General features: G+C 53.1%; 38 protein-coding genes and 1 tRNA gene (1 of these 39 running past the window's edge). 19 read left to right on the top strand and 20 right to left on the bottom strand.

Features of this window, described 5'->3' with window-relative positions; all coding sequences use genetic code 11:
* Nucleotides 1-1,957: the 5' portion of a caspase family protein gene (locus tag ACTJIK_RS19740; protein ID WP_440649254.1), read on the bottom strand. It extends 1,352 nt beyond the left edge of the window; 1,957 of the gene's 3,309 nt are visible here — the first part of the coding sequence; it begins with the start codon at nt 1,955-1,957; its stop codon lies beyond the left edge, outside the window.
* Nucleotides 1,958-2,194: 237 nt separating this feature from the next.
* Here ACTJIK_RS19740 and ACTJIK_RS19735 point away from each other — a divergent pair, with 237 nt between their 5' ends.
* Together ACTJIK_RS19735 and ACTJIK_RS19730 are read left to right on the top strand one after the other, a co-directional pair.
* On the top strand, nt 2,195-4,045 hold the full coding sequence (locus ACTJIK_RS19735; RefSeq protein WP_440649253.1) for a CHAT domain-containing protein: 1,851 nt from the start codon (nt 2,195-2,197) through the stop codon (nt 4,043-4,045).
* Nucleotides 4,046-4,096: 51 nt separating this feature from the next.
* Nucleotides 4,097-7,315 (top strand): ATP-binding protein, encoded by a 3,219-nt coding sequence (locus tag ACTJIK_RS19730; RefSeq protein ID WP_440649252.1) that lies wholly within the window; start codon nt 4,097-4,099, stop codon nt 7,313-7,315.
* Between the two features lie 7 nt (nt 7,316-7,322).
* Here the strand turns inward: ACTJIK_RS19730 and ACTJIK_RS19725 are convergent, their stop codons facing one another.
* From ACTJIK_RS19725 to ACTJIK_RS19700, 6 genes are read right to left on the bottom strand one after another with little or no spacing between them, the layout of a single operon-like run.
* On the bottom strand, nt 7,323-8,342 hold the full coding sequence (locus ACTJIK_RS19725) for a PfkB family carbohydrate kinase (RefSeq protein WP_440649251.1): 1,020 nt from the start codon (nt 8,340-8,342) through the stop codon (nt 7,323-7,325).
* Nucleotides 8,343-8,397: 55 nt separating this feature from the next.
* A complete protein-coding gene (locus tag ACTJIK_RS19720) occupies nt 8,398-8,865 on the bottom strand; it encodes a RidA family protein (protein ID WP_440649250.1) in 468 nt (155 codons plus the stop codon).
* Between the two features lie 14 nt (nt 8,866-8,879).
* The gene (locus ACTJIK_RS19715; RefSeq protein WP_440649249.1) at nt 8,880-10,190 is read right to left on the bottom strand and encodes a gluconate:H+ symporter; all 1,311 of its coding nucleotides are present in this window, start codon (nt 10,188-10,190) and stop codon (nt 8,880-8,882) included.
* Nucleotides 10,191-10,207: 17 nt separating this feature from the next.
* A complete protein-coding gene (locus ACTJIK_RS19710) occupies nt 10,208-10,354 on the bottom strand; it encodes a hypothetical protein (RefSeq protein WP_440649248.1) in 147 nt (48 codons plus the stop codon).
* Between the two features lie 2 nt (nt 10,355-10,356).
* Nucleotides 10,357-11,907, bottom strand: a complete 1,551-nt coding sequence (locus ACTJIK_RS19705; protein WP_440649247.1) for a SusD/RagB family nutrient-binding outer membrane lipoprotein — start codon at nt 11,905-11,907, stop codon at nt 10,357-10,359.
* A gap of 23 nt (nt 11,908-11,930) precedes the next feature.
* Entirely contained in the window at nt 11,931-15,080 is a 3,150-nt protein-coding gene (locus tag ACTJIK_RS19700; RefSeq protein WP_440649246.1) for a SusC/RagA family TonB-linked outer membrane protein, read from the bottom strand.
* Between the two features lie 366 nt (nt 15,081-15,446).
* Here ACTJIK_RS19700 and ACTJIK_RS19695 point away from each other — a divergent pair, with 366 nt between their 5' ends.
* Nucleotides 15,447-16,229 (top strand): DeoR/GlpR family DNA-binding transcription regulator, encoded by a 783-nt coding sequence (locus ACTJIK_RS19695; protein WP_440649245.1) that lies wholly within the window; start codon nt 15,447-15,449, stop codon nt 16,227-16,229.
* Between the two features lie 3 nt (nt 16,230-16,232).
* Here ACTJIK_RS19695 and ACTJIK_RS19690 read toward each other — a convergent pair whose 3' ends face one another.
* Complete coding sequence (locus ACTJIK_RS19690; RefSeq protein ID WP_440649244.1) at nt 16,233-16,583, bottom strand: MmcQ/YjbR family DNA-binding protein; 351 nt, start codon at nt 16,581-16,583, stop codon at nt 16,233-16,235.
* 71 nt (nt 16,584-16,654) lie between these two features.
* Between ACTJIK_RS19690 and ACTJIK_RS19685 the strand changes: the two genes are divergently transcribed.
* Complete coding sequence (locus tag ACTJIK_RS19685; protein ID WP_440649243.1) at nt 16,655-17,638, top strand: MBL fold metallo-hydrolase; 984 nt, start codon at nt 16,655-16,657, stop codon at nt 17,636-17,638.
* A 3-nt stretch (nt 17,639-17,641) separates the two neighbouring features.
* Here the strand turns inward: ACTJIK_RS19685 and ACTJIK_RS19680 are convergent, their stop codons facing one another.
* Nucleotides 17,642-19,102, bottom strand: a complete 1,461-nt coding sequence (locus ACTJIK_RS19680) for a sulfatase (protein ID WP_440649242.1) — start codon at nt 19,100-19,102, stop codon at nt 17,642-17,644.
* 166 nt (nt 19,103-19,268) lie between these two features.
* Between ACTJIK_RS19680 and ACTJIK_RS19675 the strand changes: the two genes are divergently transcribed.
* Nucleotides 19,269-20,951: a C25 family cysteine peptidase gene (locus ACTJIK_RS19675; protein ID WP_440649241.1), complete on the top strand. Its 1,683-nt coding sequence runs from the start codon at nt 19,269-19,271 to the stop codon at nt 20,949-20,951.
* Nucleotides 20,952-21,221: 270 nt separating this feature from the next.
* Nucleotides 21,222-21,305 (top strand) — tRNA-Leu (locus ACTJIK_RS19670).
* A 108-nt stretch (nt 21,306-21,413) separates the two neighbouring features.
* Here ACTJIK_RS19670 and ACTJIK_RS19665 read toward each other — a convergent pair.
* Complete coding sequence (locus ACTJIK_RS19665; RefSeq protein WP_440649240.1) at nt 21,414-22,298, bottom strand: hypothetical protein; 885 nt, start codon at nt 22,296-22,298, stop codon at nt 21,414-21,416.
* A gap of 375 nt (nt 22,299-22,673) precedes the next feature.
* On the opposite strand from ACTJIK_RS19665, the gene ACTJIK_RS19660 reads away from it, so the two are divergent.
* Both ACTJIK_RS19660 and ACTJIK_RS19655 read left to right on the top strand, forming a co-directional pair.
* The gene (locus tag ACTJIK_RS19660) at nt 22,674-24,941 is read left to right on the top strand and encodes a tetratricopeptide repeat protein (protein ID WP_440649239.1); all 2,268 of its coding nucleotides are present in this window, start codon (nt 22,674-22,676) and stop codon (nt 24,939-24,941) included.
* Nucleotides 24,942-24,953: 12 nt separating this feature from the next.
* On the top strand, nt 24,954-25,913 hold the full coding sequence (locus tag ACTJIK_RS19655) for a glycoside hydrolase family 43 protein (RefSeq protein ID WP_440649238.1): 960 nt from the start codon (nt 24,954-24,956) through the stop codon (nt 25,911-25,913).
* A gap of 9 nt (nt 25,914-25,922) precedes the next feature.
* Here the strand turns inward: ACTJIK_RS19655 and ACTJIK_RS19650 are convergent, their stop codons facing one another.
* Both ACTJIK_RS19650 and ACTJIK_RS19645 read right to left on the bottom strand, forming a co-directional pair.
* Nucleotides 25,923-27,467, bottom strand: a complete 1,545-nt coding sequence (locus ACTJIK_RS19650; protein WP_440649237.1) for an MFS transporter — start codon at nt 27,465-27,467, stop codon at nt 25,923-25,925.
* A gap of 95 nt (nt 27,468-27,562) precedes the next feature.
* Nucleotides 27,563-29,029: a family 43 glycosylhydrolase gene (locus ACTJIK_RS19645; RefSeq protein WP_440649236.1), complete on the bottom strand. Its 1,467-nt coding sequence runs from the start codon at nt 29,027-29,029 to the stop codon at nt 27,563-27,565.
* A 334-nt stretch (nt 29,030-29,363) separates the two neighbouring features.
* Between ACTJIK_RS19645 and ACTJIK_RS19640 the strand changes: the two genes are divergently transcribed.
* The 3 genes from ACTJIK_RS19640 (at nt 29,364) to ACTJIK_RS19630 (ending at nt 35,064) form a co-directional block, all read left to right on the top strand.
* Nucleotides 29,364-31,820: a glutaminase domain-containing protein gene (locus ACTJIK_RS19640; RefSeq protein ID WP_440649825.1), complete on the top strand. Its 2,457-nt coding sequence runs from the start codon at nt 29,364-29,366 to the stop codon at nt 31,818-31,820.
* A 62-nt stretch (nt 31,821-31,882) separates the two neighbouring features.
* On the top strand, nt 31,883-34,150 hold the full coding sequence (locus ACTJIK_RS19635; protein WP_440649235.1) for a GH92 family glycosyl hydrolase: 2,268 nt from the start codon (nt 31,883-31,885) through the stop codon (nt 34,148-34,150).
* Nucleotides 34,151-34,248: 98 nt separating this feature from the next.
* Nucleotides 34,249-35,064, top strand: coding sequence for a response regulator (locus ACTJIK_RS19630; protein ID WP_440649234.1), 816 nt, complete (start codon nt 34,249-34,251; stop codon nt 35,062-35,064).
* Here the strand turns inward: ACTJIK_RS19630 and ACTJIK_RS19625 are convergent.
* Nucleotides 35,046-38,222 (bottom strand): ligand-binding sensor domain-containing protein, encoded by a 3,177-nt coding sequence (locus ACTJIK_RS19625; RefSeq protein WP_440649233.1) that lies wholly within the window; start codon nt 38,220-38,222, stop codon nt 35,046-35,048. The genes ACTJIK_RS19630 and ACTJIK_RS19625 overlap by 19 nt on opposite strands.
* A 376-nt stretch (nt 38,223-38,598) precedes the next feature.
* Here ACTJIK_RS19625 and ACTJIK_RS19620 point away from each other — a divergent pair, with 376 nt between their 5' ends.
* The 4 genes from ACTJIK_RS19620 to ACTJIK_RS19605 are packed head-to-tail and all read left to right on the top strand — an operon-like array spanning nt 38,599 to nt 46,061.
* The gene (locus ACTJIK_RS19620) at nt 38,599-39,918 is read left to right on the top strand and encodes an IPT/TIG domain-containing protein (protein ID WP_440649232.1); all 1,320 of its coding nucleotides are present in this window, start codon (nt 38,599-38,601) and stop codon (nt 39,916-39,918) included.
* A 16-nt stretch (nt 39,919-39,934) separates the two neighbouring features.
* A complete protein-coding gene (locus ACTJIK_RS19615; protein ID WP_440649231.1) occupies nt 39,935-43,000 on the top strand; it encodes a SusC/RagA family TonB-linked outer membrane protein in 3,066 nt (1,021 codons plus the stop codon).
* A 25-nt stretch (nt 43,001-43,025) separates the two neighbouring features.
* Entirely contained in the window at nt 43,026-45,080 is a 2,055-nt protein-coding gene (locus tag ACTJIK_RS19610; protein WP_440649230.1) for a RagB/SusD family nutrient uptake outer membrane protein, read from the top strand.
* A gap of 12 nt (nt 45,081-45,092) precedes the next feature.
* Entirely contained in the window at nt 45,093-46,061 is a 969-nt protein-coding gene (locus ACTJIK_RS19605; protein WP_440649229.1) for a DUF4973 domain-containing protein, read from the top strand.
* A gap of 94 nt (nt 46,062-46,155) precedes the next feature.
* Here the strand turns inward: ACTJIK_RS19605 and ACTJIK_RS19600 are convergent, their stop codons facing one another.
* On the bottom strand, nt 46,156-46,683 hold the full coding sequence (locus ACTJIK_RS19600; RefSeq protein WP_440649228.1) for a DinB family protein: 528 nt from the start codon (nt 46,681-46,683) through the stop codon (nt 46,156-46,158).
* Nucleotides 46,684-46,884: 201 nt separating this feature from the next.
* Between ACTJIK_RS19600 and ACTJIK_RS19595 the strand changes: the two genes are divergently transcribed.
* Complete coding sequence (locus ACTJIK_RS19595; protein WP_440649227.1) at nt 46,885-47,979, top strand: alginate lyase family protein; 1,095 nt, start codon at nt 46,885-46,887, stop codon at nt 47,977-47,979.
* Here ACTJIK_RS19595 and ACTJIK_RS19590 read toward each other — a convergent pair.
* The gene (locus tag ACTJIK_RS19590) at nt 47,972-48,826 is read right to left on the bottom strand and encodes a hypothetical protein (RefSeq protein ID WP_440649226.1); all 855 of its coding nucleotides are present in this window, start codon (nt 48,824-48,826) and stop codon (nt 47,972-47,974) included. The two genes, ACTJIK_RS19595 and ACTJIK_RS19590, sit on opposite strands and share 8 nt — an antisense overlap.
* 166 nt (nt 48,827-48,992) lie before the next feature.
* Between ACTJIK_RS19590 and ACTJIK_RS19585 the strand changes: the two genes are divergently transcribed.
* A complete protein-coding gene (locus tag ACTJIK_RS19585; RefSeq protein ID WP_440649225.1) occupies nt 48,993-49,589 on the top strand; it encodes a 2OG-Fe(II) oxygenase in 597 nt (198 codons plus the stop codon).
* On the opposite strand, the gene ACTJIK_RS19580 is transcribed toward ACTJIK_RS19585, so the two are convergent.
* Nucleotides 49,564-49,734 carry a hypothetical protein gene (locus ACTJIK_RS19580; protein ID WP_440649224.1) on the bottom strand — a complete coding sequence of 57 codons (171 nt, stop codon included), beginning with the start codon at nt 49,732-49,734 and terminating at the stop codon, nt 49,564-49,566. The two genes, ACTJIK_RS19585 and ACTJIK_RS19580, sit on opposite strands and share 26 nt — an antisense overlap.
* A gap of 133 nt (nt 49,735-49,867) precedes the next feature.
* Here ACTJIK_RS19580 and ACTJIK_RS19575 point away from each other — a divergent pair, with 133 nt between their 5' ends.
* The gene (locus ACTJIK_RS19575) at nt 49,868-50,704 is read left to right on the top strand and encodes an SRPBCC family protein (protein ID WP_440649223.1); all 837 of its coding nucleotides are present in this window, start codon (nt 49,868-49,870) and stop codon (nt 50,702-50,704) included.
* 68 nt (nt 50,705-50,772) lie between these two features.
* A complete protein-coding gene (locus ACTJIK_RS19570; RefSeq protein ID WP_440649222.1) occupies nt 50,773-51,714 on the top strand; it encodes a DUF5996 family protein in 942 nt (313 codons plus the stop codon).
* On the opposite strand, the gene ACTJIK_RS19565 is transcribed toward ACTJIK_RS19570, so the two are convergent.
* The 4 genes from ACTJIK_RS19565 to ACTJIK_RS19550 all read right to left on the bottom strand — a co-directional run.
* Complete coding sequence (locus ACTJIK_RS19565) at nt 51,711-52,964, bottom strand: thioredoxin family protein (RefSeq protein ID WP_440649221.1); 1,254 nt, start codon at nt 52,962-52,964, stop codon at nt 51,711-51,713. The genes ACTJIK_RS19570 and ACTJIK_RS19565 overlap by 4 nt on opposite strands.
* A gap of 68 nt (nt 52,965-53,032) precedes the next feature.
* Nucleotides 53,033-54,682 (bottom strand): acyl-CoA dehydrogenase family protein, encoded by a 1,650-nt coding sequence (locus ACTJIK_RS19560; protein WP_440649220.1) that lies wholly within the window; start codon nt 54,680-54,682, stop codon nt 53,033-53,035.
* 330 nt (nt 54,683-55,012) lie between these two features.
* Nucleotides 55,013-56,842, bottom strand: a complete 1,830-nt coding sequence (locus tag ACTJIK_RS19555; protein ID WP_440649219.1) for an OmpA family protein — start codon at nt 56,840-56,842, stop codon at nt 55,013-55,015.
* A 19-nt stretch (nt 56,843-56,861) separates the two neighbouring features.
* Nucleotides 56,862-57,671: PorP/SprF family type IX secretion system membrane protein (locus tag ACTJIK_RS19550; RefSeq protein ID WP_440649218.1), on the bottom strand; the 810-nt coding region annotated here is incomplete at its 5' end.

Below are 57,671 nucleotides of genomic sequence, written 5' to 3'. Positions count from 1 at the left end.
CCACGCAGGTAACGGAGAAACTGAAAACAGACCACGCAGCCTGGTCGGCCGCCTGCTCCTCCGCTCCCCCGCCCAGGTCCCTCACCGCGGCGGCCCTTTGCGGCGCCAGGTCCAGCTCCAGGCTTTCCTGTTTGTAGCGGCTTACTTCAAATTCCGCGGTGGAAACGATAACCTTCAGGTGATCTGTTACTTCGTTCAGCTGGTAATTCTTATAAGCAGGGTCGATGCTTACAGGGATGGTGGCGGAAAATTTGTTATTCGCCGCATATGTCAGCGCAATGCCTTCACCGGGCAAAAGCGCCGGCTGGTCTTCACGCACCAGGTCAGTATAAATGCCGTATTTGCTGCCCAGGTACAGCACCTGTATAAAACAGCGCTCTACCGGCGCGTCGTTCTTCAAAGTGATGTGCAGCCGGAACGCGGGATGGCGGCCGTTCCGGTAATGCAGGCGGATGTTGTCCCCTTCTGCCCTTTCTCCTTTCGCATTTTCGCTGAGGGCCTGCCCTTCCACCACTTCCCAGTTGAATATAAAATGATCTTTAGTCAGCAACGGATCAAGATGCTTCAGTTCCTTCACCGCCCGCCAGTTGGCAATGGCGCTCACCTTTTCCAGGAACAGCGCGGCATTCCGTTCCCTGCGGAACAGCGGCAGCCCGCCATTATAATCGGTGAGCACATATTCCCCGCCTTCCAGTTTTCTAATTTTGTATTGTGCCCCTTTTGTACCGGGTGAAAACGACAATTGTAATCCAGGGAACGCCCCGGCATTGTACGCATCTTCCAAAGCCTTGTCTGCCCTGCTTTCCACGATCATCAGCGCACGGCTTGCTTTCAGCACGGATGCTCTCACATTCAGGCTTTCCGTATCAAACCCATCCAGCGTGATAGCGGCATGCAGCGGGAAAACCGCCGTAACAGTCGCATCCGCCGTCTTTTCCCCGTCCTTCACCCGCATCACGTCGCCAACGGCAATACCATGCAGCTCGCCGCCGTACAGCTTCCATGTGCCTTCCGCTTCGTTGAAGCGCACTTCGAACACGGGTTTGTATGGCTGTATGGAGGAAGAAAGGAACTGCTGGTCGAGATCCCCGTCGTTCAACGAAAACGCCACGGGATGCTGCCTGTCTGCCCGGCTGCTGACGGTGATGGCCAGCCGCTGCACCAGGTCGCGGTAGCTGGCGGCCGTGCCGCCGGCGCGCAGCACTTCGGCGAGCTTACCGGTAAAAAGCCCGCCACGCATTGATTCCTGCGCCTTTTCGTCGCTGCGGCAGGCGGCCAGGTGCACATAACGGGGAATGGTGATGGTGGCGCGGCCTTCTTCCACCGTATAAAAATCCAGATCGCCATAGCCGATAAAATCTTTGAACGCCACCCTGTTCCGGGCGGCGGGCTGGAAGCGGAACTGCACATCATCTTCGTTCACCAGCGCACGGGTGTTGTTGCCCGAGTGGCAGCAGTCCATGATCACAAGGCAATGCGCTTTCGTTTTCGAGAACGCTTTCCAGACCAGGTATGCCAGCTCTTTATCGATAAGGTCGCGGGCGGTGGTCCGGCTGTCTGCACATACCAGTGTTTCCAGCTTGCGGCCGGGATTGGCATAATGAAATTCTTCCGGCGCGTCGGTCTGCGAGCCGTGGCCGCTATAAAAAAGCACACAGACATCTCCTTCGCCGGCCCTATCGAAATGCCCGAACAATTTGGTGGTGATATTGGCGAAAGTGGGCGCTTCGTATTCCAGCGCCGTATGCTGCGATTCGCGGTAGGCGGCTATCTGGCGCTCGTCTGCCGCATTGGGCGCGAGGTAGTAGGCGGGGAGGTATTCCATACCGGGTTGCTGGGCCGCCTGTTGGCGAAAAAGCAGGTCCATTTTCAGCACGTCATGTATGCATCCGCTGAGCGCGCCCCGGGAATAGGCATTTATGCCCACGAAAGCGGCATAAAACTTACGTTCTTGCATATCAGCTAATATTTTAATGCGAAACTAAGGGGTTACGGTTTATCCTTTCTGTCGTTGTATGTTTTGAGGTCATATCAAACCTACTACTTTATTGAGGCTCAGACAAATAAAATTATAATTTCCTGTAAAATTCGTAATTTACAGTGAATTGTTACTCCAAAAAAGTACACCGGGAAGAACCGGTTTAGAGATCGTGCGCAAAATTTAGCAACATTTATTTACCCCGAAGCATGAGTCATGAAAACGATCATTATTTCCTTTGCGAACAGCACGGATGCACCACTAAAATCCATAACAGCTGAAGACGAAGGCATTCACGGCATCCTGATTGCCAACAGGCGCGGCAATTTCAACGTACACCGCGAATCTTACGCTACCATAGCCAATATGAATACGGCTTTCGGCGCTTACGGCAATGACGTCGGCATTTTCCATTACGGCGGGCATGCCGGGCAAACCTCCCTCCTTTTCAACGACCAGGAAGCCAATGGCGTGGGTATTGCTTATCAGCTCAAGCCCAGTATAGAAAGCGGCAACCTGAAGCTTGTGATCCTCAACGGCTGCAGCACGGCCAAACAGGTGAACAAACTGCTGGAGCTCGGCGCTCCCGCTGTGATCGCGACCAACTGCCCGATAGAAGACGGGGCCGCCGGAATTTTCGGCGTGGAGCTGTTCAAAAACCTGGTGCAGAAAAGAATGAGCATCCGCAGCGCTTTCACTGCCGCGCTCGCCGCCGCGCAGCTGGCTACGGCCAAGCCGCTGGGGGTAGACGAGCCTTTGCACCGCGACCTGCACATCCCCGGGGACGCGCCCCGTGAACCATTCTGGGGATTGTTCTACAAAACGGCCGACGCGGTAGACAGCAATCCCCTGCCAGTGGTAGTTGAAACGGCCCCCGAGAATTACGAGCCCAACCTCCAGTTGACCCAGTCCATCTTCAACGCCCTCGTAGCCGACAAAAACGTTCCCGCGGAACAGCTCAATATCCGCAAACAACAGGAGATCATCGAAGACAACGTGTTCCAGAAAACGATCATGGACGTGTTCCCCCACCCCATTGCCATCCAGCTCAAAACGCTGTTTGCCGCCGAATACGGCGCCGAAGCGTTGAAACAGCCCGGGCGCAGGCGGCTGGAACAGATCGGGCGGGTATTCCACATTACGGCCGAGTTCATAGGCATCATCATGATCTCCCAGCTCTGGGAACTGAAAGTGACCGGTCGCGTAAAAACATTCCCTGAACCGATCGCGCAGCTGCTGGAAAATTATTTTTCACTCAGTATAGACGAGCGCTCCGTTTACAATTACAGCAACCTGATCCGCGACATCCGGAAATACATTGACTCACTCGGTGATGTGAATTATTTCGTGAGCGAGCTGGATACCCTGCGCGAGGAAGACCCCGCCAACCGCCCGTTCAGGGAAGCCTGCGAATTCCTCACCTATATCCGCAACGGTACTTATTTCACCGTGGCCAATCCCAACAAGCCGGCCATCATCAAAGAAGAAGAAGTGCCGGAGCTGTGCCTCCGCGCGGAATCCATGCTGTCCGCCTTCTTCGGGAAGCTCGGATTCCTGCACCGGTATACGCTTACCAGCATCCAGAATATCCGCATCAACAAATACCGGCACGATACGCTCACCGTGTTCGACCACCAGGTGGTGAAACTGATGAACTCCAATGCCAGCCACGAAGTGAACTATTACCTGCTGGCCAAACACCTGGACAACAGCGGCGTGGTGCTTACCAAACAGAACCTCACGGTATTCAACGTAGAACGGCGGCAATGGCGGGGCGATTCGCTGGAATTCCTGAACCTTTCGCCGCTCGTGTTGGATATCAATTCTTTCGAAAGCAAAGCGGACCGGTCTAACCTCGTATTCTACGGCCAGTACCGCGCGGCAGACGATGTGTACGTGTTCCGGAACGTGAGCAAGCTGGACGATGAGATGAACCGCGTGGAGATCAATATCAACCGCAGGTTCGGCAGAACCGAGCAGCAGGAACAGGGGCGTTACGAAGCCGTCTGCCAGCAGCTCACCGCGTTCAAGCACCTTGCATTGCAGGCTTTGACGCCCCAGGTATAACAACAGACGGACGGAGCTCATACAAAAAAGTCATAACCCCACAACAGCCAGATGGAACCGATCATCAACAGCCCCTTTAAATTCCTGGACCCTTACGGAAGGGACGATTATAATATTTTCTTCGGGCGCGACGAAGAGATCAACCAGCTATACCAGCACATCCACAAAAACAGGCTGGTATTGGTGTATGGCACTAGCGGCACCGGCAAGACCAGCATCGTGCAATGCGGCCTGATGAACAGGATGGACGATACCGACTGGACGCCGTTCTTCATCCGCCGCGGCGACAATATCAACGATTCGCTGCTGAATAACCTGAAGCAGGCAGTGAACACTAAAACCGAAGTGGAAACCGGCGTAACGGCCGCTCTTTCCGGTAAAAATGCGCTCATGCAGGCGCCCAGCCCGCGCACTTCGCCCATCCTCAAAAACAGCAACACCGGCGACCAGGTGTACGATTCGCTTAAAAGCGTGAACCTGCGTTATCTCCGTTCCGTTTACCTCATTTTCGACCAGTTCGAAGAGCTGCTCATTATGGGCAGCGAGGCTGAGAAGAAAACATTCATCGGCATTATCGATCATATTCTCACAGATCCTGAGCTGCAATTTTGCAGCCTGCTGTTCATCATGCGCGAAGAATTTTTCGCGGGCCTCAGCGAGTTTGAAAAAGAGATCCCCGACTTCTGCGACCGCCGCCTGCGCATAGAGCCCATGAACGCGCGGAACGTGGAGGAAGTGATTACCCGCAGCTGCGAAAAATTTTCCATCGGCCTCCAGGAAGGCCCTGAAAACGCGCGGCAGATCATCAGCATACTCATGGAAAAAGGCGTGGTGAGCCTGCCTTACCTGCAGATCTACCTGGACCAGCTCTGGCGTTCCGTGTATATGATCACGCCGGTAAAAACCACCGCACCGGGCAAAGATTATCCTGCGCTGACCTTCAACAACGCCATCATCAAACGTTTCGGCGGCATGCAGGAGGTGCTGGAACGGTTTGTCCGCGAAAGGATCACCGTGATACAGGACCTGCTGGAAAAAGAATTCCCCGGTATCCCGGAAGACTTTGTGAGCAATGTGCTGGACGCATTCGTGACCTCCGAAGGCACCAAGCGGCCGCTGGCCTATATCAGGATCAACAACGGCATCTGGTTCACCGGGCAGGCCCCGCCATACCTGCAAAAACGCCCGGGCGGGCTGATGATACGCTGCCTTTCCGAAATGGAGAAGAACAAGATACTGCGTACGGAAGGGCTCACCTATGAGCTGGCGCACGATGTGCTGGCCGGGCTGATAGACAGCCGCCGCACGGAAGACCAGCGCCGGGCGGGCTTTACAGACCAGCAGATACGCAGCCGTTACAGCGGTTACCAGAACAAGGTCAGCGAACTGCTGTCTAACAAGGAGATCGAATCGTACCGTCCGTTTATTGAACAGCTCAATCTTCCCCCGGAGATCATCGCGTTCTACGAGGCCAGCGTGCAGCAGCGGGACAGGATCGCGCAGCAGCGCGCGGCGGAAGCGCAGAAGCTGCAAAAAATGAAAGAGCGGCAGCGCCGGTGGAAATGGGGCTGGGTGTCCGGCGGGCTGCTGCTGATACTCACCACGGGATTGTATTTCTATTCGCAGATGCTGCGCAGGGAATTCAACCGGAACGAGAGCCTGGTGTTCATGGGCTATAACATGAAAAACCTTGACCCGGTGGAAGCGCTCAACCTTTTCGGGCCTATCAAAGAAAAAGTGTACGGGGAAGATACCAACAAGGTGAACGAAAAGCTGCTGGAGTTTATGCAGTCGCAGGGCATACAGAGCCTGTTTGCCAAGCGCAACAAGTACCTGCCGGTATCGTTAATAGAGCAGGGCAGGATCGACATTTCGGAGGACGGGAGATTTATAGTGCTGGATAAAACGCCTGAAGCACGTTCCATCGTACGGGATTTCATGCTCTTTGATAATAATGGCAGGCCTTCGGATAGCGCATATCAGCTAACGAATATTACTTATGCTTATTTCACCAACCGTCCTCACATCCTGCTGCTGTACATCGAACCTTCGGAAGAAATGACGGAGCGAAAAAAAACGCTGTGGAACCAGATAAACGCGCCCACCCGCAGGCTTCCGCCTGTAGAGCCGCCTGCATCTTTACAGGCATCAATGTTCATCCTGTTCGATTGCATTAAAAAAACAGGGGATACCATCCGCTTCACCTCTCCCCAGCAGCACCTGCACACTGCGGATGAGGTGGAGGACAAGCCCCTTCTTCCCGAGAGCGAGTTCGATTCACACCGCGTACGTTTTACCGAAAATGGCAATCTGATCGTACCTTACACGGACCTGGATGCCGGCGGTTTCCTGAAAGACACGCTGCAGCTGCGCGATGGCCGATACAATATTATTGCTTCCCTGCCTACTTACACCACCGTTACCACGCCCCGCGACTATTCACAGATACTTACGATCGAAAGAGAAGAGGATGGCGAGGAGTACGTGAATATCTATAACACCGACGGGCAGCTGTCGCGCAGGATACGGAATATCCTCTTCGGGGACTTTACTGAAGATGGCGCGCTGATCTGGGGAGGCGATAAGGAACTGAATGTATTGAACGGAAGGGACACGCTCCGTTTCGAGGTTAGTAATAATGTGAATTACGCCTTCGGCAGCCTGTCACGAAAGAAGCTGCTGGCAAGGCTGTGGGGAAAAACACTGGAGCTGATAGATATGAATGGGCCCTCCAGCCAATTGTTCGATGAAAGACTGGTGGCGAGCAATTTTGAGAAGAACGTGTTCATCACGCGCAGCTACGACCCGGAGCCAGGGCCCGAAATAGGCCCGCTGGATACGCTTACAGGCATTTATTTTAAAAACGGCTTCCTGCCTATAAGAGAGCATACCGATACACTCCGGCGGCGCGACCTGGAAGGGAAGCTCGCAGCAAAGCCCTACACTCACCCGGATGGTTTTAAATCCGTGCGATACAACCGGGGGAAGGACGAAATACTGCTGCTGACCAAACAGAACAAACTCATCGTGCTAGACAAAGACCTCAGGGAAAAAACGGCCATGCAGCTCACTGCCAACGACCGCTGCGGACTGTCAGACAGCGGGGAAATATTATACTACGTGCTGGATAACTGCCTGAGTGTATTCGACAACAATCTCCAGCTGCATGTATTCGACCCTCAACGGGCATGGGCCCAGCTGCAGCTGCCTCTCTTAAAAAGGGATGTGACGAAACAGCGAAGGAAGGAACTGGGGCTGGAGTTCAAATAAAAAAGGGTTAGCGCGACACCCTGCCTGAAATGCCGCCTTTTATAAACGCGTTGATCTCGTCTTTGCCGATCAGCGCCCAGTCTCCCGGAACGCTTTGTTTCAGCACACCGCAGGCGGTGGCGAAATTGACCGTTTGCTGCGCGTCTTCACCTGTCATCAACCCGAACAGCATCCCGGCGGTAAAGGCGTCGCCGGTGCCGATCGGCTCTTTCACGGGCGGCATCGCTATTTTTAGTTCGCTGAAATACGGCTGGCCGTTGTGCATGATGGCGCCGGTGTAAAGCAGGTTATCCCCCTCCTGGAGGCGGAAGCTCATACCCAGCGTGCGCAGGTGCGGCATATGCGGTTTCAGCTGATGGCAGGCGCTGATGAACCTGTCTTTCCAGGAAAGAGCATCTTCCGTTTGTATATTGAAATAGATCTTCAACGCATCGAGGTCCGCCACCGCCACCTGGCAGGGCCGCAACAGCGCGGGCATTACTTCTGAAGGCGCTTTGCCATATTGCCAGAGCGTGGCGCGGTAGTTAAAATCAGCGCTGATGATGATGTTCTTTTCTTCCGCCTTCCTGATACCTTCCGCGCATACTTCGGCAGCGGAAGCGGAAACGGCGGCGGCCACGCCGGTCCAGTGAAAATATTGCCGGTCCTGCAATACTTCATCCCAGTTGATCATGCCCGGCTGCAGCTCGGTGAAGGAACTTCCCGCGCGGTCGTAGATCACGCGGGTGGAACGGATAAAATTGCCTGTTTCGGTGAAATAAAGGCCCAGCTTGTGCCCCCCGTACAGGATATGATCCGTTCCCACACCGTGACCTTTCAGTTGCTGAATGCCCGCGGCTGCCAGGTCGTTGTCCGGCACGCGGGTAACGTATTGCGTTTGAATGCCCAGCCTCGCCAGCAGCACGCAGAGGTTCGCTTCAGCGCCCGCATACCAGGGCGTGAAACCGGTTGCCTGCAGGAAACGTTTATCGTCGCTGCTATGGAGCCGGAGCAAAAACTCACCGAAAGCTGTGAGGCGGTTATTCATGATCCTTGATTTTGTGGAAAAGTAGATATTTTCCGTGATATCGCGGGACCGTGCATCAATGCAGCTCAAATAACGCTTCTATCTCGACAGGAATATTATCCGGCAGGGAACCGAAACCCACGGCGCTTCTCACGCCAATGCCATTTTCACTGCCCCATATTTCCGCGAACAGCTCGCTGCAGCCATTGATCACATAAGGATGCCTTTCAAAATCGGGCGTGCAGTTCACCATTCCCAGCACCTTGATCACCCGTTTCACCTTGCTGAGGCTGCCCACGTGGGTTTTGATAGTGCTCAGCATGGTGAGGCCCACCTGCCGCGCGGCCAGCTTACCCGCTTCTATGTCCATGTCTTTCCCGATGCGCCCGATGATGAGGGATCTGTCGTTCTGCACGGGGCCGTGCCCGGAGAGGTACAAATATTTCCCGTCTACCAGGTACGGCTTGTAAACGCCCAGCGGTGCAGGGGCGGGCGGCAGTACCAGGCCCGTTTTCTCCAGCTGCTCTTCTGCATTGTAATTCATACGATATTGTGTTTTTATAAGATTGTATCCAGTATCATAACACCCGCCAGCCCGGCAATGCCTACGATCGTTTCCATCACCGACCAGGAGAGCAATGTATGTTTCAGGCTCAGGTTAAAATATTCTTTGAACATCCAGAAGCCGGCATCGTTCACATGCGAGAACATAAGGCTGCCCGCACCGACTGACAATACCATCAGTTCAGGACTGGCCAGCCCCTGCCCCACCAGCGGCGCCACCATGCCCGCCGCCGTAATACCCGCGATGGTGGCGGAACCCACGCATGCGCGGATAATAGCCGCCATCAGCCAGCCAAGCGCGAGCGGGTGTATTTGCCAGGCCCGCATCGCTTCCGCGATCCGGAGGCTCACCCCACTGTCTGCCAGTACCTGCTTCAGCGCGCCGGCGCCGGCAATAATGAGCAGGATCATGGCAATGTCTTTCACAGCTTCGCCGTAAATATGCATCACAGCCCGGACGCTTCTGCCCTGCAAGGGTCCAAGCGTAAAAGCCGCCACCAGCACGCAAAACAGCATCACAACAGGCGCTTCACCCGCAAACTGCAACCATGGCCTGCCGGGCATAACCAGCTGCAACAAGGTGGTAACGATCAGCAACAGCACAGGCAGTAAAGCGGTCAGGAAACTGACGCCTTTGCCAGGACCGGCTGCTTCAGCCTTCTCCTCTTCCTTGTCCGGCCTGAATAGCTGCAAAGGCCCGACTGGCATACCTTTCAGGCAGACAGAAAATACCGGCCCCGCGATGATAATGGCCGGCACTGCAACGATGAGCCCGTACATCAGTGTAAGGCCCATGTTCGCATGGAACTGGCCCATGAGCGCCACCGGTGAGGGATGCGGGGGAAGGAAGCCATGCGTGACAGACAGGGCCGCCAATGCCGGCAATCCTATATATACAGCCGGTAATTTGTAACGGTAGATCACCGAAAAGATGAGCGGCACCATCAGCACAAACCCCACACCGTAGAACAAGGGAATGCCGATGATAAAACCGGCCGTGAGCAATGCCCACTGCACGTATTTCGGTCCGAGCCCGGCCATCAGCGCCTGCGCGATCCGGTTGGCCGCGCCGCTTTCAGCTACCAGCTTGCCCAGCATGGCGCCCAGCGCCAATATCACCAGCAGCCCGCCTACCGTATCGCCGATGCCTTTCTGCAGAGCGGCGGGAATTTTTTGCAGGGGAATGCCCAGCCAGGCGCCCGCAATAATGGCTACCACGAGGAATGCCAGGAATGCGTTCATCCTGCCCGCCGTGAGCAACAATACCAGTAAAACAATACAGCAGACTACGATCACAAAAGCCATGTTCCGTTCCGGTTTATCTACAATTCGTCTGTCATCAGCATCCCACGGCCTCCCGCGGCAACAGGCGCCGGGATCAGCGCCTCCCTGCGGGAAGCGCCGGTCCGTTGGGCCTGTACTGCTGCATAGGTGATGAAAAAGTATATAGTGAGGCTAAATGAATACATGATCATTGTTTATCCCACCAAACTCGGGTTGTCAGGAGGTCCGCCCCCTGGCGGGAAATAGCGTCGTTGTAATTCGTTCTGTTGATGCCCTGCTCCTGCACAGGATACGGCAGCCTCCTGGGAATGGTCCCGTTCGTGGCATTGCCGGGAAAGTTCACAGGCGTCAGCTGCGGGTAACCGGTGCGGCGCCAGTTGGCATAAGCCTCCTGCTCATCCAGCAGCAGCGCTACCCAGAACTGCGAATGTATCTGGTTCATCTGCGCCTCGAACGTACCGGCCATATTCAATGCATTCGCGGTGGCATAAGCATTGATCTTCGCTGGAGCAATAACGCCGGCGGCGCCGAACAGCGACCAGTTCCGCATGGAGATCTCCATACCGGCCCGGTATGCGTCCTCCGCATTACCTGTCGCCCAGCCGCGCAGGATGGCCTCGCTTAGCAGGAAGTTCATTTCAGCGGCAGACAATACGATCAGCGGCGCGGAATACTGCAGGATGGTGGCAGGGTTCGGCTCGGAGAAGGTGACAAAGTCCGCCGGTTTGCCGTTGGTGCCGTTAGGCATACCTTTTTGTATGGCAGAAGTGGTATCGGCATTCGCGCCCTTCCACACTACTGAAACCACCGGCAGGCGGGGATCGTTGCGGGTCTTCAGGAAGTCGATGAAAGTTTTGCTGTATTTACCGTACTCGGTATTCCTTTCGCCGTTAAAACCGGGCTGGTACTCCTGCCCTACCAGTTCGAACGCAACGGGATTGTCGTTGTAGGTTTGCGGGCCGTTGGTATAACGTACCACCGCCTGGTCTGCCTCGGCAGTGATCACTCCGCCCTGGATGGCTTTGGCAGCCCATTCCCGGGCCTTCTCCGGCGCTCTTTTGCTCATGCGCATGGCCATGCGGAACATGAGGGAGTAAGCGAATTTTTTCCACTTCGGGATGCTGCCTTCAAAAATAAAATCCGCTTTGCCGTATTTGATCTGCGCATCGTCGAAGGAAGCGATGGCGCTTTCGAGCTCCTTCAGCAAGCCGTCGTATATCTCGCTCTGCGGGTCGTACTTGGGCAGGAACACCAGGTTGGAGGTGGCTTTGTTCGCATCCGTGTAAGGCACGTCCCCATACAGGTCGGTGATGCGCTGCATGATCATCACGCGCCAGATGCGCGCGGCGGCTTTTTTATTCACCAGCTCAGGCTGCTTGTCCGCCGCCTTGATCAGTTCGGTGATAGTGGTAAGCACATTGGTGTAAGTATACCGGAAATAAAATCCCTGGTAAAAATCGTACACACCGTATTTATCGCCGGAGCCGGCCACGGTAATTTCCTTGCCGGTGGCGAAGTGCTGGATATAGTTGCCGCAGGTAAGGTACGAAGTGTAGAAGTACACGCGGTCGTACACATAATTCCCTTTCAGGATACTCTGCGAGAACAGCAGGTCCACGTTAGGTTCCGTTGATGCGTTCGGGTTAGTGTTCAGCTCCTCGAAGTCCTTGTCGCAGGAAGTGAGCCCCAGCGCGGCGCCCAGGAGGAGCGTGTATGTATATCTGGCAATTCGTTGCATAGTCATTTCGTTTTTTTCGTTTACTACAGTTTTACCATGAGGTTCAGCCCGAAGCTGCGCGTGCGCGGCACGCCGAACATTTCAAAGCCCTGTGAATTGGAATTGTTGAATGTGGATTCCGGGTCGATGTTCGGCGCCTTTTTGTGCAGGATCGCGAGGTTCCTGGCCACGAAGGAAAGCGACAGCGACTGGAATTTCACATACGGGATCTTATCCACGGGTATGCTGTAACCCAGCACCACCTGCCGCAGCTTTATGAAATCGGAGGAATACACGAAACGCTCTGACTGGAATTTGTAGTTGTCGTAATATCCCTGCAGGTCAGGATACTGAAGGGTCATGCTGAAGGGATGATCCAGTTCGTCTACCCCGCTCACCGTGAGCCCGCCGTCGCGGCCCGGCAGCGTGATCTTGTGCAGGCCGAAGCGGGTGGCGTAAAGGTTGGTGCCGGAATATACGTGGCCGCCGAAACGCGCGTCTACCAGGAAGCTCAGGTTAAACCGTTTATAGGCGAAGCTGTTGGCAATGCCGCCCGTCCAGGGAGCAACGCCGGTGCCAAGGTCTTCAAGGCCGGTGGTCACTTCCCATCCATTGGGCTTGTAAATCGGAAGGCCCTGCGCATTTCTCTTCACTTTGTACCCTTTGATGGTGCTGTAGGGTTTGCCCACTTCTGCGAAAATGAAAGCGTAGCTGTTCACCGCGGCATCCATTTGAATCTGCTCCAGGCCGTCCGCCAGCTTCAGCACTTCGTTCTTGTTATATGCGCCGGTGAAGGTCACTTCCCAGGAGAAGTTCTTTCCTCTTACGGGCACGCCGCTCAGCATCAGCTCCACGCCTTTGTTGCTCATTTCGCCTACATTGATGAGGGTGGAGTTGTAGCCGGAAGCGGGGGAAATGCTCACGTTTACGATATCGTCCGTAGTCAGGCGGTTGTAGTAGGCGAAATCTGCGCTCAGCCTGCCGTTCAGGAAACGCGCTTCAAAACCTGCTTCTATGGTGCGGGAAGTATAGGGTTTTAATGCCGCGTTGGGCGCCTGCAGCAGACCGGAAGTAGTGCCGCTGGTTTGTGTGGGCGCCTGCAGGGGCTGACCGAGGTGGCCGCCGCCCGCAACGAGACTGTAGGTCTGGTTCAGCGCGTAGGCTGCCGGGGCGCCGCCGCCCACCTGTGCCCAGGATGTGCGGAGCTTGGCGTAACTGATCCACGACGGCAGGGCAACCGCTTCGGAAAGCAGGAAACTGGCGCCTACCGAGGGATAGAAGATGTTGTTGTTATCAGGGTCCAGGGTGGAGAACCAGTCGTTGCGGCCGGTGGCGGTAATGAACAGCATATCCTTATACCCGAGGTCGATGGAGCCGAATACCGAATTCACGGAGGAACGGATCAGCTGGTTGGTGGTGGTGAGGCTCACCACGTTGGAGGGATCGTAGAATCCCGGCACGGAGAAGTCGTTGCCCAGCAGGATCGTGTTCTTTGAAACGGCTTTCCGCCTGTTGCCGCCGGCCAGCACGTCGAGCGTGAAGTTCTTGCCGATGCGGCCCTGGTAGTTCAGCGTCAGCTCGCCGTTTGTTTCAGTGATGCCGTTATTCTGCTGCTGGTAAAATCCTTTGGGCGCATACGCGGTGCCGGTGGGCACAACGCCCGTCCAGTTGAGCATCGTGTAATCGTGGTTCACGCGGCCGCGGAGGAAGAGATTGTCCAGTATGCTGTAACGCACGCTTACGTTGCCGATAAAGCGGTTGCGGTCGTCGTTGTTGATGAATTTGTTCACCACGAAATACGGGTTGCTGGCGAAGCCTGAAGGGTTCCAGAGCGTTTCGCTGCCGGTGAGCTTGTCGTAGCCGGGCGAAAGATTGCGCACGTCCACATTATTGGCGATCATATAAGTGCCCCAGTTCGGGTTGCCCGGCGCATCGGACACGTTGGCGCGGTTCTGCGCCTTTTCGATGTTGTACTGCGCGTAACCGTCTACCTGTATGCGTTTGTGGAGATTGGCCACCACGCTCAGGCTCATGATCTTTTTATTGAGGTGCGAATTGGGCACCAGGCCGTGGTTGTTCATGTCAGACAGCGAGAGGCGGTAGGTGGCCACATCGCCGCCGCCGGTGGCAGCCACCGTGTTGGTGAAGGTGGTGCCGGTGCGGTAGAAATTTTTGATGTTGTCTTTCTGCGCTACGTATGGGCGCGCCACCCCGTCGAACTGCATCACTTCGCTGCCGTCCAGCTTCGGGCCCCAGGAGAGGCGGCCGGTGTTGATGGCGTCGTCTTTCGTAACGGGTTTGTTGCCGCGCTGGCCCTGGCCGTATTCATATTGCCAGTCCGGGATCACGCCGGGCGTTTCCATGGTGAGCGTGGAATTATATTCCAGCCCGATGCCTTTTTGTTTAACGCCGCGTTTGGTAGTGATCATGATCACGCCATTGGCCGCGCGGGAGCCGTAGAGTGCCGAAGCGGTGGCGCCTTTCAGTACGGTGATGGTCTCGATATCGTCAGGGTTGATGCCGGCGATACCATCGCCGCGGTCTGCATTGAGGCCGATGGAAGCGTTGCCGCTGGCGGGGGTGTTGGTAGTGGAGTTGTCGATCGGCATGCCGTTGATCACGTACAGCGGCTGGTTGTCTGACCCGAAGGAGCCGTTGCCGCGGATCACTACCCTGCTGGAGCTTCCGGGCCCGCCTGCGAGGCCGGACACGGATACGCCGGCCACTTTACCGGCCAGCCCGTCCGCCACGTTGATCTCGCGCGCCTGGGTAAGATCTGCGCCTTTTACTTCAGATACTGCATAGGTAACCGCTTTGCGCGCTTTTTTGATGCCCAGGGCCGTAACCACCACTTCGTTGAGGGCTTTGGTATTTTCCGCGAGGGTGATGTTCACGTGGGTTTGACCGGCCTGGAGGGTAATGGTGGTATTATTGAACCCGATGAAAGTGACCACTAAAGTAACAGGCGGTTGGGGATCCGGTATAGTAAGGGAGAAGTTGCCTTCCGCATCCGAAACGGCCCCTATTCCTTTGGCGTTGGCGACAGAAACGGTGGCGCCGATAATTTTCTGGCCATCGGCCCCGGAAACGGTGCCGGTGATCTTAAGCGGGGATTGGGCTGAGCTTTCCAGGCAAAGGAACATACTGCATAACAATAGCAGTGTTGGAACAGCAGCCAGTTGAATTGTTTTCATCGCTGTGGTTTGGTTGATAAATATTTCGAATAATGCAAATTCCTACACTAAAAATACTCATAACGGCGATAATTGCAAATTATTTGCAGTATTTATTTGCATATTGTGCAAAACATTTCAACAATGCCTGCAATTTTTCAGAACAGAAATTATTCACGATATTGATTAACAACTACTTAATATTATGCACAGCATACGCGAACCTTTCACTTTACGCAACTATGCGAAAAAAATGCAAATTTGTCGTGTTATATCTTATTTTTGCCCCCGAAAACAGGCAGACTGAGGAAAGAAAGACCGGTAAAACTTTGCAAAAGCTGAGAATTTTCACTAACTATCAACCGCAAGTGCAATTTTTAGATGACTATGGACACGAACATGCAGGACCAGTTACCCCCGGTTTCCCTGACCAAAAAGGCCAGGAAGGAACTGATCATCAGACAGGTGAATATTCACACCCGGGTTACCTACAGCGACCTGGTAAGCCTCATCAACGTATCTGAAGACACCATCCGCCGGGATGTGAACGAGCTGGCGGAAGATGGGGAAGTGGTGAAGATCAAAGGCGGCGCCATGTCTATCGCCTACCATTACGGGCATGAGTCTGAGACCTACGCACAGAACAATAAAGTAGTGATCGCGGAAAAAACCCTCCAGCTGCTGCAGGACGATATGATCGTGCTGATAGGCGGCGGCACCACCATCCGCGAATTCATCAAAAAAATACCGCCCACCCTCAAGGCTACTTTTATTACTGTAAATGTGCTTTCCGCCGTGGAACTGCTGGATAAACCGATGATCAAGACCATCGTGATAGGCGGGCAGATATCCGCCTACAGCCAGATGACCGTGAGCGGCGAAGTGTTTGAATACCTCTCCAACATCAAGGCAGACCTCTGCATCATCGGAACCAACGCCATAGACCCCGCGAACGGGCTCACGGACTCGGACTGGGAAACCATCCAGGTGAAAAAAGCGATGATCAAGGCGGCGGATAAAGTGGCTATCCTGGCTATTTCCGAGAAGCTGAACTCCTCCATGAAAATGAAGATCGCTGACCTCCAGGAAGTGCATTACCTGATCACCGAGCTGCCGGCAGACAGCGCGGAGATCCAGCCCTACCGGGCCAAGAACCTGACGATCCTTTAAATCTCACAACCCGTTCTGCATCCGGTATTGCTCTTGCAATTTTTGGGGCGCGGCACTATACCAGGCGCTCTGCACGGCGCTCACCAGCAGCGATTTTTTCACTTTCCCGAGGCGGACGGTCGTCCAGCCCTGCAAGCCCCAGCCTCCTTTCACCGGGCAAAAACTATTATCGTCCTGCCCGCAAAAAGCGGCCTGCACTTCCGGTGTAAAGCCGAAATTGACGGTATGTTCCGCTTCGTTCACCGTGGCGAAAATGCGTTTTTTTGTGCGGAAAGCGGGGTTGCCCCAGTGCTGCACCTCGTATGCTTCCGGCATGGACAGGCACAGGGCCCTGAATGTATCCATCGATATCATGCCGCTAATTTACAACATGCCCTCCCTCCCGAATTGTAAGAATCCGACATTGGTTACGTACATTCGTTTTCATGGAACGGACATCCCCTCATTTCAGGAACGGCGCCTTTCACAACGAGGTGCCTACGGAGATAATGGTAAAGGGCACCTCCATGCTCAAGCTGCTGCTCAAATTCTTCCGGAAGCCGCCACAGGCGTACCCTTCCGCACCCGTGCCCACTGTGCATAACAGTCTCAAAGAAACGCCTGCCGGCGAAACGGCTATCACCTGGTTCGGGCATTCGTCGTACCTCGTGCAGGACCGCGGGCTGAACATCCTCGTGGACCCGGTCTTCAGTAACCGCGCCTCCCCTGTTCCCTTCACGGTGCAGGCTTTCCAGGGCAGTAATGCATACAGCGTAAAGGACCTTCCCGATATCGATATCCTCATCATCACCCATAACCACTACGACCACCTTGACGCGCGCACCATCCGCCGCCTGCGCCACCGCGTGAAAGCGGTGTACACCTCGCTGGGCGTGGGCAAAACGCTGGCGCATTACGGCATGCCGGCACAGCTGATCACGGAAATGGACTGGTGGGAAAAGAAAGAGATCAACCCCGGCACCTCTCTCACGGCCACGCCTGCACGACATTTTTCCGGCAGGGGCCTGCTGCGCCGCGACAGCTCGTTATGGTCTTCGTTCGTATACGAGAACAATGGGAGGAAGATGTATATCGGCGGCGATTCGGGCTACGGGCCGCATTTTAAAGAGATCGGTAAAAAATACGGCCCTTTCGATATCGCGATACTTGAATCCGGCCAGTACAACGTGCAATGGCCGAACATCCATATGAACCCCGAAGAAGCCGTGCAGGCCGGCGCGGACCTTGGCGCGAAAGTGATCATGCCCGTGCACTGGGGGAAATTCGCCCTGGCTTTCCACCCCTGGAATGAACCGCCCGCCAGAGCCGTGAAGGCAGCGGCAGAGAAAAGCATGCGCATCACCCTGCCCCGGATCGGCGAGCAGGTGATACTCGACGTTTCCTACCCGGATGCGCATTGGTGGGAATGATCCTTATTCCGCGCCTTCTTTGAACACACCCGTATCCGCCTTGTCCAGCAGCGCCATCAGGCGTTTTACGGTCTCCGGTTCGTCGGCGGCGATATTCCTGTTCTCGTAAGGGTCTTTTTCGTGGTCGTACAGCTCAATCACGGGCATTGCATCCCTGTAGTATTTTGTGAGGCGGTAACTGCCGGTGCGCAGCGTAACGCCCTGGCGGAAATAACTGAAGGCCGCATTGCGGAGCGATGGATCTTCCGCTTTGCGGGTAAGCGCTGAAATGCTTTCCCCGTCTCCTTTATACGGCATCTTTACCCCGCACAGCTCCATAAGCGTGGGGTAAATATCCACGGAACTCACTACCTGGTTGCAATCTATCCGGTCCTGCTGTTGCGGGGTTTTGAGGATGAATGCGCTGCGCAGGGCGTATTCGAAAATGGTATGTTTCCCCCAAATACGATCGTCGCCCAGGTGATAGCCATGATCGCCCCACACCACGATCACCGTATTTTTATCGAGCCCCGCTTTTTTCAAAGCGTTCAGCACCTTACCGATCTGTGCATCGGTGTAGCTGATGCTGGCGTAATAGGCGTGGCGGAGCTTCCGCGCATATGCGGCGGACAAGGGCTGGTCCAGCTTTGCTTTTTCCGCTCCCAGCTTATATTGGTTGAATTCCTCGCTGCCATGCAGGCTGGCGGTATGTACGTTCTGCGGCAGCTCCGGGGAATGCGTGAGGCTGATATCTTCTTCTTTATACATGTCCCAGTATTTTTGCGGCGCGGTAAAGGGCAGGTGCGGCTTGAAGAAACCTACGCCCAGGAAAAAGGGCTGATTTCTCTTCGCCAGTTCCGCGATCCTTTCCACTGCCAGGTTTGCCGTCAGTCCATCGGGATAACCTTCATCTTCCACCGCCGCGGCTTCATATGGCGGCGCCTCCCCTTTCAGGGTAATACGGCTGGAGCCGTCCGCATACGCGAAAAAAGCGTTCCAGCCGGTTTGCCATTTGCCGGGATTGAACAACATTTCGGTCCAGCTGTGCGGCAGCTCCACCCGGCCGCTTTTCGGGCCGGTGTAAGGATATGCATACCCGTCCGCCGAATGGCTCACCTTGCCGATGCCCACCGTATAATAACCGTTCCTTTTCAGCTGCTCGATGAAGGTTTCCGGGAGGGCGCCTGCCGGGCCGCCGTTGAGCGTTTTTGCCGCCACTTCGTTCGTGAGGTCCACTTTTTTGCGCGGGTAACGGCCGGTAAGTATGCTCATGCGCGAAGCGCCGCAGGTAGGCACCGTTACATACTGGCGGCGGAAAACAGTGGAATGCGCGGCAAGACTGTCGAGATGGGGAGACTTGACCTCGCGGTGGCCATAGCAGCCGAGATCCGGCCGGAGGTCGTCCACGAAAATGAACAGTACATTCGGCTTTTGCTGTGCCTGCAGCGCCAGCGGAAAGAGCAGCAACAACAGTAGAGATTTCATCTTAGTAAAATATGCATTATTTGTTACACGCGGAAGTAGTCTCCCCGGGAAGCCCCATGCGTAGAAGTACGGATAAATTCAGGTAGATGCTCCCTGTTCCGCAGCCGCCCCTGTCAGTAGATTTGCAGCATCAAACATCAATTAACCCCAAAAAAAATTAACGAAGATGTCTACTGAAAAGAAACCACTGAACGGCTACACGATAGCCGGTGAAAAACAAACCGTTTCCAATCTGCAAACCATCCGCACGCAGGTACTGCAAGACCGTACCATTTTCAACATGCAGGCGGTGGGGCGCAGCTACAAGCTGGCGCAGGCTTACAAAAGCGTGCGGAACCTGCGGCTGATGGATCCGAACAAGATCCAGCTGAAAACATTTGCGGAGTATGTAACCATCAACAAAAAATTCCTGGACCTGGTACCCCTGATCGAAGAAAAGCCCCGCCCCGTTTACAACGCCAACGAAGCCTACCTGAACACCTATACCTGGCTGCGTTTCCCCAAAGGCAAAGTGCTCGTGCTGGTGCATAACGACGTGTACACCCAAACCAAAGACCGCGTGGAACGCTACGTGATGGACCTTGGCAGGGATGGTTACTGGGCTACCGTTCATGTGGTTCGCGGCGGCAAACCAAATTTCATCCGCAACTACATCAAAAGCAAATCCCCTGTGGGCGTAGTGATGGTAGGCGCCATTCCCGCCGCATGGTTCGAAATGAGCGATGATTTTTACGGCGCCAGCAGCGAGTTTCCCTGCGACCTGTTTTACATGGACACCAACGGCACCTGGGCAGATGCCGACGGCGACGGGAAATACAACGCCGTTACCGGCGACGTGATCCCCGAAATATGGGTAGGCCGCATCTGGACGCCCACGCTGAACGGCAACGACGCCGCGCTCATCAACAATTACTTCGACCGCAACCACTTCTTCCGCACCGGTAACCTGGGCCATTCCCGCTCGGCGCTGGCTTACGTGGAAGACGACTGGACCGGCTTCGACGATTGTGAAATGGACCTTATGACACCCCCAGCCTATATCACCAAATACACTAATCCTGACATCACAGATGCGGACCTTTACAAGGAAGAAGTGAACAAGACGCGCTCATTCGTGCAGCTCTGTTCACATTCTTCCCCGCATGTGCACTCCTTCCACATTCCTTCCACCGGTACCACCGAATGGATAGACCGTTCTTATTTCCGCGACAGCCGCGCCCCGAATGCGCACTTTTACAATCTTTTCTGCTGCAGCACCGCCCGCTTCACGGAAAACGATTACCTGGGCGGCTGGTATATTTTCGACAAATCCGGCGGGGAGACCAACTACGGCCTCACCGCGGTAGGCAGCACCAAAACGGGCTCCATGCTGTTCTTTGCAGACTTCTACGATCCCATCGGCAAAGGCCGGTGCATTGGCGACGCGATGGTGGAATGGTGGAAAGCGCGCGGCTCCGATCATGACCTGGGCGAGCGCCAATGGTTCTATGGCATGAGCATCCTGGGCGACCCGACGCTCACCTGGTGGAAAGGCGCAGTACCCCGCCCGCTGGAACCCGCCGAAGGTTCCGTGTTCCATCACTATCCCCGTACCATGACGTTCAAATGGGCGCCGGTGAACATCCCGGGAGCTACCTACAGTATCGAGATCGATGCGCACGGTGCAGTGAACAGCGGCGAATGGGCCGCACAATCTTTCCGGAGCTTTGCAGTATACCATGGCCTTACCGGCACAAGCTTTTCCCACAACTTCGTAGGCGCCCAGCCAGGCCGCTGGAGAGTAAGGGCGAAGATCGGCGACAGGTATTGCGCGTGGAGCTGCTGGTGTTATTTCCGTTTTACCATTTAGGGAGTATTCATTCAGCATAGACAAAAAGCAGCCGGCTCGCCGGGCGATGCGCGGCTGCTTTTATTTTGAACTTAATATGCATTCAATGCGTTATTGATAATCTAATGCATCCCGATCACTGATCTTTTGCAACAGCAAAGGGTTAGCAATTGGAAATGTCAGCTCCTGGAAGACCTCCAGGAGTTTTTTTATTATACGCGGGCAAAAATATTTTCCCGGAATTTGGAAAAATGAAATAATGACTTACTTTTGCACTCCCTGAAACAAGATGCCCAGATGGCGAAATTGGTAGACGCACTGTGTTCAGGTCGCAGCGCTCGCAAGGGTGTGCTGGTTCGAATCCAGTTCTGGGCACTCAAAAAAGACAAATCGGTTTAGGCTGGTTTGTCTTTTTGCTTTTCAGGAAATCTTCATTTATACCGGGAGGTCTTCATCCCATATCTCAGAACCAGGTTAGTTTTATTATAAGAATGGAAAACCGTTTTTGTCTACTCTTTTGTATTCAAACAGCTTGTTTTCCATTGCTAAATCGTCAACCAAAAGATTAGGAATCTGGATGACCGTACCATCCTTAAACTTCAATCCTGCGACCGCAAACCTGCTAAAAGGATTTCGCGATTGACGAATTCTGGTGATCGTGTACTCCAACAGGTCCTTTTTATCATATTTTACCGGTTTGTCAAGACTCCCAAAATAGAAAATATCATTACCTCTTGACATTATCAGGATCTTATCCCTGACATGCTTGTAGTATCTGAAAAAGAAAATAAGATGCAACCCTCCTCCTATCAAGAACATCACTGATAATACCAGGATCAACACCCCAATATCCATCAGATTCAAGGGCTTCATCAGAACCACTATGAGCAATACAATAGAAAGAATAAAACTTATCCCACTTGTCCACAATAAATAATTCCAGGCTGATTTCGGTGTCAGATAATATCTAAAATCTTGTGTCGTAAAATGTATCAAATTGTTTTGAAACCAGGTAATTTCTTTTTTAAAGCCAGCAAGATCGAATGAGGATTGCTCGAAATACTTTTTTATGAAAGAAAACCCATCTTCCAAATGAATAAAACTTTTAGTAAACAATGTTTGCTTGTCATCAAAGTAATGAAGGACGTATTTTTGATTATAATACAGCGCAACCTTCAGGAAGTCGTTGTTTTTCCCTTCAATTGTAATTGAAGGATTGGTCAGGCCGATTTCGATTTTTTTTCTTTGGGTTTCCCAGGGAAAATTGCTAATTAAATCCACGGTTTCTTCGAAATTGCGTTTCCGGATATCAACAAATTCTCCTGCCTCGAAATTTTTGTATTGAACTTTAGAAATCAATTGTGTCATAGATCAGCAATGATGAAAAAAAGGTAATAACAGATGAGTCAGAATTGCCATCCGGGAAAAACAACATTTTTGACGGGTAGTGAAATACTGCGGGAGTAAATAGGAAATGCGATAAAGAATAGAGATAATTTTGCATATGCAAATATATAATTTAGGTCTGCATAAATTGTTAAATAGATATTCTTTCATCAGGATGTTGCTGAAAAGCATCCGGCACGAAGCATAGAATTGCATTGCATTTATTATCAATTTATTATTGCTATAATTCTATGGAGAATTTTCCGCCGCGTTTTATTAATGCCTTATATTTGGGCTTTAGGGCCGCGGAGCGAAACTCCCCTGCCGGTGAACTTTATAATGTACTAACCCGCTACCATGCTGGATTCAAAACAATTACAATCGCTGTACGAACAACGGAATTATCAGCAATGTCTTGAAGAACTCAATCTCCTGCTGCTTTTTAATACACACGATACGGACGCTTTATTACTGAAGGGCAAATGCCTGTACCAGGTTGCCCTGGGTGAGGCCCAATCCGGCAACGAGGCGGATTTCACCGCCGCTGCCAGTTGTTTCGAAGAAGTGCTTGCACTATCGCCTTCCCACGAAGAAGCCATGACTTTTGCGGCTTACATCAAGATATTCATTGCGCAGGCAGATCTTCCTGCCGCCATCGGTTATTGCAGCCGGCTGGCCGCCTCCGCAGATCCCATGACGCGGGCTGGGGCGCTTGGTTACCGCCAGGAGGCGTATTACCAGACCGGCGAATTCGATCTCGCGCTGAAAGACCTGGAGTTGCTGGCGGAGCTGAACAGGGAGATCTATAAAGACAACCTGCCCGCGCTTGACCAGGAATCCGGCGATGTTTATTTCAGGAAGGGAAAGATCCACCTCGAAAAATTTGCCGACCACAGCAAGGCGCTGGAAGCTTTCAGGGAAGTGCTGAAACACGGGCATGCCGACTTCAGGGTGTATTGCCGGATAGCAGAAGTTGCGCTCGACAACGGGGATTACGAGACCGGCGGAGAAGCTGCCGTACCGGCCTTTTTTACCGACAGTACGGACCCCGGGGAAGAGCGGCTCGCGCTTTACCACCAGTTAGAAGCGCTTAACGGCCAGGGCATTCACCATCCATCGCTGGTGAAAGCCATGTTCATAGGGCAGCGGATATTTGCCGATGCAGTAGGCGCGGATACAACCGAGCTACTCAGCTTTGCGAAACAATACATAAAAATGTACCCGGACTGGTTCTGGGCCTGGCATTATGCCGGCGCCGCCTTATACGATGCAGAGAACTACGAAGCGGCGCTGCCGTATCTTACAAAAAGCCTTGAGCTGGGAGGCACCGCCATCGGTTTACAGCGTTTTATTGAAACGGCCTGGCATGTAAACGGCGAGCTGCCGGCTATTACAAAATGGCCCGCCGACCTGCCTATGTTCTATTATAACGCAGGCGTTAATTTCAGCGAATTTGAAGCCTTGCTGGCCGGCACTCCCGTTGCGCCGGAGCTGCTGAAGATCAGGACCGCGTTTTACCGGGCAGCCTACGATGGCTTTTATGATTATTTTCACCATAACAAAGGAAAAGCCGGGTTCGACGAAGGCCATATTTTTGCCATGTGCTGTAACAATTACGGTATTGCGCTGACCGCCGGCGGAGCGTACGACCAGGCTGCCGACGTGCACCAGCTGGGCTATTCGATATCTCCTTTCTGGGAGCAATCGAGCAGCCTTGGAACTGCCCTGATGCACCTGAATCGCTTCGATGAGGCCATTGCGGCATTTGACCGCGCCATCAGCGAAGGCCGGGAGTTCATGGAGTTTGCAGACTACATCGAGCTAAAAGGAGAGATACTGACCGCCCTGTCCAGCCTGGGCCACATCGAAGAGCTGGCGTCGCTGTTGCAGCGTACCGAAGAGGAATACAATGACTTTATCGGAAAATACGGCAAGGACCTGCCGGAAAAAGAGCTGTTCATTTTAAGCGAGCGGTATATCACCGTACAGAATGCGCGGCACGACCTGCTCAGCAACGGCAGTACGGAAGATGCCGTTAAAGCCTGGCAGGAACAGCTGGTAAAACATCCTGACGACAATTCGGCCTGGTATATGCTGATGCAAAACTATTTCCAGCTGAAGGACTATCAACAATGTATTGCCTGCGCCAACAATTACCAGTCCATAAAAGCGGATGCCATCAAACCCGAGTCTATGCTGAAATTGCATTTTATGCGCGGCGTTTCCTATTTGCAGACTGAAAGATACGGGCAGGCGAAAACAGACCTGGCGAAGGTGCTGAATGGATGCGATCCTGCGGAGGAAAGCGGCCGGGCCAGCATCTGCGACGTCAGCATGCACCTGGCGAAATGTTGTGCCATGCAGCAGCAATGGGAAGAATGCAAGACCTATGCCTGGAACGCCATTTCCTTTTACAATGATAATGGCTGGAAGTGGGATGAAGCATGTTTCGCCACCGCATTGGTTTATGCAGACGCCTGCATGGCCTCCGGCGAAAAACAGGCCGCCATCGGAACGGTGGACGTAGTGCTGGAACTGGCGCCGGATAATAAAGAGGCGCTAACCCGGAAAAAGGAATGGAAATCGGGCGGGCTGTTCTCATTTCTGAAGAGGAAACAAAAATAACACCCTATAGTTATGGCTAAATACAGAACATCTTTATTCACAGCTGCAATTATCGCCTCGGCCTTTGCCAGCGCGGCTCAGCAGCCGGCCATCTTCCTGGCGGACCCGACCATCTTCGCTGATAACGGAAAGTATTACCTGTACGGAACCAGCAGCAGCGAGGGTTTCCTGTTCTATGAGTCTGCCGATCTGAAAACCTGGAGCCAGGCTGCGGACTCTTCCCGGCGCCTTGCCCTGAAACGCGGGGATGCTTTCGGCAGCACGGGCTTCTGGGCGCCGCAGGTGTTTAAACAGGGGAACAGCTATTATATGGCTTATACGGCCAATGAACAGATTGCGATCGCAAAGGCGACTGGTCCGGCAGGCCCTTTCCGCCAGAACGCTCCCCTGCCGTTAAGCGGATCGGGTAAGCAGATCGACCCTTTCCTTTTCTTCGACCAGGACGGGAAGATCTACCTGTACCATGTGAAACTGCAGAACGGGAACCGCATCTTCGTTGCTGAAATGAAACCAGACCTGAGCGACGTAGTGCCCGGCACGGAAAAAGAATGCATTGCCAGTACGGAAGGATGGGAAAACACCGCAGGCGCCGGTTGGCCGGTGGCCGAAGGGCCGACTGTCCTCAAACATAAAAACCTCTATTACCTGATCTATTCCGCCAACGATTTCCGCAACAAGGATTACGCGGTGGGATATGCCACTTCCGACTCCCCTACCGGGCCCTGGAAGAAATACACCGGCAACCCGGTCATCAGCCGGCATACGGTCGGGCAGAACGGTTCAGGCCACGGCGATGTGTTTTACGATAAGGATGGCAAAATGTATTATGTGCTTCACACCCATCGTTCGGACGACCGCGTGTCTCCCCGCGCTACGGCGGTAGTGGCGTTACGGTTCCGGCCGGTGAACGGCGGCGAAGATGTGCTGGAAGCGGATGCAAAGAGCTTCAGGTGGCTGGAAACAGCAGAATAATTTTGAGGATCAGTTTTTCTTTTCCCGCGCCTTCGGCCTGATAAAAAACAATGCCATCAGCCCGCCTAATATGCCCAACGCTCCCGACAGCTGCATGATCCTTCCATAAGCGCCGATAAATCCCTGGTGGTAAATTTTCATTACCGCATCTTTATGACCGGCGCCAATACCCTCCGGCACTTTGGCATTGCCAAGATTTCCTGCCTGTGCGATAATTTCCTGTTTCTCCTGTGGATCTACGGGCAACGACCGAATGTCTTTCTGCAGCGAAGCTGTAAATAATAACACAGCCAACCCTCCGAAGATCGCATTGGCAAACACCCCGGCAATCCTGGTAATGGCATTGTTGATCCCGGACGCGGTGCCCGACAGGCGGTCGCTCAGCGCGGTCATAACCGTTGCCGTAAGCGGCGCCACGGTGAAAGACATACCCAGTCCCAGCACCACGATGCCTGGGAAAAAAGTGGTCCAGTAACTGGCCGGTCCATTGGTTTGTTTTACAAAAGACAGCATCAGCAAACCAATGCCGGCAATGCACGGGCCCGCCACCAGGAACAGCCGCGGGCCGTACTTATCCGCCAGGCTGCCCGCAAAACGGGCAATCGCGAGCATGAGCACGGTAAACGGTAAAAATGTAAGCCCCGATTGCAGCTGGTTGTAACCCTGCACCTGCACCAGGTTGAGCGAAAGGAACAACATGCCCGCGCCCAGGCCCGCATACAGGAAAAACGTGAGCAGGTTCGCGCCGCTGAAAGTTAAGTTGGCAAACAGCTTCAGCGGCATCATAGGGTAAGCGCTTTTCTTTTCCACCACGATAAAGGCAATGAGCAGCAACACCCCCGCTGCCAGGGAAAGATATACCTGCGCATGCCGGAGGCCCAGCTCCGGCATGCGCAGAAAACCAAATGTCAACATGGCCAGCCCGAGGGCGATCAATATGGCGCCCGCGAAGTCCGGCCGCTGCCGGGTATTGTTATCGGTGTTCTCTTTTACTTTCTTCCAGAGCAACAGCAATGCAATAATGCCTATCGGCACGTTGATAAAAAATATATACCGCCACAGTCCCGCATCAGCCAGCGCTCCGCCCAGTATCGGCCCGCCCAGGGTCACCAGTGTTGTAACGGCAGACCAGGTGCCGATGGCTTTGCCTCTTTCCTTTTCATGGATGGAAGAAGACAGCAGCGACAGGCTGCCCGGTATCATAAACGCACCGCCGATGCCCTGGATGATCCTGAAAGCGATCAGCAGGCCTGCAGTGCCCGCCAGGCCGCAGGCTGCGGAGCCCAGGATAAAGACGAATATACCGGCCATGAATATCTTTTTGCGGCCCAGCCTGTCGCCCAGCGTGCCGCCGATCAATATCAGCGCGGCCAGCATGAGCAGGTAGGCGTTCAATATCCAGAACAGCTCGGCACCGGAAGCATCCAGGTCCTGCTGAAGGGAAGGCAATACAACATTCAATGCCGTGGAATCTATAAAAGCCATGGCGGAGGCCAGTATAACGGGAATCATCAGCCATCTGCCCTCCGCGCTTTTTAATGCGACTGTTGCCATAGTTTCTGAGCTTACCTAATTAACGCACGGGATGGAAGAAATGTTCCACCCGGGAGCGGGATCAGATAAGCCCATGTTGACCAGCAAAGCCCGTATCACGGAGCTTCAAATTTCCACAGCTGTGCGTCGGTACCATTCCAGTTCCATGACCGTACGTCCGCTCCGGGCGTCGGACTCCCATCGGCAATATCCACCACGTTGTTACTTGATCTCGACATAATGCGGTACCAGCCCCCTCCTGCAGGTTCAATGCGCCACAGCTGGCAATCGTTCGGGAACACGTCCCAAACCTGGATATTCGCGCCACGGTCTATCCCGCAGGCATCCAGGTCCAGCGACTTGTGGTTGGGCAATTCAGATATGATCTTATAAAAACCGTTACCCTGGTAAGTAAGGTTCCACTTTTGACCGTTACAATCAGTACGTGTCCAGGTCCTTACATCAGCATTCCCGGTGGCGCATCCCGCAATATCAAGGTATAAGCCGGCGCCCGCGGTGGTATTCACCTTCGACCTGATGGCATACTGCCCGTTGGCTATAGGATTGGGCACATAACACGGTGTTCCGGGGCCGTTTTGTGTAACACCCGAATTGGTGATACTTACCGGCATAATATTGCCCGCCGCATCAAAGAACATCCTGTCGATCGCTACCTGGCGTTCGTGGATATTGGTGCTGGTACGCCGGTGATAAACGAATAAATACTCGTCGCTGCAGCCCGGCTTCCTGATCACGGCATTGTGCCCCGGCCCTTTTATCGCTCCCCGGGGAGATGTTATACGGCCTTTGTAGGTCCAGGGGCCCATCGGGTTCGACGAAGTGGCATATTCAACATGGTAATCATCATTGCCGAAATGGTTGATGGAATACATCAGGTAATAAATGTTGTTCCGTTTGATCACGTATGCGGCCTCGAAATAGTTAGACGGCTTATTATGCCCGCGGGTGCCGGTCAGCGATATCATATCGCTGTTAAGCCGCTGGATGTTGAACGTGGTGTTACCCCAGTACATATAAGCCTGTCCGTCGGTATCGATGAACACCATCGGGTCTATGGGGTCAGTGCCGTCGCCGGTTGCCAGCGCGCTGCCTTTATCAACGAACGGGCCGGTGGGGCTGGTGCTTACAGCTACGCCTATTTTTTTGGCTGCGGTAAAATAGAAATAATAGTTCCCGTTGCGTGCCACAATAGCAGGCGCCCATCCATCCGTATGCGCCCAGCTTACATTCGCCAGATCAAGCACAATGCCCTCATCCGTCCAGTTCAGCAGGTCGGTGGATGACCAGGCATGAAACTGGCTGGCGTTCGGCCCGGTAGCGGTCGGGTAAATGTAATATTTGCCATTGGCGTAAATGATATCCGGATCGGCCGTTGCAACGGGCAAAACAGGATTGCCGCTCATCAGGCCAACCGCGCTCAGTATCGACGCGTTAACACTTAAAGCAGCTGGTTTACCGGTTTCTGCGGGTGAAACTTCCTTTTCAGCGCATCCTGCAAAACTGAATACAGTGATAACCGTGGAAATTAGCAGTGGAATGGTCCTGTTACGTTGTTTTTTCATCGGGTTTTGGGTTTGGGTTTACAATAGTATTATCGTGGAATTGACAACTGTATTACGTGGCTGAGGATGGATCGTTTGAACACCAATACCGGCTGCTATGGGCACAATTTTCGAATGGGTATATTTAAATTAACAAAAAATGACAGGCTAAAAACGGGAACAAGGTAAAATGATTCAATTTGACCAGATATTGAAACGTTTTGACTACCTGACTTACCCATTTTATTTTGAAATTCGCCCTCGTCTGACAAAAGCATTTACCGGGATTTCCCGCTATTATAATCGTTAAAAACTGAACAAATTAATTATGACAGTGTTGGCTCAGCATTTCAGGATGGCTGTTATCCTTGCAGGTAGTTTCTTTCAGTCTGTGATCTGCCTCGCGCAGGAACAAAAAGCACCCAGCTACCCGCTTATCACACATACCCCCTACTTCAGTATCTGGAGCAGCACGGACCAATTGAACGGATCTGTTACAAAACACTGGACAGGAGCAGACCACTCCCTGATCGGGATCATTAAAGTAGACGATACCTGGTACCGTTTCCTCGGGAAAGAAACCGACGAGTTCATGACCGTACTGCCAACAGCCGACGAAACGGCCTACCAGGTGGCTTATACACTAGATAATCCCGGATCGGAATGGTTCAGCCCGGATTTTAATGACGCCGGCTGGAAAACAGGCGGGGCGCCGTTTGCGGATGACCGGCAAAAAGCAAAGACCTTCTGGAACACGAATGATCTCTGGGTGCGAAGGACCTTTACGCTGAAGGAAAATGAAAGCTTCGACAACCTCTTCCTGAAGATCAATCACGACGACAATATCGACATCTATCTGAACGGCCAGCCGATCTACCATAAGCAGGGCTGGGTAAACAACTACACCTACCTGAACCTGGGAAAAGAGCTGAAAGCCAACCTGAAAGCAGGTAAAAACGTACTGGCTTTCCACGTGCGCAACACCGCCGGCGGCCGTTTCCTGGATGCGGGCATCGTAAGGAAAATAGAAACGCCGGCCAGCAAAATGATCGTGGCGGCGGAACAGCAGGAAACAGACGTGAAGGCCATGGAAACAAAGTACCGGTTCCGGTGCGGAAAAGTGGACCTGGTGCTGACATTCACTTCTCCTTTGCTGCTGAAGGACCTGGCGCTGTTATCCACGCCCGTATCCTACATCAGCTACCAGGTAAAGTCCAACGACGGCAACAAGCACCAGGTATCTGTGCTGCTGAGCGCCAGCACCGATATCGCCGCTAACCTGCCCACACAGCAGATGACGGCCAAAACGGCTGCCGCGGGCGGTATAAAGCTGCTGCAGGCAGGCACCGTAGAGCAGCCCGTGTTAATGAAAAAGGGCGACGATCTGCGTATAGACTGGGGGTATTTTTATGTGGGAGCTGCTAAAGATCACTCCAGGCAATATATTTCCGCCGATGAAAAAAACGGTATCCGCCAGTTTTTACAGAACCGTTATGAAGGCCCCGCTGAAAGAACGGGAAAACGTTTAAGCCTCAACACGGTGCTGACCTTTGGCCAGGTTGGCGCTGAGCCCCTGGAAAAATTCATGCTGCTGGGTTATGATGAAGTATATGCCATCCAGTATTTTGGCAAAAACCTGCGCCCCTGGTGGAATAAGAACGGCGGCCAAAAATTCGGCGTGCTGATGAATACAGCGGCTGTTAATTATAACGCCGTGATGAAAAAGGTGAAACAATTCCAGGACACGGTTTATACAGACGCCCTTAATGCCGGCGGGACGGCTTATGCGGAACTCTGCGAGCTGGCCTACCGCCAGAGTATCGCCGCCCACGCATTAGTGGAGAGCCCGCAGAAAGAGCTGCTGTTCTTATCCAAGGAGAACTTCAGCAATGGCTGCATTGCCACCGTGGACCTCACCTACCCTTCCGCCCCTTTATTCCTCGCCTATAATCCTGAGCTGGAAAAGGGTATGATGAACGGCATTTTCTATTACAGCGAAAGCGGTAAATGGACCAAACCTTTTGCCGCACACGACCTGGGCACTTATCCGCTGGCAAACGGTCAGGTATACGGGGAGGACATGCCCGTGGAAGAAGCCGGCAACATGGTGATCCTGGCGGCCGCCATCGCCAAAGCGGAAGGCGGGGCCGGCTATGCAAAAAAACACTGGCCTACGCTTACCACCTGGGCCAAATACCTGGACAAGGAAGGTTTTGATCCGGCCAACCAGCTGTGCACTGACGATTTTGCCGGCCACCTGGCCAGGAATGTGAACCTTTCAGCGAAAGCGATCATGGCGCTGCGTAGCTATTCTTTCCTTGCCGGTATGCTGGGTCATAAAGAGGACGAACAGTATTACCTGGAGCGCAGCCGCACCATGATGCAGAACTGGATGAAACTGGCCGACGATGGAGATCATTACACGCTGGCCTTTGAAAAGAAGAACACCTGGAGCCAGAAATATAACCTGGTATGGGATAAGGTGCTGGATTTTAATCTTTTCCCGCAAAGCGTATTCGACAAAGAGATAAGCTATTACCTGACCAAACAGCAACCATACGGCCTTCCCCTGGATTCACGGAAAACCTACACCAAGTCCGACTGGATCATATGGACGGCTGTAACGGCCAGGGATAATGCAGAGTTTGAGAAGTTCATCCTGCCGCTTCACAAATATGCCCTGGAAACGCGCAGCAGGGTGCCTTTGAGCGACTGGCACGAAACCACTAACGGAGAGCAGGTGGGGTTCCAGGCGAGAAGCGTGGTGGCAGGTTATTTTATGAAGGTGCTGGATGATAAGCTGAACAAATGACCGTTATGGGGAATGGAGTGAAGGGTTGGCAAAGTTGAGTATCCACCTTATATTAGCTTGCTATGCAAAAACTATTTATAGCTTTCGTGATCCCGCTTGTTGCAGCCGGGAACGCCCTATGCCAGCAAACCGCGCTTGCGGACTATGTGAATACGCTCCAGGGCACAAATTCCAGCCACGAGCTGACCAGGGGCAATACCTATCCAACCACCGCCCTTCCCTTTGGCATGCACACCTGGACGCCGCAGACGGGTAATAACGGGGACGGATGGAAATACCAGTATCACAGGAAAAGCATCAGGGGCTTCCAGCAGGCGCACCAATGCAGCTCATGGTCCAACGACTACGCCGTTTTTTCGCTTTTCCCGGTTATGGACAGCCTTACAGTAAACCAGGACCAAAGGGCCACCGGCTTCGAGCATGAAAATGAAACAGCCCGGCCTTACTATTACAGCGTTATACTCAACAACAGGATCCGCACTGAAATGGCGCCCACGGAACGCGGTGCGCACCTGCGGTTTTCATTTCCCCAGGGGCATAAAGGGAATATCATATTGGACGGCTATACCGGGTTGTGCGGCGTGAAAATATACCCGGAAGAAAAAATGATCACCGGTTTTGTAAATAACGGAAGGGGATTTCAAAAGGGATGGAAAAGTTTTTTCGTCATCGTATTCGACACTCCCTTTACAGCTTACGGCACCTGGGAAAATATAACCGGCGCCATCCAGCCCGGTAGCCTGCAGGGCGAAGGAAAAGGAACCGGCGCATACCTGCAGTTCAAGGAGGGCGCTACCATACAGGTTAAAACGGCTTCTTCCTATATCAGCGAAGAGCAGGCAAAGCTCAACCTGTCCAGGGAACTGGGCCGGCATAAAACGCTGGAGCAAACAAAGGCCGCCGCAAAAAAGATATGGAACGAACACCTGTCGCGGATCACGGTGGAAGGCGGTACGGAAGAGGATAAAGCAACCTTTTACTCCTGCTTTTTCAGGGCCAGCCTGTTCTCCAGGAAATTCTACGAGCTGAATAAAGAAGGAAAGCCTTATTACTTCAGCCCCTACGATGGCAAAGTGCATGACGGCTATATGTTTACCGACACCGGCTTCTGGGATACCTTCAGGGCGCAGTTCCCGCTGAATGCCTTGCTGTACCCGCAAATGCACGGGCGGTATATGCAGGCCCTGCTGCATGCCAACGAGCAATGCGGGTGGCTGCCTTCCTGGTCCTTCCCCAACGAACAGGGCAGCATGATCGGCAATCATGCCATCTCGCTGCTGGCGGACGCCTGGGTTAAGGGAATACGCAGCTTCGATCCTTCCGCGGCCCTGGAAGCCTATTATCACGAATCCAATAACAAAGGGCCCTGGGGGCCCGCCAATGGGAGGGATGGTTACCCGGAATATAACCGGCTCGGTTATGTACCCTATCCCAGGTACCGGGAAGCAACGGCCAAAACACTGGAATATGCATATGACGATTATTGCGCCTATGCGCTGGCTACAGCCTCAAAGCAGGAAAAATACAGGCAGGGGTTCGAAAAAAAGATGTTCAACTACCGGAATGTGTTCGACAGCACCACCGGTTTTATGCGCGGCAGGAACGAGCATGGGGAATGGCTCAAAGATTTCGATCCCGTGGAATGGGGCGGCCCCTATACCGAGGGTAATGCCTGGCATTGGCTCTGGTCCGTATTCCATGATATTAACGGCCTGAAAAAAATGCTCGGCGGAGACGAGGCCTTCTGCGCAAAGCTGGATGCTGTATTTACCGAACCGAACAAAGTAAAAGTGGGCACTTACGGCGGCATGATACATGAAATGACCGAGATGGTGATGGCCAATATGGGTCAGTACGCGCACGGCAACCAGCCGATCCAGCACATGATGTACCTCTACAACTACGGAGGGCAGCCATGGAAAACACAGTTCCATGTGCGCGAGGTGATGAAAAAGCTGTACAATGCAACGGAGAACGGATATCCCGGCGATGAGGACCAGGGGCAGACATCGTCCTGGTACGTGCTAAGCGCCCTGGGATTTTACAGCGTATGCCCCGGAACGGACCAATACGTGCTGGGAAGCCCCGTGTTCCGGAAAACCACGATCAGGCTGGAGAACGGGAAAAAATTCATCATAGAAGCAAAAGGCAACTCGGCGGAGAACGTCTACACGCACCAGACAACGCTGAACGGCAGGCCCTATTCCAAAACATTTATCACTTACCAGGACATCGCCGCGGGAGGCATCCTTTCGTTTGAAATGAAAAATACAGCAGACAGGCAAAGGATGCTGCAGCCGGAAGATCTTCCGTACTCAGTATCAAAATGACAGGCCGCATGGTTGGATGAATGTGTTTTATTCGTTAAATTGTATCCCACAGCTATACCTGACTAATCCACCCCTGTTCCTTAAATAAAGCACCCGTTATGGAAGAGATCGGCCAAATTCTGAAGCATACCAAACCCGGCATCCTGATCGTTGATGATAACGACGATATCCTCGACTACCTGTTGCACGACATGGAGAAAGGTTACAAAGTGTATACCGCCAAAGACGGCGAAGAAGCCTTTTCCATCCTGCAGCACGAATTTATCCAGCTGGTGGTGAGCGATGTGATGATGCCCAGGCTGGACGGTTTTGAACTTTGCGAGAAGATCAAGCTGACGCTGGAACTCAGTCATATACCGGTTATACTGTTAACCGCAAAGAACACGCTGCAGGGCAGGATACAGGGATTAAAAGCAGGGGCCGACGCTTATATAGAAAAGCCCTTCTCGCTGGATCATCTGTATGCGCAGGTGGAAAACCTGCTGGCCAACAGGCTGAAGCTAAAACAATGTTACGCCCAGTCGCCGCTCGTACATATCAACAGCATTGCGCATACCCAAATGGATGCTGCCTTCCTGGAGCGGCTGGTAAGCACCATTCTCGCACACCTCGATGAAACGCAGCTGGACGTGGAGCGGCTGAGCGTGCTGATGAACATGAGCAAGCCTACGCTTTACCGAAAAATAAAATCCATATCCGACCTGTCTCCCCACGACATCATCAACCTCACCCGCCTGAAGAAGGCGGCAGACCTGATCAATTCCGGCAACCACAGGGTAAATGAACTGGCGGAAGAAGCCGGCTATAACTCGCCGGGCCAGTTCAGGAGAAATTTCTATAAGTATTTCAAAATGTCACCCTCCGAGTATATTGAAAAAGCCCATACACGCGCTTATCAAAAATCGCCGTTGTAAGCATCGCGCCTGCGCTCATGGGGTTCAGCGTCAGTAACGTTCAGCCGGGGAAGGGTGAGCGTAAAAGTATTCAATCCTTCATGTACACTGTATTCCAGGCTGCCTTTATGCAGCAGTGCAATGGATTTGGCCAGCGACAATCCTATGCCGGTTCCCGTAGTCATCGTATTGCCCGACCTGTAAAAAGGCTCGAAAATGCTTTCCCTTTCTTTTTCCGGAACAATATCCCCGTCGTTCGTTATACAGACAACCGCATTTTCACCCGCCGGATCCGATCCGAGCGTCAGTACGATCCGGGAGCGGCAGTATTTAATGGCGTTGTCTATCAGGTTGCTCACGATCTTGATCACCCCGTCCTCATCGATATTGCAAATAAGCGCCGCCTCTCCGATAACAAGCTCGAAAGTATTTTTTTTCTTGTTGACGGCAGGCTGAAAGCTGCTATATACTTCCTCAATAACCGGAACGATATTACGTGCGTTTAAATGCAGAACATAATTCCCCGATTCCACCATCCTGAAGTCCAGCAACTGGTTGGTGAGGGTGAGCAGCCTGTCCGTATTCTTATTCATCACCATCACCTCATGCTCCATCCCGGGAATAGCCGAAACGTTCTTGAGGATCTTGCTCATCGGCATTTTTATCAGCGTAAGCGGCGTTTTTATCTCGTGCGCCACCTTGGTGAAAAAGTCGATCTTGGCCTGGTACAGCTCCTTTTCCTTATTCAGCGTAAAGATCTCCATCAGCCGGAGCTGCCGCTCTTTATAACGGTTGCTGTAATATTTCGTCGCGAAATAGATCATAACAATAATAACCAAAGCATAAACAACATAGGCCAGGCCCGTTTTCCAGAACGGCGGCGTTATTTTTATCTTAAAGGAAGTTTCATTGGAAACCCATATGCCGCTGCTGTTGGTGGATTTTATCTTAATGGTGTAGTTCCCCGGCGACAGGTTATTAAAATGGATGATCTTGTTCTTGTCGGTGAAGTTCCAGCTTTCATCGATCCCGTCCAGCATATAAGCGTACCGGATGTTATCCGGCGCGGTGAAACTAAGCGCTACGAAATCGAGGCTGAAAGTTGAATTGTTGTAAGGCAGCTGGATATTTTTCTTATGCAGGAACAGGTAGTCGTAGAACAGGTGCCGGGAGTTGACGGCGGCGTCTTTGTTGAACACCTCCAGCTTCGTGAGATAGATGGGCGGCACATAATCAACCGGGGTAAGGCTTTGCGGGTTAAACCTTATCAGCCCTTTCAGGCAGCCAAAATACATATTCCCTTCCTTATCCTTAAAGGATGAACGGTGATTGAACTGATCGCTCAGCAAGCCGTCGCTTTGTTTGAAGGTCTTTACCAGCCCCGTTTTCATATCAATATAAGCCAGCCCCATGGAGGTGGAGGCCCAGATATTGTTACGTTCGTCCTGCATGGTACAGTACACAATATTGCTGGGCATGCCTGCATGGGTATTATACACTTTAACGGCATAGCCGGCAAGGTCCATCCTGAAAAGGCCGGATTCCGTGCAGATCCAGAGGCGGTTATGCGCGTCTTCCAGGAAGTTCAATATCTTGTTATTATTGAAGGGATCGTAACCGTTCACCTGCACGGACAGTTTCCGGGCCTGCTGACCGGGATCTATGTAATAGATACCATTCCCGTGCGTCCCCAGCCAGATGCGCCCTTTGCTGTCCTGTGTAACGGCGGAATAAAACTCGTCCCGCACAAGGCCCGGCAGGTAATGAAACCGCCCGGCGGCCTTATCGAAACTATACACACCGTTGGAAGTACCTGCAATGATAGCGCCCGCAGCCGTTTTATACAGGATGTTAACGTAGTTGCTGTTCAGCCCGTTATTCGTGTAAGCGGCGTAATGTTGCACGATCCTGTTCTTCTTCAGGTCGAAAACATACAGCCCGTCTTTAAAAGTTCCGATGTACAAACGATCGCCATCCGCCAGCAGCCCGTGTATATTGCCGGGTAAGCCCGGGGCGTTCCTGTTTTCGTTGTTATAGTTCACAAAAGTCCCCTTCGCGGGATCAAATGCGGCCATTCCCTTATCTTCAGACCCCACCCATATCCTGCCGTATTTATCCTGTACCATTTCACGCACTACATTTCCTTCAATAGAGCCGGGGGCAGAGGTCGGGAAGAATTTTTCAAAAGCGATGGGGTGATGCGCGTAATAGTTGACGCCGCCAAAAAAGGTACCCACCCAAATGCCTCCTTCTTTGTCTTTACAGATCGAATAAATAGCATTGTCGGTCAGGGAATACTGGTCGTGCGGCACTTTGCAGATATGCCGTATATCGCCAGTGCGGCTGTTGAGAATGTACAGCCCGGATTCCGTGCCGATCCAAAAATCGGTGCTGTTCACTTTCAGCAGGCTCCTTACAAAAACGCTCGCGCTTTTAACCGGCGACAATGCTATGGAAGTCCATTGCCCGTCGCGGATGCTGAACCTGAGCAAGCCGGTTTGCGAGGTACCGATCAGCAGGCATTCATTTTCCCTGTCTTCGCAGATCGTTTCAATCGTATTGGCGGTGCGCACAACTTTACCGGATGTGTAATACACGAAGTCGTTACGCCGCCCGTCGTACCTGCCCAGCACGCCATTGGCGCAGCCCAGCCACAGCGTGCCGTCCGCGGATTTATATAAGGTCGTGATGTTTTGCAGCGAGGGCGCCCGGTAAGCGTCGATATGTTTTGTTCCGATATTGTACCTGTATAACGCGGTGCCTTCAACAAACCAGATATTGTTATAAGCGTCGCCATGAATGACCCTTACCAGCTGGCCTTTTGTATTGTGCAGCCTGGTGAACGAGCCGGTGGCCGTGTTAAAATAAAACAGGCCTTTGAGTGTAGCCACCCATAAGGTTCCCTTAACATCTTCGTACAGGTGGAAGATCGGGTTATTGTTAGGGCCGCCGGGCTTATCCTCCCCTATCCTGAAGACCTTGAAATTATAGCCGTTGAACCTGTTTAACCCGTCGGGCGTGCCGAACCACATAAACCCGTCCTTATCCTGCAAAGAAGTGATCACAGAATTGTTGGACAAGCCGTTCTCCACCTCGTAATGCCTGAAGTAGATCGACTGTGCGCTGCTTTCATAAAGCAGGAAAAATACTATCACCGTACAAATGAGACGTTTTGCCATAACGTGAAAGCTCAGGGATCATTTAGCGCTTAAAGGCGGCCTTGCGCTCTTTTTGTCAATATTGATAATCAATAATTTAAAAATACGGCAGGTTTGCCGGATACCGAAATTGCGGGGAAGCTGTTGCCAAAGAATGATACAATATAAATCTTTTTTGATTCGAAATAGCGGCACGCTGAGACCGGCAACCTGTAAATTTACTTTTGAATACCTGGTAACAGAATACCTGTGAACATGCGCTGTGCCATGCAGATGTACCGGCATCTGCTTTCAACTTACCGGTTACTTCCTGATTCCACTTTTTATCCACGTCCAAAATTGCTGTAACACTTCAAAGACCAAAATATGCTTTGAGTAATTAAAAGCACAACGCGTTATGAGTAAAATCCTGAAACTGCTTCACAGAAGCATTCCCCTTGCCGTTTGCGGCGGTCTTTTAATCGCTGCCTGTTCCAAAAACAAAATGTCCGACACCGTTGCCAGATTTGATCCGTCCAAACCCGTGACCCTGCAAAGGTTCACACCAGACAGCGGCGGCGTGGGCACGCAGATGATCATTTATGGCGACAACTTCGGAACGGATGCCGCGATCGTAAAAGTATTCGTGAACGATGTGCCCGCCCCTGTTGTGGGCGTAAAGGGCACCACCATTTTCGCGCTCATCCCCTCGCAGGCCGGGGAAGGACCTGTAAAGGTAAAGATCGGCGCCGGAAGCGATACGAAAGAAGTGGTGTCAAAGACCGACTTCAATTATCTTTTTAACCCCGTGGTAGGCACGCTGGCCGGCTTTACCGACAAGGACGGGAGAACGGCGATAGTGGACGGCGATATTAAGAAAGCGCAGTTCGAAGAGCCCTACTGGCTTACTTTTGATCAGCATAAGAACCTCTACCTGATCGAAGAAAGAAGAGGTGTAAGGTTCATCGATTCGGCGCGGACCTATGTAAAGACGCTGTTCAGAACCGGGAACGGCCTGGACAGGCCCAGGACACTGGCATTTAATCCTACGTTCGACACGCTGTACGTTACCAACGACCAATGGGATGAGCGGGGCCTGAGCACCGCGGTGCTTACCCCTGAGTCCGGCTTTACAAGATGGAACTCGCTTATCTTTTCGCAGACCACCAACGGGGGCGACGCCAATCCCGTAACGGGCGACTTCTTTTTTAACTCCTATGCAAAGGGGGAAATGTTCAAATGGGACCGTACCACAAAATCGACCAGGCTGATGTACCGCGTGGATGATGTGAACTGGGAGTTCAATATCCAGTTTGCCCCCGGCGGAGATTTTGCCTACATCGTAGTGGTGAACCAAAGCTACATCCTGCGGACCAAGTACAACAGGGAAACCGGCATGCTGGACGCACCCGTGCATTTTGCCGGCGGAAGGGGCCAGCATAGCCACCTGGACGGCGTTGGGGCGGATGCCCGGTTCGACCATCCGCAGCAGGGCGCCTTCGACAAGTATAATAACTTCTACCTGGCGGACGTCCGCAATCACTGCATCCGGAAAATAACCCCGGAAGGCGTGGTGAGCACATTTGCCGGCAGGCCCCGCGAATACGGGTATGCGGACGGCCCGTTGCGGAAAGCGCAATTCGACCAGCCATGGGGCATTGCTTACGACGAAGCCGCTGCTACGTTTTATGTGGCAGACCAAAAGAACCGCAGGATCAGAACAATCTCCGTTGAATAAATTAATTGCTTTCATAATGAGAATTTTTTACTTATCCCTGATCTTCATCGCCATTTCCATCAAGGCTTTGTCGCAGCAAACAATAGAAGTAACCGGCACCGTGACCGATACCAATCATGTGCCATTGGGGTTTGCCAACGTTGTGGTGAAAGACAGGGTGGGCCTGGGCACCATGACGGACGAGAAAGGAAGATTTAAGATCACTGTAGAGCCATTTCACACGCTGATATTCTCTTATGTAGGGTATACCACCAGGGAAGTGCCCATACGCGACAACCGCGTGGTGAATGTCATCATGCAGTCTTCCAATACCAACGCCCTGGAACAGGTGGTCGTTACCGCCACCGGGCCACAGAAAAAAGTGACCGTTACGGGCGCCATTACTACGGTGGACCCAAAAGACCTGCGGACGCCAACCGCCAATATCACGAATGCGCTGGCAGGTAATGTGGCCGGCGTGATCGCCATGCAGCGTTCCGGCGAGCCGGGCAGCAACCAGTCGGAATTCTGGATAAGGGGTATTTCCACCTTCGGCGCCAACAGCGCAGCCCTGGTGCTGGTAGATGGTTTCGAGCGGCCCTTCAATGAAATAAATATCGAGGATATAGAATCGTTCTCCGTATTAAAAGATGCTTCCGCCACCGCCATCTACGGCTCAAGAGGGGCTAACGGGGTGATCCTGATCACCACCAAAAAAGGGAAGACAGGAAAAATAAACATCGACGGGAAAGTGGAGCATACCTACAGCACGCGTACCCGTACGCCCGAATTCGTGGACGGGAACCAATACGCCGCATTGGTCAATGAAGCCAAAATAACGAGGAACCAGGAACCGGTCTACACCGCCAATGAGCTGGAGATACTCCGCCTTGGCCTGGACCCGGACCTGTACCCCAACGTGAACTGGCAGGACGAAATGCTGAAAAGCGGCGCCAACATCAACCGGGCGGCACTGAACATCAACGGCGGCGCCACCATTGCCCGGTTCTATGTTTCCGGCAGCTATGTGGACGAAGGCGGTTTGTATAAATCAGACGCTTCCCTGAAGGAGTATAAAACAAACGCCAACCTGTCCCGCTGGAACTACAGGGTGAACCTGGACCTGGACGTTACCAAAACCACCCTGTTCCGCATCGGGGTAGCGGGTTTCCTGGAAAAGAAAAATTACCCGGGATTGAAGGACGATATCTGGTATTCTCTCGTGGGCCAGTCGCCCGTTTCCATTCCCAAAATGTATTCCAACGGGCTGGTGCCCGCTTACGGTACCGGCAACAGAACGAATCCCTGGGTGCTGGCCACGCAGACCGGCTACAGGGAATACTGGCGGAACAAGGCAGAGACCAACTTCGTGCTGGACCAGAAGCTGGATTTTATTACCCCTGGCCTGAAGCTCACCGGCCGCCTTGCATTTGACGCCAACAACGAAAACAATATCAACCGGAAAAAATGGCCGGAGCAATACAACGTCGAGAAAAGAAGGGACCGCAACGGCAACCTGGTGATGCACCGCATATCCCCTGAATCACTGATGTTCCAGGAGACCAGCGCTGCGGGCGAACGGGTTTCCGTGTACGAGCTGGAACTGAGATACAGCCGCGCAATCGCTGAAAGGCACAGGATAGAAGGCCTGGCCAAATACTTCCAGCGCGAGCAGCGGCAAACGGTGAACCTGGGAACAGATATCATCAATGGCATCCCCCGCAGGAACCAGTCGGTATCCGGGCGTTTGATGTACGGTTACGACAACCGTTACCTGGCTGAATTCAATTTTGGTTATACCGGCTCCGAGAACTTTAAACCAGGCCACCAGTTCGGCTTCTTCCCCGCGGTTTCCGCCGCCTGGAACATTTCCGAAGAACAATACATTAAAGATAATTTCGACTGGCTGGAGTTCCTCAAGATCCGTTATTCCTACGGAGAAGTAGGCAACGATAACTTCGGCGGCAACCGCTTTGCTTACCTGAGCACGATAGCGGCCGGAGACGGTTATAATTTCGGCGAAAGCATCAGCCCCAACGCCTATCCCGGCTTGTATTACCAGCAGGTAGCCTCCGAGCAGCTAACCTGGGAGGTGGCCCGCAAGCAGGACCTGGGTATTGAAATGAACCTGAGGGACCTGTTTTCCATCACTGTCGACCTCTTCAAAGAAAAAAGAGAAAAGATCTACAAACAACGGTCGCATTTGCCGGCCATGGTAGGCATCGTGAGCCAACCCTGGGCAAACGTGGGCGTCATGGAAAACCAGGGGTTTGACGCGCAATTCAATATGAACAGGAAGGTCAGGGGGATCGACTTTACGATGAGAGGCAACATCACTTACTTTAAAAACAAAGTGATCGCCTTCGACGAAGAAGCCAATAACCTGCCTTACCGGATGACCCAGGGGTTCAGGCTCGACCAGGCGCGCGGCCTGATCGCGCAGGGATTGTTCAAGGATTATGACGAAATAAGGCACAGCCCCAAACAGACCTTCGGCTCCTACCAGCCCGGGGATATCAAATACAAGGATGTAAACGGCGACGGCATCATCAACGACGACGATATTGTGCCCATCGGCGCATCCCGCGTGCCCAGCCTGATATACGGCGTAGGCATGTCCGCCAGGTGGCGCGGCATAGATTTCAACATCCACTTCCAGGGAGCCGGCAAATCGTCGTATTTCATTAACGGGCCCAGCGTATACCCGTTTGCGGAAGGCGGCTGGGGAAATATCCTTACAGACGTGGCCGTGCCGGGCAACAGGTGGATATCAAAAGATATTTCGGGCGATCCTGCAACGGAGAATCCGAACGCCAAATATCCCAGGCTCAGCTACGGCGGCAATCCCAACAACTACCGGGCATCCACCTACTGGCTGCGCAACGGTGCTTACCTCCGCCTGAAAAATATTGAGTTGGGTTATACCCTGCCCCAGCGGATCACCCGGTGGGCGCATATCAACAGCGCAAGGTTTTATGTGATGGGGTACAACCTGGTGGTCTGGGACCACCTGGACCTCTGGGACCCGGAACTCGGCAGCGGGAACGGGATGAATTATCCTCCGGCCAAAACGATCACCGGCGGACTTACTATCAATTTTTAAGGGGAAGTTTAATCCATCTAATGTTATGAACAAAACTAAAGTGAATAAATGGTTGGAAACATCCGGGCAGCCAACCGGGCATGCGGGCCACACCGGTTCCCGGGCAAAGAGATTGGTCGTTCCATTTCTCTGCGCGCTTACAGGGCTCCTGCTGTTGGGTTCCTGCAAGAAGTACCTGGATATGGACCATTTTTTTAAAGACCGCCTGAACACCGACACGCTTTTTACGAGAAGGGACTATTCAGAACAATGGCTGGCCAGCACCTACATCCATCTGCGCAGTGAAAATGCCGACGTGGCCAGTAAGGGCCTTACTCCGTTCAATTTCATCTCCGATGATATGTTCTTTGGAGACAGGGACGATAAATACCGCCGGTACAAAAACGGCGAGTATGATGAAACATGGGACCAATCGTCCTGGTCTTCCTGCTACCAGGGCATCCGCAAGGCATCTATCTTCATACATAATATCGACAAGAACCGGGAGATGTCCCCCGAAGAGATAGCGGACAACAAGGCGCAGGCGCGGTTCCTCAGGGCTTATTATTACTGGCTGCTGCTGAGGAAATACGGCCCCGTTCCTATTGTTGCCGACGAAGGGATCGACTACACCATTGAGTATGAAAACCTGTCCCAGCCCAGGAACTCCTACGATGAGTGCGTGGATTTTATCACAAAGGAACTGGCTACAGCGGCCAGAGACCTTCCGCTGCAACGCACCAACAGGGATGCGGCCCGGCCTACCAAGGGAGCCGCGCTGGGCGCGCGCGCAAAAGTATATTTGTTCGGCGCCAGCCCGCTTTTCAACGGGAACCCCGAAATGGCGGACCTGGTGGACAACACCGGCCGCCAGCTCATTTCCCAGTCGTACGACGAAACCAAATGGGCCAAAGCCGCCGCAGCCGCCAAAGATGTGATCGACATGAATGTTTACAAGCTGTTCACCGCGCCGTTCAATGCCCAGGATCAAAGCGCCACGCAGCCCAGAACGATCGTTCCGCCGTATCATCCGCTTTATTCCGACAATGCTTTTCCCCTGGGATGGAAGGATATCGATCCTTTCCAATCCTACAGCCAGCTGTTCAACGGCGCTTTAGCCTACAACGCCAACCCCGAGATCATTTTTTCCCGCGTTACGGAGCAAAGCTCGGAAGGGATCAGCCAGATGGTGCTGCACCAGGTACCCTTTTCATTAAAAGGCTGGAATACGCATGGCATCACCCAGAAGCAGGCGGACGCCTATTACATGAACGACGGGGCCAATGTACCACTGAACCCGCGTGTAACTGGCTTTACCACCAATAAGGAAGACCATAAGCCGCTGCCTGCCAATGTATCCATGCAGTATGCCAACAGGGAACCCCGTTTTTATGCCTCCGTGGCCTACAACGGAAGCATGTGGGAAGGCACCAGCGCCAGGAAGGTGGAAGACAGGTATAAGCAGGTATTCTATTACAGGGGGCACACAGACGGCAAGCAGCCCTCCTCCCCTGCATTCCATATCAGAACGGGAATGGGGATCAAAAAATATTACAACCCCTTCGATTCTTTCATGGAAGGCGGTTTTGTAGTGCCAAAAATTGAACCGGCAATCAGGTATGCGGAGATGTTGCTGATATATGCGGAGGCATTGAACGAATTGAACGGCACGCACACCATTCCCAATTACCTGGGCACCGGGAGCATTACCGTTGGAAGGAATGCCGCCGAGATCAGCAAATACATCAGCCAGATACGTATCAGGGCAGGCGTACCGGATTTCGACGCCGGCGTGTATGCCTCAAAAGAAAACCTGAGGAAAGCCCTGAAAAGAGAACGCCAGATCGAATTATTCGCCGAAGGGCACCGCTATTATGACCTGAGACGCTGGAAAGACGCTCCCATCGAGGAATCCACACCGGTGATGGGCTGTAATATGAACATGACGGAAGACCAGCGCGACCTCTTCTATATCCCGGTTGCCGTGCCTTCCATGCCCACCATCTTTGTGAAGAAGATGTACCTGTGGCCCATCTCGCACAGCGAGCTGAGAACGAACAGGAAACTGACTCAAAACCCCGGGTGGACAACATTCAATTAAAATAAGAACATCATGAAGCACTTATATTATCTCATCGGGTTATGTTTGTTCATCGCCGTTGGCGCGTGCAACAAGGAATGGGAAGATGAACTTTTTACGAAGTATGTCGCATTCGGCAAGAACGGCGTTGTGCAGGTATATGTGAAATACAAAGAGCAGGGAGGGCATATTCCCGTCAAAATACCGCTTGTACTGAGCGGTTCCACCGAAAATAACACGGACGTGCAGGTAACCATTGCCCTCGACCGGGATACGCTGACCAATTTGAATTTCGACAGGTTCCGGCTCCGGGAAGACCTCTATTTCAAAGAGCTTCCCGCTGATTATTACAATATAAAATCTTTCACCGCCACCATTCCCAAAGGTGAAAGCACAGGTTATCTTACCCTCAACTTAACGCTGAACGGGATAGACCTGGTGAATAAGTATATCCTGCCGTTACAGATCGTTTCCACTTCCGTGTATTCGCCGTCTGTATTGAAGCATTATAAAAAGTCGCTGATCAGCATCATACCGTTCAACGATTTCTCCGGGAAATATTCCGTTGCCGGCGCTGTTTGGGACAGGACGAGGAGCGAGAACAGCCAGACGGCGCTGACAGTGCCTCACAGGAACACCTGGGTGGTCAATGAAAAAGCTGTTTTCTTTTACGCAGGCGTAACGGAGGAAGAAGCCGTGGACAGAGCCTCCTATAAGATCAGCGCGACATTTAACCAGGACAGCACCGTGACGCTGGCCTCCGATAACCCGGCCATCCATTTCTCCCAGCAAAAAGGCACCTATACTGTCAGCAAGAGAATGGACGAAGTGCAGCCTTACCTGGAGAAAACATACACCACCATGTACCTGGAATATGAATATGACGATATTACCAACCCGGCATACCCGTTAAAATACCGCTTTGCGGGATCCATGGTATTGGAGAGGGTGAAGAATACCCAGATACCCGAAGAAGACCAGCAGGTGCAGATACCGGATTGAGCTGCAAAAAATTATACCTCAGGGCCGCCACCTGAAAAAGGGCAAACCAGGGATTATCCCGGTTTGCCCTTTTCTTTTTGTATTCAGGCAAAAATCAAAATAGTTTTTCCTGTGGAGGCTTAACGCCCGCCAAACGCAGGTAAACCGTCGCCTGACCCCGGTGATGCGTTTGATGCTCAAACGCTTTCGCCAATGCCACATTCCTGGTCAGGTCAAACTGCCCGAACAGTTTGATATTTTCATTTAGCTGGGCGGCCGTCATTTTGTTTACCGCGCTGATGACAAAGTCATATCCTGCCGAAACAAGCTTCGTAATGTTCTCTTTGGATTTATCGGTGGTGTTCTTTTCCAAGCCTTCAAGAGGGCTTTTTGTTCCTTCCATCGCGGAGATGAATATGTAGTTGTCTTCGGTCAGGTGCAGCATTTGCTCAGCGAAGGACCGGATCTCAGGCGTGGGCTTAAGGCTGTAACCAGCGTCGGGCATGGCATTTAGATAGTCCAGTGTGTAGGCTTTTGCCCTCTCCCATTCTTTAGCCCATTCGGCGGGCGTGGTTTGGGCATGGGCGAAATTGAGCGCCGCAACGAGGAATAACATCAGGGTAAATACTTTTGATAATTTCATACTGCTTTAGGTTTTATATGGTGATTAGATTTTGCCGGCCGTTTCGGTGTGGATGATCATTTCTCATAAGGGCCAAAACTCGCCGGGGCTCCGGGGCTCTTGCCAGACCAGTTAAAGATAAGGCATCCGGACAAACCGGGCAAAACACGCTTGCACGGGGAGATAATAATCAGTAGTTTTAAACACTTACCACGTTATGTTATGAAACAATATCACCTGAAGGCCTTTTTATTATCCGCCGTCATCCTTTTTTGCGCGGCTACCGTCTCTGCGAATGAACATCCCGGCGGCATGCATACCAAAGCGCAGATCGCCTATGTGAAGGAGCAGATCAGGCAGAAAAAAGAACCGTTTTACGCGGCCAGCATGCAGCTCCTCGCAAAGGCAGACCAGGCGCTGTCTTCCACGCATCATGCACTGGCGGACCTGAGCATTCCCGGGTATTACATCAAACCTAAAGAGCACAGGGAAAACTCCCAATCCATACAAACCGACGGCTTTGCCGCGTATGCCTGCGCGCTGGCCTGGCAGCTCACCGGCGAAAAAAAATATGCCGAAAAGGCGTTGTATTTCTTAAACGCCTGGGGCGCCATCAACACCCGTTATTCCGATTACGACGGCCCGCTTGTACTGAGCTACTCCGGCACTTCCATGGTGATTGCCGGCGAGCTGATGCGGCCTTTTAAAAAATGGGAAAAAGCAGACCGGGAGCGTTTTGCGGGATGGGTGAAAAATGTTTACCGGGAAGCCGCCAACCAGATCCGCCACCGAAAGAACAACTGGGCGGACTGGGGCCGTTATGGCTCCATGCTGGCGGATTATTACCTGGATGATGAGGCGGATATGGCCGAGAACATCCGTTTGATCAAATCCGACCTGTTCGATAAAATAGCGGTGGATGGCCATATGGTAGAAGAAGTAAAACGGGAGAAAAACGGCCTGTGGTATACTTACTTCTCCCTGGCGCCCATTACAGCTTCCTGCTGGGTGGCGTACAATACCACCGGCGAAAACCTGTTCACACTGGAGAACGGCGGCAGGTCCATTAAAAAGGCGCTGGATTACCTGCTTTATTACCAGCAGCATCCGGCGGAATGGAAATGGTTCAACAACCCGAATACTGGCAGCCCCACCTCGGGCACCGGGTTCTGGCCCGCCAATCTTTTTGACGCCATGTACGGGATATACAAAGACGAGACCTACAGATCCTTCACAGCGCCGCATCTCCCGGTCATTTATGAAAAACATCATTTCGCCTGGACATTCCCCACGCTCATGCCGGCAATAGTCAGATAGTTTTATCCATCTGCCGGCGGGCTGCCTTGCGTGATCTGCCTTTTGCTTCCCGGATAAAGGAAACGGCCGTTTCGATCATTTCCTTTTGTTCCGCTACGTTCGCCGTTTCCGCTTCTATATTGACATAACGCCTGTTTTTCTTTCCGTAGAAAACGCTCAGGGAACCATCATCTTTTGCCTTATGATGCTGCAGGATGGCGTTATAACCGGAAGTCCGGACCTTACGGAAAAAAAGCTTATCGGTGGTCAGGAAAAAATTATCCGGATCGCGGGTATCGCTTTGATGAACGGCAGCGGCATCCTTTTCACATTCGCCGCCTTTCATGTAGGTAAGGGCGGAAAAGCCCGCGTCGTCGTTGTTGTGCAGCGCGATCAGCACCACAGCGCCGGAAGGAACCTGGTTCAATACGAAGTTGCTGAAACCATGGATCGCGTTGATGGCTGATTTTGTGCTTTGTTTGCTGTATTCCTGCAACGTGGCTTTAATGCCGGTCTTGGTGAACATCCGGTTAGGATCGAACCGGTATGTTATTCCCCGCTGCGTGAATGTAATGTTCCGCTGGTTATTGTTTCCGATGCTGAGCAAAATGCCGCCTGTTCTCTCCAGCACGGCCCTGGCGGCTTCCACGCCGGTGGTTTCATCGTCGTGCAGGCTGATCATCACCACGTCTTTCCTGTTGCCGTAAGCGGTTACCTTTAAGGGAACGGACCGTTGGCCGAGGGTGTAATGATAAGTTCTTTCATTCCCGGCATACCTTTCGCTCCCGGTTACCACGCCCGCCATGGAAATATAACCGGGCAGATGAAGCATACACAGCAGGAACGATATCAGGAGCATCTTTAACATACGCGTGTTTTGGGCGGAATAGCCGTTATATATCCTGCAAATGGCATTCCAGTTAGTTCACGGCGCATAAAGTGCCTGTAAATCATGACCTGAAGCGCTTTCCCAGCCCGATTAATCTTACCTTCACCGGAATACGGATAATTCTGTCCTTATAACCCTCCGCTTCATGCAAAAGGCCTTCGACACGCTCATCAACAGTTTTATTGACAATAAAGTAGGCATTGCGGAAAATTTCCTGAGCGTACAGCTGGCCGGCGGCCTGAAGAACAACCTGACCCTCCTTTACGCCGGCAAAGAAATGCAGGCCGCCGGTACGGGCAACGGCGAACAGGTGGCGCACGACAAAGCCGTTCGCAGCGATATGATCTACTGGCTGGACAAAAAGCATAACAATGAGCATGAGAACGCCTTTTTTGCCGTGATGGATGCTTTTATACTTCATTTAAACAGCTCCTGTTATACCGGTATCACCGGGTATGAATTCCATTACGCCTTGTATGAAAAAGGAAGCTTCTACAAAAAGCACCTCGACCAGTTCCGCAATAACGAGAGCCGCCAATACTCCATGATCATTTACCTCAATACAGACTGGATCGCCGGGGACGGCGGGCAGCTGTCCATCCACCACGCAGGGGCCGCTTCGCAGGAAATAGATCCCACTGGTGGCAAGACCGTATTCTTTAAAAGCAGCGAGCTGGAGCATGAGGTGCTGGTGGCCAACAAACCCAGGATGAGTATTACGGGTTGGTTGAAAAGGGATTGAGTTTTATTTCATAAACGTCCTCACCACCCCTGTTCTTCCCGGTCACAAACACCGTATCAAAAAAGAAAGGCATGCGGTCCAGTGTTTTCAGCACCATCGTTTCTTCCTCATATCGGGCGCGGCTAAACATTAGAGTTGCTGCCATCTTATACAAATTTCCAGCCTGATCAAATTCCAAAATAAATTTGCGTAACCAAATGGTTACATGTATATTTACCGCACGGAACCGGGAAACATCCGGGGCGAACAGTTGTTTTCACCAAAAAAATGACCGCATCATGAAACCGCTGGTATTTGAACGCACTTACGAAGCTCCTGTGGAAAGGGTTTGGGAAGCCCTCACCAATAAAGCACAGATGAGAGAATGGTACTTCGATGTATCCGATTTTAAACCGGAACCGGGCTTCCGCTTTTATTTCACAGGCGAAAGCGAAGGCATACATTTCAAACACGAATGTGAAGTGGTGGAAGCGGTGAAACCTGAAAAACTTTCCTACACCTGGCGCTACGAGGGTTATCCCGGGCAGTCGCTGGTAACGTTCGAGCTGTTTAAAGCGGAGAAGAACTCCACCCGCCTGAAACTGACGCATTCCGGCACGGACACCTTCACGCACCCGGATTTCGGCAAAGCCAACTGGGCGGAAGGATGGAGCGCGATCCTCGGCGAATCGCTGCGCAACTTCGTGGAGAAAGAGGATATCAAAAAATCCATCCTGATCGACGCGCCCACGGATGTTATCTGGAATATCATACTCAATCCCAACCACCAATGGGGTAAAGCTTTCGGCGGCGGGGCATTTATCGAAACGGACTGGAAAAAAGGCTCATCCGTTATCTGGAGAGACACAGCCGGCGACATCGGCGCCAGCGGCATCCTGGAAAAGTTCCAGCCGGAAACGCTCCTGCATATCCGTTATTACGACGACGTAACACCGGCGGCAGGCGCGCCTCTGGGCGATTACTCGGAGCTGATCCACCTCTCCCCCAATCCGGACGGCACCAATAACCTGCACATCGAAGCGGGCCTTATCACCAAAAAGGATATCGCCTTTCATGCCGGGATGTGGGACCAGGCGATGGCCATTATAAAGGACCTTGCGGAGAAGCAGCCGTAACGAAGGCTTGCACCTTTCTCAACTTATAACGGGTTGATTTGTTAATGATAGTACTCAAAACCACCGCTATGCAAAACAACTGGCCCGTACTGGATTATACAACCTGGAAAGACACCCTGGCCACCGTTCACCGCTGGACGCAGATCGTGGGGAAGATCAGGTTGAGAAAAATGCCCTGGCTGAACCATTCCTGGCACGTAACGCTCTACGTAAGCCCCAACGGCCTCAGCACCGGTAGCATGCCTTACCAGAACGGCATTTTCCAGGTAGATTTCGATTTTGTGCAACACCGGCTGGTAATCACCACCAGCGAAGGCCGGCAGGAAGTGCTGCAGCTAAGGCCCAGGTCTGTTGCCGACTTTCACCGGGAACTGTTCGAAAAAATTGCCCTGCTGAATATAGACGTAAGCATCTACGGCGTTCCCAGTGAGCTGGAAAATGCCATTCCTTTCGCGGAAGATGAGCAGCACAAATCCTATGATCGCGCCCAGATGGAAGCTTTCTGGCGGGCGCTGGTGAAGGTGCACAATGTTCTCACCCGCTTCCGTACCCGCTTTACCGGCAAGTGCAGCCCCGTGCATTTCTTCTGGGGCGCGTTCGACCTGGCGGTGACGCGTTTTTCAGGCCGCGATGCGCCTCCCCACCAGGGTTCCGCGCCTAACATGCCCGCTAAGGTCATGCAGGAAGCATATTCCAAAGAAGTAAGCTCCTGCGGTTTCTGGCCCGGCAGCGACCAATACCCGCACGCCGCTTTTTATGCCTACTCCTACCCCGCCGCGCCGGCGTTCGCCACGCAGCCGGTTCAGCCCGAAGGCGCTTTTTACAGTAATGAAATGGGAGAATTCCTGCTGCCGTACGATGTTGTACAGCAATCAGCCGACCCTGAAGAAACCTTGCTCGCCTTCCTGCAATCCACTTACGAAGCGGCGGCAAACACCAACCACTGGGACCGCCGGGCGCTGGAATGCGACCTGTCTTCCTTTGAAACGGAATTCGGCTGTTATCGTTAATTTTTGGGAGGAGCCTTTGTTTTCAGCTTATTGACCAGGCTGTCTATGGCCGGACTTGGCGGCATCAGCAGCTTTACCCGCTCCGCCCATTGAAGAGCGTCTGCCAGGGCTGCATCGCCCGCATCCAGGGAGGCGGCAAATGCGGCAGCGGTTTCATACAGCGGACTGCTGATCTTGCGGGAATACTGGTTGATGATAAACTGCTTCTCTTCCTGGAAACCCGGAACCTTCGTGCTGTCCTGCTCACCGCTGAGAAATGGTTTCATGGTTTGCCCGTACATACGCGCGTCTTCCGCGCGGATCGAATCCAGGGAAATATTCATGGTATTGCCCACTATGCGGTAACCCGTTTCTTTTAGTTTCGCCAGATCCTTTACCATCCCGTAATACAGCATCTTCATCTTACTGATGCCTCCATGGTGCGCAACAGGCAGCTCCGGCGCGAGCGTTTCCATGTAAGTAATGATCTGCCTCAATTCCAGCGGCCGCCCTTCTTTCCAGGCCTGGCCGGCTGAATTGTAAAGCGCCCTGGAATACACGCGGGCTGCTGTTTTTTTCTTCTGTTCTGCGGGCAGCGAAGTATAATGATCCATGAGAAATACCAGCGCGTTGGAACGCGCGCCGGAAACATTTTCAGCCAGGTACGCCAGTTCTTCCGGCGAAGCCAGCCTGGCGGAAGGCACCGCTTCAACGTAGGCATTTAACACGGTTGTATTATCCAGTTCCAGTTCGGCCAAACGTTTGAGGTAACCGCGCAGGAATTCCGGGGCACGTTTTCCACTCCTGAATTCTTTTTCCAAAGCGCCGGCACTGTTGCCTCCCGCGCCTGCGGACATTGCGCTGGCTGCATGTGCGGAGAGTGAGGCTACCGGCTGAAAACCCACGGCACGGTGCAGCAGGGTTCCTTCCGCGTTAAGATAGAGGTAAGTAGGATAAGCCTTTACCGAATATTTCCCCGCAATAGCTACGCCTTCGCCTTTTTCAGCGTCCAGGCGGTAGTTGAGGAACATGCTGTTGTAGGTATCGCCCACTTCTTTCAAAGGAAATATTTCCTTGTCCATTTGTTTACAGGGGGGGCACCAGTCTGTATATACATCCACAAAAATAAGCTTCCCCTGCTTTTTTGCGGCGTCCAGCAATTCCTGCCAGGTTCCTTCAAAGAATTGCATGCCTTGTTGCGGCTCCGCGTTCGCGGTGGCTGTTGTGGCAAAGCAGGTTAAGAAGAATAGAAATATCGTGATTGAGCGCATGGAATCCGTGTCTGTGTTTAAAGAAAGTATATTTAAAAATAACAAATGCGCTGCAAAAACCAAAGGGCTCATTTATCCGCGGCCCGGTATGTACGCGCGATCACTTCATCCAGCACTGCGGCATTTTCCAGTGTTCCCCATGTGAGGTTCCTTGTTTTTGAAAGCCTTGCCTTGCAGAATAGCTGCGCTACGGCGGGCGGCGCTATGCGGATCAGCTCTGTGGCCTGCATAGCCAGGGCCATTTTCTCCACGATGATCCTCGCTTTGAATTCGTAGGCGCCAGGGTCGGACAATAACTGCCGCAGTCCGTCCAGGTGAGCATCGAGGGCGGCATCAAGGCCGCGGGCGGACCGGAAATAATTCATCAGCGCTTCCATGCTGCGCGGCTCTTTATGCATCGCGCGGAGCACATACAGCGCCTGCACGTTACCCGATCCTTCCCAGATGGAATTGACCGGCACATCGCGGTAGAGCCTGGGCATGATGGATTCTTCCACGTAACCGTTGCCGCCTATGCATTCCAGCGCTTCGCCCACTGCGAGCACCGCGCGTTTGGTGTTCCAGAATTTCCCAACGGCAGTAGCAATGCGGGTAAAATGCATGGCCTCCTCATCACCCGGCGCATCATCGAAACCCTTAGCCAGCCGCATAGCCAGCGTAGTGGCGGCTTCGCATTCAAGGCTCAGGTCAGCCAGCACGTTCTTCATCAACGGCAGGTCTGCCAGCCGTTGCCCGAAAGCGCTGCGGTAAGTGCAATGATGGATCGCTTCGGCCACCGCCCGCTGCATCGTGGCCGCGGAACCGATGGCACAATCCATCCGTGTATGCCGCACCATTTCCATAATGTTGGGGATGCCCCTTCCCTCTTCGCCGATGATCCGGCCCCATGCTTCGTGGAACTCAACTTCTCCCGATGCATTGGAACGGTTGCCCAGCTTATCTTTCAGCCGTTGGAAATGAAGCCCGTTCTTTTCGCCCTCCGGGGTGAACCGGGGAACGAGGAAACAGCTCAGCCCCTTTTCCGTTTGCGCCAGCACCAGGAACGCGTCGCTCATAGGCGCGCTGCAAAACCACTTCCGGCCGGTGATCCGGTACACGCCTTTGCCGGCCGGCTTCGCAAAAGTAAGATTGGCCCGCACATCGCTGCCACCCTGCGGCTCGGTCATGGCCATGCCGAACGTAACGCCTTTTTTGTTGAAATAAGGGATATTCCTTTCGTCGTATTCGTTGGAAAGCACCAATGGCAGCCATTCCTGCGCGATATCCGGTGCAATCTCCAGCGAGGGCACCACGGCAAAGGTCATTGTCAGCGGGCAGCTGCTGCCCTCATCTATCTGCTGTTTCAGGTACGACAATACACTGTGCGCCAGGTAACGCCCTTTTTGCCGGGAAGTCCATGCGATGGAATGCACCTGCCCGTGTATGGAAACCTCCATCATCCGGTGATAGGCAGGATGATACTCCACTACGTCGAGGCGGTTGCCAAAGCGGTCGTGGGTGTTGAGCACGGGCGTATGCCTGTTGGCGAGATGCCCTGCTTCCTGCATATCGCGGCTTCCCATCAGCGCCCCGAACGCAGAAGCCTGTTCGTTCATCCAGCCGCCGCCATAGGCATGCAGGGCATCCTGAAGCGCCGCATTCGCCGTAAATGCATTGAAATTTTCCAGGACGGGCGCCTGGTTCAGGGAACGTTGAAAATCAAAACCGGGAGATTGCATAAGCAGAGGTTTTGGATATTCAAATGTACCCCAAATACAACAATTATCCGTTTGCTGCCAGGGGGAAATAAGCCGGGCCTGTCATTGCATTAGAAGAGCCGTCATTGCGAGGAGCTGCGGGGGATTTGTGCAGGAGGCGCGACGGCCCTTTTTAATCAACCTAAAAACAAAAGCCGGAAAAAATTCCGGCTTCTTAGCATATGCACATTTGCCAAAGTTGAGGTATACGTATTGTTCAGGGATTACCCACCATGACTGGCTGGTACTTACATTCCGGTTATGCGTCAACATAACCTGTCCAATAGTAGTGTCCCTTATAATCAGTTGTTATTACCATCTTACTTTCATTTCCGAACGCCTGTTCTGCCGGTATTCTTCCTCGCTGCAAGGCACGCCGTCCTTACACCTGTTCACCGGTTCCAGCTCGCCTTTGTTCGCGTAATAGAGGCGTTTCGGGTCGATGCCTTTATTCACGAGATAATCGATCACGGAGAAGCAACGCAGGGCAGACAGATCGGTGTTATACTGATCCGCGCCGCGGTTGTCCGCAAACGAAGCGATCACGATCTTCCAGTCCGGCCTGCGTTTCAGCACGTCGGCCACCCTGTCCAGCACCTGCCGCGATTCGGTGAGCAGGCGGGCGCTGTTGTAGTCGTAGAGGAACTTCAGCTGCTCCAGCGTACGCCGGTCTTCTTCCTCTTCAGCGGTCAGCTGCCTGCGCACAGGCGGCTGGCCGGTGGTGCCCGTAGTGCCGGTCGTACCGGTGGAAGGCGTCACAGGCGGTTGTTTGCTGTGATCGATCACGCCTGGAGGAGCAATATGGTTCACCCGGTTGGTGTAATCCAGGTCCGCGAAATAATAAATATCATCACGGCCCATGCCGCCTGGTTTATTGGAGGACATATACCCTTCATAGCCATTGTGTTTGAGCACCAGGCCGATATCGTCCGCACCGGAGTTGAAAGGCGCTTTCATATTTTCCGGCGTTTCCCAGCTGGTTTTCCCGCCTTTCACGCGATAGATGTCATAACCGCCCAGCCCGGCGTAGCCTTTGCTGGAAAAGTAAAGGATGCCGTCTTCGTTCACGGTGGGGAATGTTTCCGCCGCGATGGTATTGATCTTATCCCCGCAGTTCACCGGCGAGCCCCAGTTGCCGTCAGCCTGTTTTTCAGCGTACCACAGGTCCGTTTGCCCGAAACCGCCGGGGCGGTCCGACACGAAATACAGGATGCTGCCGTCCGTATTGAGCACCGCATGGCTGGAGGAATGGCCCGCCACGTTAATGCCCGGCAGCAGCACCATCTCGCCCCATTTGCCGCCGGTTTTAACGGACTGGTAGATCTGCAGCTGGCGCACCCCGTTCACCGGGCCTTTGCCGGTAAAGGGCACTTTCTTTCCCTGTATGTTGATGGTAGCATAGAGCGTATCTTCCGTGCGGTTCATGTTGACCGGGCCGATGTGGTAATCATATTTACCGAGCAGCTTCGGCACCAGCTCTTCCAGGTACATCGTGGCATTGCCTTGTGTGTATTGCTGGTATACGTAGGCTTTGTAAAAAGGCTGCTTCGTGCGCAGGTCCGTTTGCGGGTTGGATTCCGCATTGCCGTTGAGCACCAGTTCGCGGTAGCCGTTAGACATCAGCAGCAGTCCCTGTTTGATCACGCCGCTCACCAGGTCGGAGCCGGGTGTGTTCAGTTCTTTGAGCGGTTGGAGCTGCACCGGCGCGGGTTTCCACACGGCGGCGCTGTCGCAGCCGCGCAGCGCTATTTCTTTCAGCTTTATACTGTCTGCATTCGCAGTGGTGAACAGGGCGTATTGCTGCCGGGCGGAATCGTATTGTTCCAGCTGCCGCAGCGCTTCGCCGTAAGCGAAATAAGCCGCCGCAGGGTGATCCGGCCGTGCGATGATCTGCTGGTAAAAGCCCGCCGCTTCTTTAAAGTAGCCGATCTCCTGGTAGCTGCGCGCCATTTTCATGAGCAGGGCCACCGGCGTTCTGTCGCCTTTGCTGCGGGCCTGCCGTTTGTACAGCGCCCCTGCCACCGCATACTCTTCGCGTGCATAGGCTTCTTCAGCCAGTTGCAGCACGCTTTTCTGCTCCTGTGCATACAGGCTGCCGGCAAGCGTCATGGTCAGGATAAAGGTTAAACTGCGTCGTATCATACGTCCTTAAGTAATGGGTTTAAAAATACCGGGGATTCTGTACCGTGAATTTTTTGGAAGGGAATAAAAAGCCGAGGGAGATCTCATGCGATCCGCCCTGGTATCCCGCCATTTTATTCACGTTCAGATCGTAGGAATAACCGATGCGCAGCTGCTGGGTGGCATAGAATTCCACCATGGCGCTGGCCGCGTTCGTCTCCTGGAGGTCGCGCTGAAGGGCCGTCTTTTTCCAGATGCTCACATTGGTGCGGTAAGATCCGCCCACCCATATCCGGTCCCCGATCAGCAGGAAGGCGTTCAGGTCCAGGCTGGTAGGCCCTTTGAAGTCTTCCTTCACCAGGAACGACGGCTTCAGCTGGAGCTTTTCCCCCAGCGGGAACACCGTACCCGCCGTTACATACAGGTGCTGCGTTTTGCGGATGGTGGAATAATTGTTGCCTTTCCAGTTATAGCGCGAAGCGTCGGAGTAAAGGGAAAAAAGATCCATGACAGACACACCGGCGTAGAACTTAGACGTGTAATAATACACGCCGAAACGCGCATCAGGTACCCAGGTGCTGGTTTTGCCGGTGGGAATGGCCACGTCGTCGTTGTCCACGTACTGCAGCGCCGCCCCGTCTATGGAATACTGGCTCACACCGCCGCCGATGCCGATGCACAGGCGTTTAGTGTTTTCCTCGTCCAGCGGGATGCGGTAGGAATAGGAACCGTAGAAAGACAATGCTTCCTGCGGCCCCAGCTGATCGAACAATACCTGTCCGCCCAGGCCCACCCTGCCTTCGCTGGCGGGCGTCACCCCGTCCAGGGATACGCCGCCGGTTCGCGGCGC

Origin of the sequence: Chitinophaga sp. 22620 (assembly GCF_052044405.1) — a bacterium.
Lineage (GTDB): Bacteria > Bacteroidota > Bacteroidia > Chitinophagales > Chitinophagaceae > Chitinophaga.
Note: the sequence above shows the minus strand (reverse complement) of the source record. Positions and strands in the feature narration are given on the sequence as shown.

Excerpts from the sequence above, each read along its gene's own strand:
- ACTJIK_RS19735 (WP_440649253.1), top strand. The coding sequence starts at position 2,195 with ATGAAAACGATCATTATTTCCTTTGCGAACAGCACGGATGCACCACTA.
- ACTJIK_RS19730 (WP_440649252.1), top strand. The coding sequence starts at position 4,097 with ATGGAACCGATCATCAACAGCCCCTTTAAATTCCTGGACCCTTACGGA.
- ACTJIK_RS19725 (WP_440649251.1), bottom strand. The coding sequence starts at position 8,342 with ATGAATAACCGCCTCACAGCTTTCGGTGAGTTTTTGCTCCGGCTCCAT.
- ACTJIK_RS19720 (WP_440649250.1), bottom strand. The coding sequence starts at position 8,865 with ATGAATTACAATGCAGAAGAGCAGCTGGAGAAAACGGGCCTGGTACTG.
- ACTJIK_RS19715 (WP_440649249.1), bottom strand. The coding sequence starts at position 10,190 with ATGGCTTTTGTGATCGTAGTCTGCTGTATTGTTTTACTGGTATTGTTG.
- ACTJIK_RS19710 (WP_440649248.1), bottom strand. The coding sequence starts at position 10,354 with ATGTATTCATTTAGCCTCACTATATACTTTTTCATCACCTATGCAGCA.
- ACTJIK_RS19705 (WP_440649247.1), bottom strand. The coding sequence starts at position 11,907 with ATGCAACGAATTGCCAGATATACATACACGCTCCTCCTGGGCGCCGCG.
- ACTJIK_RS19700 (WP_440649246.1), bottom strand. The coding sequence starts at position 15,080 with ATGAAAACAATTCAACTGGCTGCTGTTCCAACACTGCTATTGTTATGC.
- ACTJIK_RS19695 (WP_440649245.1), top strand. The coding sequence starts at position 15,447 with ATGGACACGAACATGCAGGACCAGTTACCCCCGGTTTCCCTGACCAAA.
- ACTJIK_RS19690 (WP_440649244.1), bottom strand. The coding sequence starts at position 16,583 with ATGATATCGATGGATACATTCAGGGCCCTGTGCCTGTCCATGCCGGAA.
- ACTJIK_RS19685 (WP_440649243.1), top strand. The coding sequence starts at position 16,655 with ATGGAACGGACATCCCCTCATTTCAGGAACGGCGCCTTTCACAACGAG.
- ACTJIK_RS19680 (WP_440649242.1), bottom strand. The coding sequence starts at position 19,102 with ATGAAATCTCTACTGTTGTTGCTGCTCTTTCCGCTGGCGCTGCAGGCA.
- ACTJIK_RS19675 (WP_440649241.1), top strand. The coding sequence starts at position 19,269 with ATGTCTACTGAAAAGAAACCACTGAACGGCTACACGATAGCCGGTGAA.
- ACTJIK_RS19665 (WP_440649240.1), bottom strand. The coding sequence starts at position 22,298 with ATGACACAATTGATTTCTAAAGTTCAATACAAAAATTTCGAGGCAGGA.
- ACTJIK_RS19660 (WP_440649239.1), top strand. The coding sequence starts at position 22,674 with ATGCTGGATTCAAAACAATTACAATCGCTGTACGAACAACGGAATTAT.
- ACTJIK_RS19655 (WP_440649238.1), top strand. The coding sequence starts at position 24,954 with ATGGCTAAATACAGAACATCTTTATTCACAGCTGCAATTATCGCCTCG.
- ACTJIK_RS19650 (WP_440649237.1), bottom strand. The coding sequence starts at position 27,467 with ATGGCAACAGTCGCATTAAAAAGCGCGGAGGGCAGATGGCTGATGATT.
- ACTJIK_RS19645 (WP_440649236.1), bottom strand. The coding sequence starts at position 29,029 with ATGAAAAAACAACGTAACAGGACCATTCCACTGCTAATTTCCACGGTT.
- ACTJIK_RS19640 (WP_440649825.1), top strand. The coding sequence starts at position 29,364 with ATGGCTGTTATCCTTGCAGGTAGTTTCTTTCAGTCTGTGATCTGCCTC.
- ACTJIK_RS19635 (WP_440649235.1), top strand. The coding sequence starts at position 31,883 with ATGCAAAAACTATTTATAGCTTTCGTGATCCCGCTTGTTGCAGCCGGG.
- ACTJIK_RS19630 (WP_440649234.1), top strand. The coding sequence starts at position 34,249 with ATGGAAGAGATCGGCCAAATTCTGAAGCATACCAAACCCGGCATCCTG.
- ACTJIK_RS19625 (WP_440649233.1), bottom strand. The coding sequence starts at position 38,222 with ATGGCAAAACGTCTCATTTGTACGGTGATAGTATTTTTCCTGCTTTAT.
- ACTJIK_RS19620 (WP_440649232.1), top strand. The coding sequence starts at position 38,599 with ATGAGTAAAATCCTGAAACTGCTTCACAGAAGCATTCCCCTTGCCGTT.
- ACTJIK_RS19615 (WP_440649231.1), top strand. The coding sequence starts at position 39,935 with ATGAGAATTTTTTACTTATCCCTGATCTTCATCGCCATTTCCATCAAG.
- ACTJIK_RS19610 (WP_440649230.1), top strand. The coding sequence starts at position 43,026 with ATGAACAAAACTAAAGTGAATAAATGGTTGGAAACATCCGGGCAGCCA.
- ACTJIK_RS19605 (WP_440649229.1), top strand. The coding sequence starts at position 45,093 with ATGAAGCACTTATATTATCTCATCGGGTTATGTTTGTTCATCGCCGTT.
- ACTJIK_RS19600 (WP_440649228.1), bottom strand. The coding sequence starts at position 46,683 with ATGAAATTATCAAAAGTATTTACCCTGATGTTATTCCTCGTTGCGGCG.
- ACTJIK_RS19595 (WP_440649227.1), top strand. The coding sequence starts at position 46,885 with ATGAAACAATATCACCTGAAGGCCTTTTTATTATCCGCCGTCATCCTT.
- ACTJIK_RS19590 (WP_440649226.1), bottom strand. The coding sequence starts at position 48,826 with ATGTTAAAGATGCTCCTGATATCGTTCCTGCTGTGTATGCTTCATCTG.
- ACTJIK_RS19585 (WP_440649225.1), top strand. The coding sequence starts at position 48,993 with ATGCAAAAGGCCTTCGACACGCTCATCAACAGTTTTATTGACAATAAA.
- ACTJIK_RS19580 (WP_440649224.1), bottom strand. The coding sequence starts at position 49,734 with ATGGCAGCAACTCTAATGTTTAGCCGCGCCCGATATGAGGAAGAAACG.
- ACTJIK_RS19575 (WP_440649223.1), top strand. The coding sequence starts at position 49,868 with ATGAAACCGCTGGTATTTGAACGCACTTACGAAGCTCCTGTGGAAAGG.
- ACTJIK_RS19570 (WP_440649222.1), top strand. The coding sequence starts at position 50,773 with ATGCAAAACAACTGGCCCGTACTGGATTATACAACCTGGAAAGACACC.
- ACTJIK_RS19565 (WP_440649221.1), bottom strand. The coding sequence starts at position 52,964 with ATGCGCTCAATCACGATATTTCTATTCTTCTTAACCTGCTTTGCCACA.
- ACTJIK_RS19560 (WP_440649220.1), bottom strand. The coding sequence starts at position 54,682 with ATGCAATCTCCCGGTTTTGATTTTCAACGTTCCCTGAACCAGGCGCCC.
- ACTJIK_RS19555 (WP_440649219.1), bottom strand. The coding sequence starts at position 56,842 with ATGATACGACGCAGTTTAACCTTTATCCTGACCATGACGCTTGCCGGC.